The organism is Leuconostoc aquikimchii, assembly GCF_040838325.1.
Classification (GTDB): Bacteria; Bacillota; Bacilli; order Lactobacillales; family Lactobacillaceae; genus Leuconostoc; species Leuconostoc aquikimchii.
On sequence record NZ_JBFPER010000001.1, the window covers coordinates 1,499,457 to 1,557,127 of the forward strand.

Genomic DNA, 57,671 nt, shown 5'->3' on the forward strand with positions numbered 1-57,671 from the left:
ACTCACACTTGTACTTGTTGAAGCACTGCCTGAATCACTCGCACTCGTTGATGTGCTATATGATCCTGAACCACTGGTACTATCTGAGTTACTTGTGCTTGTTGAGGCACTTGCACTATCACTTACACTTGTACTTGTTGAAATACTTGTACTATCACTAGCACTTGTTGAAGCACTAGCTGAATCGCTGGCACTCGTTGATGTACTATATGATCCTGAACCACTGGTACTATCTGAGTTACTTGTGCTTGTCGAGATACTTGCACTATCACTTACACTTGTACTTGTTGAAGCACTGTCTGAATCGCTGGCACTCGTTGATGTGCTATATGATCCTGAACCACTGGTACTATCTGAGTTACTTATGCTTGTTGAGACACTTGCACTATCACTTACACTTGTACTTGTTGAAGCACTGCCTGAATCACTCGCACTCGTTGATGTGCTATATGATCCTGAACCACTGGTACTATCTGAGTTACTTGTGCTTGTCGAGATACTTGTACTATCACTCACACTTGTGCTTGTCGAGATACTTGTTGAATCACTGACACTTGTACTTGTCGATGAACTGCCTGAATCATCATTCGCACTTGTTGATGTGCTAGAGCTGTCACTTGCACTGGTTGAAGCACTGCTTGAATCACTGACACTTGTTGATGTGCTATATGATCCTGAACCACTGGTACTATCTGAGTTACTTGTGCTTGTTGAAATACTTGCACTATCACTCACACTTGTACTTGTTGAAGCACTAGCTGAATCGCTGGCACTCGTTGATGTGCTGTATGATCCTGAACCACTGGTACTATCTGAGTTACTTGTGCTTGTTGATGTACTTGCACTATCACTCACACTTGTACTTGTTGAAATACTTGCACTGCCACTTGTTGACGCACTACCTGAATTACTTGTACTTGTGCTTGTTGATGTACTTGCACTGTCACTCACACTGGTGCTTGTCGAAATGCTTGCACTTGTGCTTGTTGATGTACTTGCACTGTCACTCACACTGGTACTTGTCGAAATGCTTGCACTTGTACTTGCCGAAGCGCTAGCACTGCCACTCGTTGAGGCACTACCTGAATTACTTGTGCTTGTTGATGTACTTGCACTATCACTTACACTGGTGCTTGTCGACTGTGAAGCAGGGTCTGGTGCATAATTAACTGTATAAAGTTGTGGTGTACTGTCTATTGACGCAGTCCCATTACTTGTTGTATCAAACTTTTTAAAGGCATTTAAAGCAAGTGCCAATGTACCATAAACGGTACCATTAGGGCCATTAACTGTGTAAACAAAACCATTACGCATAAGGTTAGCATCTGTCGCACCAAACGTAATTGTGCCATTTGATACACCCTCATCATTGTAATCTGTTCCAGATGCACCAGCTGCTGTTGTTGGTAATTGCGTATACGCTACGCCTGTTGCTGGATCAACCGTTGGTTGGTTTTGTGCAATAATAGCTGCTTGTTGATAGTCCGGTGTCAAACTAATGGTCCATGACTGTTTTGCGCTATCTGTTGTACTAGTACCATTAGCAGTTGTATCATACTGTTGTGTCATTGCTGCAGAAGATGGATCCAAATGGTATCCGGCCTCAGTAACACCAGTTGCTGTTAGCAGGTCAGCATTTGTCTTGATATCACCTGATGTGCCATTAATAGTGACAGTAATTGACGTAGAACCATTAATCGTCGTGCCATCTGTATTAGTAATTGTCACATCTGCTTGTTGAACGGAAGCTGTCACATAGATTGTAACTAGATCGTTACTTGTGCCAACTAGACTAGTGGTTGGTTGCGTTTTAGAAGTATCATATCGGTAACCGGCTGGTACATTGGTTTGCTTATAATAATTATTCGTCCAGTCGATTGTGTTGCCATAGTTAGCGGTTGGTAAGCCATTACTATATTCCTTTGTAGCAGTTGCTACATCAGCAACATTCAAAACGTTACCGTGTTGATCCACATATTGGTAACTTACTGGTTCAGTGTTACCATAAACATAGATCTTATAAGTATACGTGTTGCCTTGCATGGGTACAATAGCATAGGTTGCTTGACCGTAGCTATCACCATTATCATTGACACTGGTCGTATCACCACCAGATTGTGCATCAGCAGCAGCACCAGTATAGACTTGATCAGCTAACGCCCATTTGTAGTTAGCTGGCATGTTAGTGGTTGCCCAGTCAGTTGTTGCCAAACTAATGGTTTGACCAATATTATACTTTGACTTATCTGATACATCAAATGGTACAGTTTTAACGACATTTCCTGCTGCATCAACATATTGAATATTAATGACACCATTCGCAATCGCCGCAGTGGTTAATTCACGCGTCGTAGTACCAATAATAGTCGATGGGGCTGAATTGCCTGATACATCAGTTAATGTTGTGACACCATTTTTATAATTTAAGTTAACAAACATGGCATTATTATCACCAGCTGGCTTCGTAATACTTGTATTAGGATTATTCCAAGTTCTAATACTTGAATTATTCATTGTAATCGTACCGGCGCCTGTAAAGATACCAGCAGTATTATTAATAGAAGCACCAGTTGCATTTTCTGTGTTCAAATATAATTGCTTTGGTGAAATGAACTTAATAGAAGAACTATTTATAACTTGAAAAATTCCACCACTTGTTTGTTGATGGACATTAAATACCGTACCAGCATTGAAAATCGCTTGTTGCGTACCCTGAAGCCTGATCACACCTGGTTGCGTAGTTGCAGGTGCATTTAATGTGAAGTTCTGGCCAAATGTAAATGTAGCGTCATTTGTCGAGGATTGTTGTCCGTTAATGAAATATTGGAAGCCAGTTTGTGTCCAAGTAACATTGTCTCCAGCAGAAATTTTATCAATATTCAAATAAACCGCTGGATAGTTTGCAGATATACCATTATAAGTCTTGGCTGTATTTGAAGAACCATCACCCATTGTCAATGCGTTACCAAAACCGACACTACCAGTAGGCGCCTGTGTTTCAAAATAGAACTCAGAGAAGTTTATATCGTTAGATGTACGGTTCAACGTGACACTTGCATTGTTAGCAAAATTAACGCTACCGACACTTCGAGTAACTTCATTAGATAGATTGAATACGTTTGTACCAGAGAAAATAATTTTTGATCCAACACCATACATCACGTGAATTGGATTGTTTCCCGTAGCCGCACTTGCAGTTAAAGTCACATTGTTAACATTAGCTGTCAATTGAACTGCAGACCCACCACCATCAATCAACGTATTACCGTTACCATCATTACCTGTAAATCCTTGTTGGAAAGTTGCATTGGTAATCGTAATATTAGTTGGATTAGTTGTTGTTGCATACTCAAAAGTATTATTTCTTAAATCAATTGTATGGTTGTTACCATTGATAATGACACTGGCACCATTTGCTCGGTTACCTAATGAACCAGTTGTTGGTGCAGTAAAGTTAGCTGTAATGTCAATATAGGTTGCACTGCTGTCTACCCAAGCCGTTTGAAGTTGTGCAAAGTTCGTTACAGTTCTCAAAGTGCCATTGTTGACAGCTGTCTGACGATAAGTTGCATCATTAACAATTTGATCCGGTGTCAAAACTGTTACTGAGGTTGGTGATGTACTAGTGGTATCATTTGTTGATACAGAATTACTAAAACCTGTACGATTACTATCAGGATTAGCTTGTACATCTAAGGATGTCTTTTCGAGAGCATCTCTAGTTTGAATTTTACTTAACGTTGTAATATTAGCAACCAAACCATTATTATCAGCAAACGACTTAATTGCTGTTGACGCCTTTGGTGTCAACAAGGCTGTATCTGAAAGGGCAATCTTTAATTCATTAGACGCCTTGTCAATCGTTGCCTGACTAGCTGCTGGTAATTGTGCTTTAAGATCATCTAATTGTGAACTTGCTTCAGAAGTTGTTACTTGCTCACTATCAGCTGAGGTTAATGATGCTGCCAGAGTTGCGTTGGTTGCCACTGCACTACCAGTTTGATTAAGGGCTGGTGTTGCACGAGCTGTACTGTTCATTGCACGAGTTGCCGTTGAACCATCAGTACTTTTTGCTGTGTTTGTTACTGTACTACCAGCTACTGCTTTAGCTACAGTGCTACCAGCTACTGCTGTACTCGTATTATCCGCTTTAGTGGCATTTGATGTACGCGTTGACGTTGAGTCTGCTAATGACGAAGAATCACTTTCAGACATTGAAGTTGAAGTACTCTTGCTTGTAGACTCGGATGTGCTAAGTGATTCTGAGTGACTTGTTGACAACGACTGACTGTTGCTTTCTGTCGTTGCTACTTTCTCACTACTTGCTGTGACGGTGCTAGCAGCACTTTCTGACACAGCAGTTGTTGTACTATCTGCTGGAATAGTTGCCGTTGCCTTTGTTACCAGCGTATCGGCTGTATTCTCTTTTGTCGTTCCAGCGGTATCTGCCGTTGTATCCGCAGATGCTGAAGCATCACCGATAAGTTGTGAGCCTAATAGCCCACCAACTAAGGTTAACCCAGATACCAACCATTGCTTACCTGACTTATACATTTTAAAACGTGTTGTTGTTTCTGGACGATGTAATAACTTAAATAATTTCATAAATATTCCTCTCAATTATTATTTAACGATATAGCTCTATTAACTATATATGTATAACTATACCTGCCATTATTGATTAAAAAAAAACTGTCCCGCAATTGGGACAATAATTAATTTAACAAAGTACCATAACTGCCAACCAAATCAACTATTTTTTGTTCATAATTGACGTTGTCAAACGTTCTCACTTGTATTAAAACACACTCAAGCTCACTAACAGGCACCTTCTTATCTTGCCAATGATTTAACAACGTGTCATTTAATTGGCAAAGCATTTTCATTTTCCAATCATTAACCATTGGTTTAAAAGAGTTTATTTTTTTTAAAATTTCAAACGTCAATTGGTTGTTTTCAGCCATAGTAACGATACATAGTAAATCAAATAAAAAGCCAACTTTTTGATTACACGTTAAAGCTGTTGCCTTGTCACAAATCGTCGTATATAATTCTGATAAAAATGGCATCATTTTTGGTGGGTTCATATAAACCATAGACACCAACATAATAATATCAAGCGTTGTCCACATATCTCGCAAAAATAAACTATCCATTACTTTCACAAAAGACCCTTCACACGATTGGAAATCGTCGTTGTCCGCATAACTGACGCAAAGATCTGCATAATCAACCAGTAATAAATACGGATCATTTTTTAAAGTTGTCATTTTATGTTTCAATAAAGAATGACTTAATACGTGACAGTTATCATAGGACACCAGTAATGAATAGTAGGCTAACATGGCTGTTTTTTGAATTAACTCGTCATTAGACTGGTTGAAAATCTTTTGCATCTCCGCATTCGTTAATCCTAATAACTTTTGAATGCCGATTAACAAATCCATTGGTAAATCGATCTCATAATTCAACCAACGATAATAACGCGATCGACTGAGACCAATTTTATTAGCAATCCCATTAGCAGAAATGCCACGAGATTGTCTAATTTTTTCAAGCTTGTCACGATCCATTGTCACACTAACCAAACTAGTATTCACATTTAAATCTAACAACGCAATATCTGGATAAATACCCATTATTCCCATATACAATTGTTGCTTTTTCAAAATGATTCCCCCTACTTTCTTCAATGTAATTGTGATATTAAAGAATAAATAATACCAAACAAAACAACGGCGCCCATGAGTAAGGTAAAGGCCATTTGCATTTTTCCAAAATTTTTCTTGGTATTGGGTCGAATAATGTGTTCTTTTTCAGAATTAATTCTCGACGCAATGTCATCATTCAATATACTCACATGCTTTTTCTTGTTCACATCATCATGCTCAATTGTCATAGTGCTTCCTCATCTGAATATCCCATTACGAGTTGAAATTCAGCATTTATAATTGCACGCTTAGTAAAATAACCTGTAGTTAATAATTGTCTAAAGTGATCAACTCGCACGATCATTTCTGTCAACTCACTAGGTTGCAACTTATCTATCATATCTGCTACCTCATGCAATGACGCAACAACTAATCCTAATTTATATTTACTAATCACCGAAGCGATTGCCGTCCCTTTTTTAACAATAACTGGCAATCCACTAGCGATATAGAGACTCACTTTGTGCGGGTTATTGTACTTTGCATATGCTTCACTGTTTTCATAACTATCACTGTTTGTGTCCCAAGCTAAACCAAACCCACTAGGTAAATGCGTCACTATTTCGTCGGGTGACAATGCACCTTGATAAGATACCTGATCGCTAACTAAAAATTCTGGTTTTAACCCATACGCTAAAATTTTAATACTATCTTGCCAATCTTTTAAATACACTGATTTATTGAGCGATCCCGCCACGACAATTTGTTTCTTTATCGTCTCTCGAGAAATTATTTTCCCGTTAACATGATAATCAAATATGCTTAAATTAACTGTTGCAACATGCAAACCATTCGCCTTTAGAATATCCGCCATGTGTTGATTATGTACAATCACCACATTAAAATCATTTAAATATTTTATCTCATCAAATGTTGTGACTGAAGGAAAACGCAAAAACTCAATGTCATGTACTACAGCAATTATATGGGTTCCCCTAGCCCGCATATGTTCGACAAAAAACTTTTCAAATCGTATACCATTATAGGTTGGAAATTGGTAATAAACAGTGTCTCCAGGTTGCACACCAGCTGTAATACCATCAATCCGTGCATGAATTGCCTCCGAGCTTTCATAAGCTGAATCATATCTGTAAATAGATAATCTTCTTAAACCAATCGCCTCAGCAAACAAGGAAACATCTTTTCTAGCTTTAAATGTGGCATCGGGATCGATGCGTTGCATAATATCTGTCATCCATCTTGTCATGAATCATCCTCTTTTAGTGACACTCAGTATTCTTATCAGCTCTTAAATGCCTTTGCATAATATGATTTACTACCCTCCGGACCATAAATGTTTTCTTGTAAGGTTAATGCTTTCCCATACTTAAGCATATTATGACGCGTTATATTAATTTTTTCGATCATCAAGTCAGACGCTTCATTAGTAAAAATATGTTCTGATGCAATATATTTTGCATGATGCGTTCTATTTTCAACTGACAGAATTAATGTGTGTGATAAAAATGTTTGCTTCACAACATCAAGTACTTCTGGACCATTATTAATATCTAGTAAATAGTCTGCTTGCTTTACTGCATCTAAAATATGTTGTGGTTCCGCTATAGGAAATAGTTCGACATTTTCATACTTTGAACTGGCTGTTAATTTATCTGACATTTCTGTTAAAGCCATAATTTTAAAATTCATCTGAGGCAGTGACTCGACTAGCTTTCCTAACTGCCAAATATCATCTGAACTTGTAACGATTAGGATGTTTTTCTTATTTTCTCGAGATTTTATCTTTGTGGTGAAATCATACGTTTTACCTAAATATGAGATAATTGCATCTCTTGAAAAATGATATTCATTGTGTATTTTCCGCATATCAGCCTGCCGTTGGAAGAAGATATGCGTCGTGTTTGATTCATGGTTACTTAGTATCTCAGCCATATTTCCAGGGACACCTTGTGTTAATGGCTCATCCCAAACTAATATCCCTTTTGTCTCTTTTTTTAATTCTTCAACTATAAATAAGGGCGTCGACAATGAATTATAGATTATTTGGTTATAATCTTGAACAGCAAAATTTTGTTTGATAAAAAAGACAACGAATTCTGTCAAACTGGTAAAAAAATAATTTTTACCTTCAAAAGACAACATAATTTGATTGGTGACTAAATTATGATTAATTATTTCATGATTATCTGACGAAAAGTATGACTTTTGCGCAGGCACATCATGATGGTAATAAGTTTTGGCATACAACCTACCATAACAATTATAATGATCGACAAACACAATTTTATTTAGTGTATTCCACCACTCAACACGCTCGACTTCTCGATTTTCATGGTAAAAAATTTTAGACCGAATCGTATCATTATCATAAACTTCAGCCAATTCATTGTTGCCACGGATACCCCAAAATGGTTGAACAGGTACTTCATTGAAGAATAAAGCGCGACCACTCTTATCGTCATAAGCTGACGAATAAAAACTAAATGGTGATACCATATTATCTGCTAACCACCCATTATCAAAAATGATAATAGAGCGATATTTAATACCGGCATTAGAAAGGGACCAGACTAAATCGATAGTATTTTCATCCATATGTTCAGATAAATTAATCATGCGTAACCTCTTTCACTAACTTTTCCCATAAATATTGATTATTCTTTTCTAAAAAGAATTCAGCTTTTTGATAAGAAGTATTTTTAAAACTATCCTGACGGCTATTATCTACGAGTTGCTCAATGCCATCAGCTAAGTAGGCAATGCTTTCTTCGGAATTTGTGCTAAATGGTAGCAAAAATCCGTTTGCTGCATCATCAATAAAAGTTTGATTGCCATAAGGTACATCAAAACCAACAATTGGTAATCCTGACCCAACAGCCTCCATGAGTGTCAAACCAAAGCCTTCACTTTGAGATGCTGAGACATAGCCATAATACGCCTTATAAATTTCTTGCAAATCCTTATGCCCCATCAATTTAATGTAATCGTCAGCATTATTATCTGAAATCATTTTTTGCAATTTTGGCATTGAAGCACCAGTACCAAAAATATCAAGTTGAATTGATGATGTTTTTTGGTGAACTTTGATGACAGCTTCTATAATCCAATCAACATGCTTCTCCTCAGCTAACCTAGACGCTGTCATTAAATGTTTGGTGTCACGCTTATGTCGTTTACCACGTAATTTATCTAAGCTCCCCACTGGAATAGCATAAATTTTAGGATTAATGCCCTTATATAATTTAAACTGCTTAGCTAATACCTCTTTTTGCTTCTGGGTCGCAGTCACAAAAAAATCTATCACATTAGCATTAGTAAATTGATATTCATAAAAATTATTCCATACGATGTGGCGCTTATCAGTTTGATTACTGCTAAAATGCTCTGCGTGTATCACAACACCAACCTTAGCCTGTCCTTTATTGTTTAAGACAGCCGTTGCAATATACTTTTCCCGATCTATGATTAAAATATCTTTACTAGTCAAGCTCAGTTGTGTCATAAAATAATCAACAAATTCAAATTCCGAATATAAAATTAACGCACCTAGACGGTAAATTACCTGCTCATTTTCAATAAATTGCTCATAAGCAATCTGCCCATTTTTATTATAAAATGCCCGTCGATAAACTTCTGCTTGATTATTTACCGGTACATAATATTCTGAGAAGGTTTTGATGTTTGTGTAATGATCTTTCCGAACCAAATACCCATTAATGACATAGTCAACAAAATCAACATTGCCATGAATACGGTCAAAATTGGCACGAATCAGCGTGTCGCCATCTTTATATGTCACGCGATCAGGCATCAATTTTTTTGTAGTGACATCCAAGTTAGTTTCTTCTTCAAGTTGTTTAATTGTATAAGCCGATTTAGCAGGCATAATGTCTGTGAAGAAAAAATGTATTGGTAGTACATTATCAATTGACATCCCCATTTGAGCAGCCATATCAAAAATATTACCGTTTAAAATTAATTCAGTAAAAACAAACTTATTATCAATCGCCATTTTCTTAAAAACATTTTCTCGATATGCTTGTGCGTACTCCACACCACTACTGGCCCAACCCATAGCCAAATTAAAGTTATAAATTGTCATTATTTTTCCTCCTCGAACATTTAATGTTTAGGCAAATTCAACTTCAAGACTACCATCTTTTTGTTTTACTAATTCACTCAACACAACTCCTGATACAGATTGTTGATACATCTTTTCAATCATTAAATTAAAAGATTTTTTTGCCTCAATTTGATATTCATATACTGGATTATGCTGTGCTAAATTACGATTAGTCACAACTGTTTTGAGTTGCTGTAAATTATCAACTTCTTCAACCCACTGTGTATCAATAGCTTTTAATAATATTAATCTCTGAAAATATCCAAATTGAAATTCACTCCCAATTTTTCTCCCTTTTTCCAACATGCTTTGTTCAAAAAAATCTAATAAAAAAGCTTTAATACTATCTCGATCACTAAAATCAACTTGCGTAAAAGAAACCATGTGTTGATCAAATTCGTAATCTAAGTTATTTAAAATAAAATCATTTAGTTCATGACGTTTCGGATTTTTATTTTCTAAAAAAATGTCAAACCAAGAGGACGCCATCTTCAAAAAAATGTCATTATAGGTGCTATCTTTAGCCATTAAATAATTTCGTACCGCATAAACTTTTTCACGTTGGACACGAGAAATTTCATCAAATTCAAGTGTCTGCATTCTGGATGATCGGTTATGACTTTCGGCACTTTTTTGCGCATTATCAATTAATTTTTTGAATTTCATTTGGTGAAGTTTTGATAAATTACGCCCTTGATTGCGACTTATAAATTTTTTTAACCATTGTGGCCCATATTCTAACAAAATACTATCGTCTAAAGATACAAAAAATTCACTACGCCCTTGATTCCCTTGACGGCCAGCACGACCACGTAATTGATTATCAATACGCTTACTCTCCATACGCTCGGTACCAATAATTACTAGCCCGCCCAACGCATCAACCTCTTTACTGATTTTAATATCTGTTCCACGTCCCGCCATTGCAGTAGCAACCGTAACCGCCCCCCTACTACCAGCTTCTTTAATAATCTGAGCTTCCAATGCCGCATTACGGGCATTCAACACATTGTGTGCAATGCCTTCACGTAATAAGATTCGTGAATATAGTTCCGACATAGTTACTGACCCACTGCTAAGTAACACAGGTCTTCCCTTACTATGATAAAACTTAAGTTTTGCAACAGAATCAGATACTTTACTTTCCAAATTGAAATAAATCTGATCCTTTGTATCTACACGTTTAATTTCCCGATGGGTTGGTACCACAATGACATCTAGATTATATGTTTCACGTAGTTCTTCATCATCCGTCTTTCCTGTGCCAGTCATACCAGATAATTTATGAAACATACGGAAAAGATTTTGATATGTTATGGAAGCCATTGCGCGACTTTCAAGTGTTATTTCAACATCTTCCTTAGCTTCAATAGATTGATGAATACCCGCCTGTAGTTTAGTTCCTACTAATTTACGACCATTTATTGCATCTAGCAAAACAATTTCACCATTTTCAACAACATAATCTCGATCTTTAAAATATAAAAAGTGCGACTTTAAAGCTAACATCACATATCTATATATTTCAGCGTGTTCTGTTGACATCAAGTTATCAATACCAAAAAATTTTTCACCGCGTATAATGCCTTCTCTAGTTAACCAAACATTTTTTTGATCCTCATCTAGCTCATAATCCGCCTTTACTTTAAGAATTTTTATAAAATAATTGGCAACTTGATATAAATTAGACTGAACACGTGGCGCACCCGAAATAATTAGCGGTGTTTGTGCCATATCTAGCAAAACAGCGTCAATTTCATCAATTACTGCATAATTAAATTCGCGGATATTTTTATCGTTTTTATCATCAACTAAATTTTCAAATAAATAATCGAAACCCAAGGCCGAATTAGTCGTATAAATAATATCTGATTCATATATTTTCTTTTTATCTAAATCATCATCTGTTTCTCCTTCATCCGGCACACCAGTTGCCACTGTCAAACCGAGCCACTGAAATACTGGTCCAATTTCTTTCGCATCTCGCGTTGCTAAATACTCATTAACAGTTATTAACATAACCCCCTTACCAGATAATGCGTTTAAATAAAGTGGCATAGTCGCAGTTAATGTTTTACCTTCCCCTGTCTTCATTTCAGCAACGTTACCATAGTGTAATATAATCCCACCTATAACCTGTTCTGGAAAAGGATATAAACCAAAAACACGTTTATCAGCCTCACGAATTGTTGCATAAGCATCTGGTAATATATCATTTAAGTTTTCACCATTTGCTAGACGCCTTTTTAATTTTAGCGTTTGATCTTTCAATTGATTATCACTCATTGTGGCATAAGCTTTCGCTCGGCTTTCCACTTTTTTTAAAATTTTATAATATTTCTTTAGTGCTGTCTTTTGTACTATTTTTGATAACACTTTAAGCCCTCCAAATTATTTAATTTTTAACGCCAGTTTCTAAAATAAAAGCTATCACTTGCTAATGTCAATGGTCGTTTTTGCTTTTAAGGCAAAAATTTTTGCCACTGCCTCGCTGCTTAACCTTTTCTCATTTTCAACGAGCTCATTAAAGCCTTGACATACTTTAACTTTAGACGGTATATATAACTGCGCCATTAGGAGTGCCACTATACTATCAAATAAATGATACCCAACAAAAGTCACCTCGAAACCATTCCCTTTTATTTGTGATAATAACTTTGAAAACAATACCTTGCTGTCATCATTTATTAATACGGCGTTAAGTTGATTGAAATTTAAAGTTGGATCACCAATCACCTTCACTTTATCATCACTAATGTTTGGCAATGAGAGGCGCTGATTTTGGTAATTTTGAAATGCAATGATGCTTTTTTCATGATTGTTTATTGATAAAAACAATTTTTCATTTAAATCAAAATAATACGTTGTCAAATCCGGCGTTGTCTCAAAAATAAGTAATTGATTAAAATGAAGCCATTCATTTGACGCATTTATTAAACTCACTTGATAGCTTGATGCATCTTTTGGAAACTCAAAAACAATTTCACCAGCAACATCAATAACACTATCGATCAATTGCCCATAAGGATCAAAAATATCAATTTGTATAAAAATAGATTTTTCTGGCTTTGCTTTATAATATGCAATCAAAGCATAACTATGATTAGCTTTTAAGAGTGGCAAAGTTGGTGAAAATCTATCATTGGGATAAGTTGTTTCTGAATACCAAGTGTGTATTTTAACAGCTTGTGCCATCATCGGATTGCTATACACTGTGCTCTCAACACTAGAACTAATCTTTGCCCCATATTTATATGTCCTACCATTACTGAAATCCCAAGGTATTTGTAAAACAAAATCAGTTTTAAGATTAAGATGATGAGTCATAAATTCTTACCAGTTCTTCCAAAATCATACGTTAAGGTGTTTTGATACTGTCTCAAAAACCATCTGTTAATGCCGTAACTATTATCATTATGTCGACCAACAAATCCCTTTGATAAAATAGTGACATCTGTATCTTCAAACAGTGCTCTAATGTCATAAAAAGCTGTTGGATCATAGTCATCGTTCTTCATAAAAGCAATATTGAACTTAGTACGCGTAAAGTCACCATTGGTAAATTTATCCCAAAATCGCTTATTAAGTTGTTCTTTAACGGCTTCAGTATTACCACCAGTCAAATTGTATAAAACATCTAATGACGTTGGAAATCCATTTGGTCGAATGCCATGCTCGTTGGAAGCAACATTGCCAATGTTAACCAAAGGTTTACCTACAATAACTGCATGCGGATTTAAATCTGCAGCATAATAAAATGCACCAAATGTGCCCATTGACAGGCCAGACAATATTAATTCATTATTTGTAAAGTGAAGCTGATCAAGTGCATTTTTTATAGTTTGAACAATTTGATCTTCAAGATCTGGCTCCCCCATATAAAATCCGCCCCCTTCGATACGTGGATCTGTAATAAGCAAATATGGCGTTCCCATGCTTTTCATCATGAAATTCCCTTCAAAGCCTTCAGCTGATCTATATCCTGAAAAATAAACACTCAATGGTGGTTTACGATCACCTGGATGAAAATACGTCATCACCTCTTGTTTGTTTTTGCTAACAATGCGTTTGCCCCCAATAAAGAATGTGCCAAATTGCCGTCTAGAACGTCTAATATGTAATTGTCCAACTTTAATTTGGCCTTTTCCTTTTACAAATAACGAACAAAACAAAAATTCTCCTGGCATAAAATCTTCTATCATGTAGGGGTGTTTTAATTCTGCACCAGTAATTTGAACATTGTTTATAACATTTTGACCATCTTTACTCACCCTAGTCAGTGACAACATAGCATCCACCATACTGTCAGTTTCATATTCTAGCCAAACTTCAATCACCTTGTTTTCTTGAAATACATAATTATATCGCCAAGAGTAAATTTGCGTAAATTTCTCACCGAAATCGCCTCTGAATTCTGTATTTGCATTTCCTGTTATACTCATTGTCGTAGATTCAGGCAATAGACTAACTGTATTACCAACTGATAATTTTGCGCCTTCTTGTCCACTGAAAAAAAATTTCAACAAAAAACCAACAAATTCATCTGTACTACCCAACTTGATCCCAATAGCACCCAATTTTTTTAACTGTTGTACAATAAACTCATCTTTGACTGATTCTGTATCATATATCATGTCACAATCAATCGTATGATTATTCAGCAATTGTTCTAACATTTTTTTACTTTGAACAATATCAAACTCTAAATGGTTCAGCAGTACATAATCGGGTAAAATATTCGACTTACCTACCCTCTTTTCAAAAACTAGTACGCCATCATCGTTAGTTATCACTTCTTTAACGTGATTTAACGACAGAAAATGAAATGAAATGTCTTCACGATTGTTATTCAAAAACAAATCAACAGCGCCTATGTTTATAATTTTAATTTTTTTCATACTCACCTTTTACTAATTCAATCCATCTTTGCACAGTTTTTTCACCAGAATACTTTTCTATTTGTGACACGTTATAAACTAAAGATTCATTCCAGTGCAGTAACACATCTAGATAGTAATGTAATGCCTCTTTCAAATGACCAATATTGCCAATAACCAATCCATTCTTTTTATCAACTACATACGCAGACTGTTTTAAATTTATTTGTGGTACACCTGCACTTAGGGCAGAAATTTGTAAAAACATATTAGGTTTTTGATTCAAATCCAAAACTAACCGTGTATTTTTTAAATCTAAAGCAATATTATGTTCAGAATAAATTATTTTTGTCTCTACACGTTGCATTGCTAAAATTGCATCTGTTGCATTTTCCCATTCAGAAGTATCTTCTAGATCTCCCATCTCAGAATTTGCCAATCGATTCTCACTTTCATCAGTTATTTTTTTCAGAGCTGCTTGATAAATAAACGAATTTTCATCAACTTGATAAAACGAACGAATGATATCAAACATTTGATTAATCACCGGATGAACTTTATTAGGGTTTGTAGCAGTGATTAACAACGAACGCCTTTTATTGTCTAAAAGTTCGGCAGTCAGAATTTCAGCTACCTCAGAAGTTTGTCCTGCTAACATTGAATCAACATACCAATAAATTTTTTGTAGTTTAAAGGATGCGCTATCTCCTAATTTTAATTTAGCATCAAACGGTGGTAAAACTCTTATATAACGCGCTAGTTGTTTTATGTCTTTTACTTGACAAAACTGTTCTATTTGTTTTTTTAATATTGGCGTATCAACCACAACAGCATTTGCATTATCTAACCACACTTTTAGTTCCGCTTTATTTTGTAAATCAAAACGATTATCAAAGAAAGAAACAATCATGCGATTAGCTAAATCAGACAACTGCGTTAAATAACTATTCCCTAGACTAGCAGATATAATTAATGTGTAAGGCCCATCATTTTGTACAAAATGATTTTTCAAATTTTTGATAATTAAATCAGACATGCTTTTATAAGTTTCTATATGCCCCTCATGATGCCAGCTCACACGATTATTTATCATATATTGCTGCACAGTAAGTTTGTGGTTATCATCAAAATAATCAATACGTACTTGCACACCATTTTGATCGAATATAACACGACTCGAAATAAAACCACGATCATCAAAAATTTCTTTCTTGGTCAAAATATTATTTGTAAAATATAACACAGCATTTACAAACCCAAACTCTGAAAAAAAAACTTTGGCAAACAAAGATTGATTCAGCATAACAACAACACACATCGGTGTGTAAATAAATTCTACGTCTTTAGGAAAGTTCAGATCTTCCAGCTTTATTGGTAACCCATTTATAGACTTAATTGCCTGTAATTGATCAAAAACTGACCAATATTTAATATTTGTTAGACCTTGCTTATTCAATTGATATCTAATATTTGGTAAATAAACCGGCAAAATGAGTTCAATTTCAACCCCATTTTCTTGAAACATGCGCAACTGATGAACAATGTCATCAAAATCAGTAGGACCATTGGACAGTGATTGCCAACTTGGTATAAAATAAATCACCTAAATTCTCCTTCTTTATTCATAATGTCTTTAATTTGGTAATATATTGGGGTAGCGTTCCTTTTCTAATAACGCCTTTGCCTGATCTGTTATCGTAACGATAGTCGAATTTAAAATTAAAATACTCCCAAAAACATAAGAAAAAGAATTTAATTGTGGCCATTGTAGGCTCAATATTAAGGGTAATCCTAGCAGAAGTATCATTATAACGTTGCCAACTGTTGCCATATCCATTAATTTATGTGTAACGTATTCTCGCGTTTTATCACCAGGAAAAACACCCACGACATAATCACCACTTTTTTGTAAATCCTCACTAATTTCACTTGGATTGACGTTAACAAAAGCAAAGCCATACCCTAGTATGATGAGAATCAGTAAATACGTAAAAATACTGCTAAAAGTATTCAGACTTGTTAAATTACTGATATCTAAATTATTAAAAATTGTTGTTACTTTTTGAAGTACAGGTAATAACAGTTGTGGCACCATCAAAAATGTTAATCCAAACATATAGGGCATTGCGTTAGATGGTAATACCTTAATAGGAATATAAGTTGGTACAGCAAGTTCATTCCTAATCATAATTCGTTGCACTGGTATACGATACTCTGACCCTAGTAAAAACGACATAATTCTAATCAATAAAATAATTCCTATAATTGCCACTACGAATGTTACAACAGAATCAACTGTTGGATACTTAATCAAACTTTCTTGGGCAAATGACCAAGCGAGTTCGGGCAGTTTTGCTAATATACCGATTAAAATTAGTAGTCCTGGTCCACCAATACCTTTACGCATATTGAAATCAACTAACCACATAGAAAACATTGACCCAGTTGTAAACACCATGGTGGCTATCAGAATATTAACAACTTCATTAGTGGAAAACGAAATATTATTTTTCATACTAGTTGCTAATCCTAATGATTGAACAATAGAAATAAATAGTATCAGAATAGATCGCAAATAATAGATTGTGTTTTCAGAACTTTTGCTGAATCTATCCTTATTCAAAGATTGGATTACCCGCCAAAAAATCATTCCTGACATATATGAACCAACCCCCAAAGAAAAGAAAGATAATCTAGACAAATCACCACCTATTAATAAACTAATTGAATTCATTAAATCTGGCGATTTATAAGATTTAACTAGATTACCTGGTAATATAATATGTTTCCCGAGTTCGTATACTATTACGATTAATGTTGAATAATAAATTCGTTTGATCAGTTCTTTCATCACTACTAAACCTTTTTATCTTATTTAATTTCATATTTAAAACGAGCTGGTCAATTCAATAATATACGTCACAAAAAACTTGATTTTAAATATTTCAAGCAGTTTACTCATTGATGATGAGCATGAGATATTTACTGTATAATTTTAACCTAATTGATTCTTCATGTACTCACATATGACAGCTACATACAGTGTTTCACTATAATTTTTTTATTACTGTTATTTTCATTTTTTTCTACTTAAAAATAAAGAATGTAACCGCCCTTTTATGATTATGGCCCAAAAACTATATGTTTTCATGATAAAAAAAGAGCGTTTATATCAAATAAAGGGACTTGATCAGAAATGATATATTTATTGTCAAGTTTTTTTTATATAATTAAGAAAATATGCTTTTTATACCATTAATTTATATATAAACTAATAGTATAAAATTTGCTGGGGAGATTCATGAACGATATTAAAAAATTAGCAGATATTTTAAATGCGACTGTTATTTTGTTAAATATTACGACTAAAGAGGTTAGCTATTTAAAAAAAAATACTACTAATGCAAATGAACCCATCACAAAGTTTTTGCTTGCAAATATTAACTTATTATCAAATCATCGTTATCAGTCACTAAATTACCACTTAGGCCACATTTTAACCTGCCAAGTTACGAACGAATTGATAATATGTTTTTCATTTGATTACAGCAGCCTTACATCGAACAGTAATGAATTAATGATGCTGCATTCTCTTACCAATTTACGATCGATTTCTCAAATTATTTATACTTTATATCATGTAAGCCAAGCCCCAGATGAAGACGTTATCATTACACAATTTTCTGACCAGCAAATTATTAAAACTGAAACAACTCAACCATTTGATGCTACTACCTTCTTTAACACAGAAACTGATATTATTAAAGCAATTATATATTCACACAACGATCAACTAATTTCTGCTTTAGAACGCTTATCTTGTTTAAAAATTATTGGCGAACGTTTCGCCTCTAATAACCTTATTAGAGGCGAAAAAGATACCCTCATTTCTTATATAGCTGTATTAAATCGTGCCATCATTCAATGGGGATATCCTACTGAATCGGCATTTCAATTGCATAACGAACTTGTGCAAGAAATCGAATTGACCCCACGATTTCTAGATTTTTTCCAAATAATAAGAGAAATGACTTGGTATTATTTTAAAGTAGTTCAAAATTATCGCATAAGCAACTTTTTGCCACTTCACCAGAGAATTGTAAAGTATGTAAAAGAACATATTACTGAAAATATGACGTTAGATGACATTGCTAAAGACCTCAATGCATCCAAAAAGACTTTGAATCCTGCTTTTAAAAAAGAGTACAATGTAACAATTACGCAATTCATAAGACAAACTAAAATAGATACTGCTAAAGAACTACTAATTGCCTCAGATCTGACATTACTTGAAATTTCTACGCTATTATCCTTTTCAACTACGACATACTTTGTCAAAACATTTAAAGAAATTACTGGTTTGACACCAAATTATTTTCGTAACCATTTTTTTGATCATCACCTTCATTTATAGTTATTCATCCAAATGAAGGTGATGATTGAATAAAAATCGCACAAAAAAAGATTGATCCTTTTTAAATTAAAGAATCAATCTTTTTAATAATTTACTTTTCTAATCTAACAAGTCCATTTCTGCATCACAAAGACTTCTAGACTTTGCCTGACGCAAGCCATTTGCATATTCCACAGATGGATTGAAAAATAATCCACGCCATAAGCCACGTACAATAACGCCAAGTTTTTTTGCACGGAAGGCCACACCTTTTTTGAGTAACGTTTTGCGCAAATCACGCGTGATTGCGACGGTCAGTGTTTTGACCATTTCTTTTTTAGAAATACGACGCGCGGTTAACACACGATTACGATACTCATAATTATAACGCCATAATCTACTATCATCTTTTTCAGCGACAATGTCACCAGGTTTAGTATTTTCTTTAGATTTGTGCACAGCAATAGAGTTAATTACCATATAACCACGATTAATATCAGCAATACGGTTCGTATACTCCATGTCGTCACCCCAGATAAAGTATTCTTTCTGTGGCAAACCAACCATTGCAACCATCTCTCGTGAAAACATTACAGATACGAATGTTGCATTAACAACCTCAACAGCTGGTTCCTGGGTATTTGTTAGATAGCGCTGCCATGTGAATGCTCTCGGTGCTGTAACGTTCATCCATGATGGGTTGCCTGTGACATCACCCCAGCGTACTTGCGAATTCACAAACCCTGCTTGTGGGTGGGCAACTACAAATTCAACCAAATGAGATAATGCATCCGGTTCTGGCATGGTGTCATCATCCATTAACCAGACAAAGTCATCTTGTAATTGCTCACCAAACAAACGGACTGCTTGATTGAAACCACCAGCACCCCCTAAATTTTCAGTCGCGTGATAAACAACGATACGATCATCATTTAGACTATCCAAATATTCTTTTGTGCCATCAGTCGACAAGTTATTGACAACAATCACATGTGACAGATAGTTCGTTTGTGCTAATATGGCCGCCAATGATTCTTTTAACAGTGCCAATCGGTTGTATGTCACAATTGCAGCTGCTACAGTTTTTTCAGTCATTTCAATATTCCCTTAATAAAATTTGGTTGCTTTATTATACGTAAAAAATAAGACATAATTTCCAGATAAAAACTAAAAAGTGATTATAAATCAATTTTTTAGTTTTTCTAAAATATTCTTAACGTCTGATAGAACTTGGTCTGTACCCTTCTGCCATACTTGATATCCCAACTCCTCATAAGATTTGGTAAATCCTAGTTTAATCGACCACAATTCACGCTTAGCATTTTTTTTCATAATTAACGTTTTAGCAGTAGTTATAATAATTTGTTGATGCTTAGTAAATTCTGGTTGCGTAATGACTAAAATATTAAATATTTTGTTGCCAGTTACTCTTCTACCCATTATTTGTGCTAAATTCATCTCTAATTTTTTAGGGTACTTTATATATTTATTAATAAACACACGACTCACCGGCATTATTTGATCAACATGCTTAAAAAATAATTGACCATACCAATTATCTAACAAATGTGATTCAAAAACTGCCATACTAACATCGAATTCTTTATATAATCTATCCACTAAGTCAGTACTCGTAAAATTTGTATCAGAAAAATCCTCTCCATTAACAATAACAGTGGTTTTGGATATTATTTTAGGAATAGGCTGATTAATTATTTCATCGGCTACTCTTTGAGTAGCTGATCCATCATCTCGCGATACATATTCCGTCTTAAATTGTTTATATACTTGATGATATTCGTTAAACCATACTGATGTATTTGTTAGTAATGCTATTAGCTTATTAACGTCTTGTGTATAGGGCCCTGGTAGTGAAGAAACCGCAATATATTCACCACGTTCTTGTTTATAATTTTCTTTAATATCAAAGAAAACTATAGGTTTACCTGACACTAGAAAATCAAAAAAAAGTGAAGAATAATCAGTAATTAATACATCTATCTCACTCAATAAGTCATTGGTTCCAATGGCATCGTTTAAGCGATATGCATCAAATCTCATATCTGCATCAATATCTGCCTTAAAATAAGGATGCGGTTTAAACTTAATTTCAGTGTGATTTAATTTAGCTACTTTTCCCAACACACTAAGATAACCTTCTAATTCTTTTCTATTACTTGTAATTTTAGTTGTATCACCAGACCACGTTGGAGCATAGAGAATTATACGATTTCTTTTATGCCCTATCATCGTAGTATTATTCAAAATATCTAGTTGATGTTGTGGTAAACGATTTATGAATACATCATTTCTAGGATACCCTGTTTCAATAATTTTTCCTGTGTACAAACCATTCAATCGATAATCTCTTTTAAAAATTTCAGACGTATAGTTATTCGGCATTATCAGATAATCAGCCATCATCAATGTTCTAATAACATTCCATGATCCCATCACCCCTCCTGGCATTGCATAGCCCATCTTTTTTAATGGTGTACCATGCCATGTATTAATAAATATTTGTCCTGATCTTTTTACAAAAATATCTGAAAATATCATGGCATTGGTGATAACATATTTTGAAGTTAGAAGTGCCTTCAAATGTTTTTCAGATTGATATTCTACAACCGATATTTTTTGATTATCATCAAGTTGCCATACTTTTAAAATGCGTACTATTTTATCTTTAGTCTCATTTCTAGTTACTATAACATGACGCATTTTCGAATGATTTGATAACCAATACTTTAATATTTCAAATGGAGAGTCATCTAAATCATGTCCATCCTGAATATCATATAAGACACTATTATTTTCTACTGCCCAAGACTCATAGTGATTATCATAAAACAATTTAGCACTAGTTTCAATTTCATTAATGCGACTTTTGTGCCATAATAAATTTCGATATTCATATTTCAATTGGTTAAAAAAATTTCTTATCATCACAGGATTCCTTTTCTTCAACTATACATAATACAATTAGATTCCTTATTATATACAATTTTTTTCTGATAACTGTCTTATTATTCAAATAATTATTGAATGAAATAAAGTATAGGATTTGCAAAGTGATTGAGTATATTTAATTAATAGATTTCAGTGTAGTATGTTTAAATTAAAAAAGCCGCTTCAATTAAAACGGCATATATCTTCACATTTTAGTTTGAAAAAATTTTTTTCATTACATAAAGATCACACTAAATCTGCAAAATATGCACGAAATTTAAGATGCAAGTGCGAGCCAATAATTAAAACCCCTAACGTGAACAACCAAAAAATAAGCATTGGATAGGTATTCTCCCAAAACCAAGTATGTCCGAAAAACGAATCACGCACACCACTCACCAAATAATAAAATGGATTAGTTTCTAACGCGCGAACAATGCGCTCATGACCTGAGCCAAATTTATCCGATACTGAAAAAAGTGCACCGGAAATCCAAAAAACAAATCTCATTATTGTTTGCATTACTTGTTGGTAGTCCTGTAACAATACTGTAACCGTCGCATTTAAAATACCAAATGCATACAAGAAAACAAAAGCAGCAAATATATAATAAAATACTTGTAACCAGTACCAAGTAACCGGCAGTCCATAAAAAAGAGACATCACAATGCCAATAATAAGCATATAAGCAAATGCATTAAAGTTCATTAACGTTCTCATCATAGGCATAATGCTCATTGGAAATCTCATTCGAGCTATTTCCCATATCTTAGATGAAATGCTCCAAGTTGCATCCATAAATGATGTATTAATAAATAACCAAGTTGCTAAACCAACAATCAACCATGGCATATATGGTACACCTTCAACTGGACTTTTTGTATTAAACCCAAATCCGAAAACCATCCAATACGTTGCCACTTGCATAAATGGATTCAAAAATAACCAAAAATTTCCTAACGCATGATTTTGATATCGTGCTTTTTTTTCATAACTAGCTAATCGCCACATAACTGGAAAATATTTAAATTGCTCTTGTAAAACTAACCAAATTTCTTTCATTGTAAGTCATCCCCACATTGCATATTGATAAATAAAGAACACAGTACCTAACAAACTGATAGCAAACAATGCCCACATAGATAATGCCATCGTATCACCAACGGCAATATGCTTGCTCAAGTGCTGTTTTTCACTGTCATCTAAATTCTCATCACTCTTTACTTCTTTTATCAACTGTTCTTCAGAGAATAAAATTTGTTTTTGCTTTTGTTGCTCTTGATACATTGTTTTTTCAGATTTATTCAAACTATTAAACCATTTATTCCAATTCTGATATTCCTCAGCAATTTCTGAAGTTGATCCAAAAGCTTTTAATTCGCCATACTGTATCCACATCGCTTTATCGGTAAAATCACGAACTTGTGATAAAGAATGTGATACGAAAAAGATTGTCTTGCCTTTATTTTTAAATTCATTCATTTTACCCAAGGCTTTCTGGGCAAATGTTTGATCCCCCACAGACAAAGCTTCATCAATGATCAAAATATCGGGATCTTGATGGACAGCAATTGAAAATCCAAGTTTCGACTTCATTCCCGATGAATAATCTTTTACTGGTTGGTCAATAAACTCCCCTAAATCAGAAAATTCAATTACCTCATCCATTTGATCATCAATTTCTTTGTTCGTTTTCCCCATCATAAGTGACTTTAATCGAATATTTTCGCGTCCTGTTAATTGAGCACGCAATCCAGCACCAACAGTTAACATTGTGGCTTCACCATTAATAGTTAGTTCACCAGAAGCTGGTAACAATAGGCCACTTAGAATATTTAAAAGTGTCGATTTTCCTGATCCGTTAACTCCAACTATCCCTACGACATCTCCTTCATATACCTTAAAATTTATTCCCTTAAGGGCCCAAAATTTTTTCGGTCCTTTACTCATAGGATTTAATATCGCACGAATTTTTTCCGACTTACTTTTACCTAGGTCAAAAGTTTTAGTAATATACTTTGCTGAAACTTTTATTTTTTTTTCTTTGCTCATATCCGCTAATAAACTCCTTTCAAATTAAATATTGTATTTTTTTATTAAAAGCAATAAACTACTGTTCCTAATATTCAAAAATTCAGTCTGGGCAACTTCACTAATAATCGACAGTTTCTACAATAACTTGACGTAGTACAATTCTGACTAAACCAAACTGTTAACAAAACTGTATCAAACCAAATTTCTGAACCAAGTGATCTTACGTTTTAAAACAAACTATTGTCAATACGATTGTTCTATATATATTCCTCTCAAAATCATACAAAGAAACACGCTGTTTTAATATTAAATTTCACAAAAGACATAACAATATATTCTATTATACTTGATTTTAAGTTAGATAACGATAAATATTAAAAAATGGCAAAGTCAAGTCGACTAGCCATCAGTTATTTTTTATTAGATCAAAAACAAATTCAAGAACTAATTGATTCGAAATCTATTTTTGAAAATATACATTGTTACTACCACTATTATTAATCCAAGCCAAGAAATCCAATTTACAATCATTAAAATATTGAATAAATGACTAGGTACATACCTGAAAACATTCTGTCCAATTTTAGGGCTACTACATAATTATAGGAATTACTATTATTTTTTAAGATTTAACATCATGAACTCTTTCTTTGAAAAGACTGTCAAATTGACGTAATACTAAGATATTATGTTCCCTTGCATCAAAATCTTTCAGACGTTTATAGCGACCTTCAGCTGCAATACTCAAAGATTCATACAACGAATCTACGTCATTCCCTAGAGTTAATAATCCATATTCACCTTTATCAAGCAGCTCAATGTTAGCTAAAACATTAGACGCCACAATGTCTTTCTTTAATACCATTGCCTCCATTAATGCAATAGATTGTCCCTCAGTGTGGCTAGGTAATAAAAATACATCCGCATTTAGCAAGGCTGGAAAAGTATTGTCAGAATAACCATAAAACTTTATATATTCTTCAGCGTGATTTTGAATAACCAATTCGTACAAAACTGGTGCATAATTTCCGACATCTTTCCCAAATATCTGTAATTGTACATCATCAAATTGATCATGTAGTTTTATAAAAGCTAAAATTAAGTTATCAATATTTTTTTCAGGTGATAGTCTAGAATTCGTAATAAAAATTTTTGCCTCTCTACTAATATTTGGTTCAACAATACTTTTATTACGCTTACTACTATCGACATCGCCAAATGTTGCCTCTGTTATTTTCGAGCTATTTGTCATATCAACTGCTTTTCTAAGTTTTAAAATATTAAGACTTTTATAAATCATCGGTTGCTCAGCTAAGTTAATAATTTTCTCAGCGTCGATAATGTTAGTCAACACACCACTATCATTGACATATTTAATTAACTTACGTTCGTTAATTCCTTTGGTAGCCTCTGATACCGAAAGACTAGTGTTAAATAACCCCCAGAAAGGTAAATAACTTTTTGTTTTTGGGTTCTTTAATTCGCCACCAATTGTCTTATGTGCTTCAAGCCACATATCGTTATGCAATACATTATAAGTATGGATTGCTTCGCTAGCAGCAATCCACTGACCATTATCCATAACGTAACTATCGAAATCTATTGCAACATCAAATTTTTGATTGCCAAGCAACCGACGTGCATTTAACTTTGCCTGCTTTCGTGAGTACAAAAAGTGTAATATCTGTATATTACTATATTTTTCAGCTAAAAATTTACCAACAAGTTTAATCCATCCATAAGAGCTCTCACCACGAATAATAAAAATACGAATTTTATTATTTATTTTTTTAAAATTATTATAAAAAGCATCATTGTTTCGATTGTCAGCAGTTAATAGGCTAATATCGTATTTATTATAATCTATATAATTAACAAGGTTAATTAACGCTACCGAAATGCCATTATTTTGCAATCCACCTGTATATATAAGAACCTTCTTTTTATTAGTGTCTGCTTTTATAATATTTTCATCTTTCATCTCTTGATGGTCAATTAAATTAAGTAATTTTTGAGTGACATTGCCATCATCTAAACTTACAAATCGATTTTTAAAATCATTATAAATTTCTCTATATTCGGTAAAGTTTCCTTTTCGTGTATAATCGATCACTTGATTAATATTAGAAAAAAATGGTCCTGGTAATGATTTCAATGGAAAGTAGTAACCTCTTTCTTCCTGATATATATCCGAATCAGTATTAAAAAATATTATTGGCTTACCTGTAATTAAATAATCAAAAAAAATCGACGAAAAATCTGTTATTAATAAGTCCGTCATTGCTAATAATTCATTAGCGTCAATACCATCATTAACAATAAAATTAGCTACTGATTCAATGTTCTTTAAACGATTATATATAAATGGATGCACTTTCATTAAAATATTATATTTGTCACCTAATTGTGAGTTAAGGATTCCATATATGTTAGCATATTCCGCAGATAGCTTGCTTGGTTTACTAGTTAATTCATCTGATTTCCACGTAGGTGCATAAACTAATGTCAATTTATTTTCATCTAGGTTGTAGTTTTCTATCAAATATTGATGCAATAAACTCTGATTATTTTGATTAAAAAATACATCGTTACGTGGATAGCCAATTTCTAGTATTTCTCCCGTATAAGCACCATTAAGATGGTAGTCATTTAGAAAAATTTCTGTAGTATGCTTATTGGGAGACACTAAATAGTCACTCATCATAAAGTTTCTCATAACATTCCACGATTGAAACTCACCATCTGGCATAGCATATCCCATTAATTTTAATGGTGTGCCATGCCATGTATTGATGTAGATTTGTTCTGGCTTTTTTACAAAAAAACTTTGAAATGTTGAATCAGTGATCAAATATTTAGAAAATAATTGTGCTTCAACATACTTTGGCGTGTTTCTCTCAACTAAATGAACATTAGGCATTTTTTCAACATCTATTTTCTGAATATTAAGACCTAAGATAACTTCGTCAAAATACCTATTTTGATATACAATAAAATGTTCAGCATTTTTATCACTTTGTAAAACAGCCATTAAAATTTGTAGTGGTGAGTCAGAAAAATTTTGACCATCTCTCGTTTCATAAAAATACGTGTGCTCACGAACTTTAATTTTATTATACTTTGTTGCGTAAAGTCGTGAAATCATTTTATAATTTGTTGTTTCGCGAACAATACTACGTAATATTTTGTTCCCCTTTTTGATTAAACTAAACCCTAATGTATTCATACATTTCTTTCCCATTTCGTATTTATTATTTTAAAGCTAATTACTATTAAAGGCAACATCAAAAAAATTGGTATATAGTAACGATTAAGGCCATTAACAGGAGACAAGAATAGTGTGCCTAATGTCAACAATGCAGGTAAAACTAGTAACATTTTGCGCTTGTATAACTTAAAATGAAGTAAACCAGTTACAAATACATAGACTACGAACCAAGACCAAAGTCCGATGTTTTGGTATATATTAAAAATAGGTGCATTCAATATTTTAATAAATTGATGGGCCATATTATTTTTGATATTAACTTGTTCTGGCGATGTATAGTCACTTTTTAAGCTAAATGATTTTGTAACTTGTGAAGCAACATCATAATGTGTGAAAAGCACTTGTCCTTGACCACTATCCCTATGAATAACATTAATATATCCAAAAATGTTAGCATATGTTGCCTCCAAATAAGTTTTGGGATATTTGAGTCCCAATTTCAACCAAACTGGTAAAAATGCTTTAAATTTTTTATTAAAATCTGAATTTTTTCCATTCCAATTATAAGATCCTTTGATTGGATCAGATACTTGCGGATTATAATTTTTTATACTATTTGGTGCGATAATGTCATCAATGATTCTTTGCTCTTTTTTATTCAAGATAACCTTATGATATCTCATAACCCTGGCAGTTTGCTGAAGTGGCACACTCATCATTTCCACATTTTTTGCTGGTATAACTTCTGTCCTAGAAAGTACCTTATTATATCCTGAAACTGTTAACATCGTTAATAACGATATTATTACAATTTTAAAACGGAAAAATTTATCTCTATCCAATAAGAGCAAAGACACTAACGAAACGATTACTACATAGAATGTATTTGGTCTCATTAATGAGATGATAATGGATAATAAGAAAAACACAATCAATGATAAGTTTGCTACTTTTTTTCTATCAATAACTAATTGTGAAAATATATAAAACCAGAAAATCAATGGCGATACTAATAAATTATCTTTTACAATCGTTGCATTTAAGTTTAGCCACATCGGAGAAATAAGCATCATAGTAGAAAAAAACCATTTCAATAATCTACTGACATCACTTTTAAACAATTTATAGGTAACGAAAGCAAAACTTGCAGCATTAATTACTGTTTGTGCCATTGCAATAAATAAGATACCAAAAGTAAAACTATTATGAATAGATTTTCCAACTTTGAAAAGGAAACCCATGATCATAGTATCAAAAACTGGATGATGATTATTTAAAGGAACTTGTAATTTAATTAATTGATTATAACTAGCAAATTGTTGTAGTTCATTTTTAGCATCATTACTTATGTTAATGGGCAATTGAATATACAAAAATATAATCCAAATAAATAAAAATAACAAAAGCACTTGCCAGTAGCGAGTATTTCGCGACATATTATTAGGTACTGTTGTAATAGAGCCATGTGGCAGTTTTTGCATTATACACAATTTACTGAGATAAAATATTGGGTAACTGAATAAAATGCCTATCATAATTTGTACAATAAATTCACTAAAATTATTATGATATGCACTCAAAGAGTAATCTATAGCAAACGACTTATTAAGTATCTGAAAAAAACTGAACATCACTGACCATATAAGTGATCCTATATCAAACTTAAATTTAATTTTATATTGATATGTCAAAGTTACTACTATCATAAAGAAAATAATAGACATAGAGAGCTGTCCAATACTAACAGCATTGTTTAATGGTACAAACATATATATTGACACCACTAGATAAATTAATCCTATTAAAGATCGATATAATTTTGAAGTTACATTCATTGCTTTAATCCTTATTAATGTTTTTACCTGGTGCACCAACGATTACTGAATAATTTGGAAAATCCTTGGTAACAACTGAATTAGCCCCGACCTTGGAATGGTGCCCAATATGAATTGGACCTATTAAAGCCGATCCTGCACCAAAGCTAGCACCATACTCAATATGAGGGCTATCTTGGTTACCATTCCCAACATTGCCAATGGTAACATTATGTCTAAAAACACTATTTCCACCAATATAAGAATGTGAGTTTATAATAACATTGTAAGGGTGAAAAAATTTGCTTCCCTGCCCAATATAAGCACTAGCAGGAATATGTGAGTTCAATTTACCTTCAGTAATCTTCAAATTCAAGTGTAGATAGATTTTTCGCCATAGTTTTTTTCTTAATGAATTTTTCTTTGAGTAGTATAGATTTATTCGTCCCAATCTATATATGAGCACTAGTCTCTTTGACCAATATTCAGGCTGTATTTTGACATCATGCCAAACATATTCCGAAAACAAAACTCTACCGTCTAAGCCCAAAATGATTTTTATAACTTGATTTTTAAAATCATTTTTTTTCATTCTCTTTCTCCTGTACTTTTCTTAATTCAAATTCGAAACTGCGCTGCTCTTGAGATTGAATAGCATCAAGTATCAAACCACTGAATAATGCAATAACGCCTGCCATCATAATAAATACAGAAACTATTAGTGTTGGAAAATTATCTACACGTCCAGTATGCCAGAAAGGAATAAAAACACGAAACCAAAAACTTATTGCACTGACTATAAATAATATACCAGCTGATCCACCAAAGAAGGTTAGGGGGTGATATATTCTAAATAATCGCCCCAATGTTTTTAAAACTCTAAAACCATCAGAATACGTATTTAGCTTGGACTCGCTGCCTTCTGGTCGGTCTCGATATTCGATAACCTGATTTTCCACTGCCATATTTTTCTCCGTAGCATGTATCGACATTTCTGTTTCAATTTCGAATCCACGAGATAATACTGGAAAAGTTTTGACAAATCGATAACTAAAGGCTCGGTATCCTGTTAAAATATCATTAATTTGCGTATGAAACAGCAAGTTAATAGTTGAGCGCACTATGGTATTCCCTATGTTATGAAATGGTCGTGTATTTTCTTCAAAATAAGTCGACGACAAACGATCTCCCACAACCATATCTGCATTATGTGATAATACGCGTTTATACATTTCTGGAATAGCCTCAACTGGATATGTATCATCAGCATCAATCATGATATATACATGCGCGTCTATTTCGCGAAACATTCTGCGGATAACAGCGCCCTTACCTTGAACATACTCATGACGAACAATAGCACCCGCATTCTCAGCAAGTGTTACTGTATTATCAGTGGAATTATTGTCATAGACATATATTTTTGTTCCCAAAATATCAGCTGATGCAGTTTTAACATTTTCAATTACTTTTGTGATTGTTTGACTCTCATTATATGCTGGTATTAATATTGCTAATTGTTCCATTAATTCTATCCCTTTGCTTCTTAAAAATTAGACTGTTACACTTATTTAAATTCAAATTAAAAAGCACCCACTGGGTAAGCCTTTCTTAATTATATCATATAGTTCTATACACTTTGTATTACTATAAGTCTTTGAACGCATTTTAAACTATTTCATTGGTTTTATCTGCTAATTACTTCTTTAATACAAACTATTTCAATGTTAACATAGTTTTCAAGGACCATAATTTATTTTCAGATACCTTAAATTTCCATATATTGTTAGTGCACTTACTGCCAATAAGCAACAACATCAAACAACTCAACTGATTAGTTAGTGTATTTTATTTGATATGACTTCTTCAGTAAATCTTAACAGTAATTATTTCAACTGCTGGCACATATTTCTTCATAAATAAAAGAATTCAAAAAAACTAGACAAAATCTAATTTTTTTGAATCCTTTCAAAATAAAAACATTTTTAACAATAGCATGCTAAATCAATTTTCATACTCATCCGTCCACAAGACAACATCCCTTTTTGCTAGTGATGCAGGTACATCAATGATTCGCTGATTGGACGACCCTTTAAATCGCAACTTTAAATTCATTAGTGCTTGAACAAAACGGCCATCCACTAAGACATCGATCTCTTGCAATAATGCTTTTTTGTCAGCCGTTTCGGCCATTAATTCGTCCCACGTATAACCCGTCCAAGACCAAATATCTTTCGTATGGCCAAACTCAGCACGTATGCGTCGCGTTAATTTCAGTGCAACTGCGGTGTTCAAGAACGGTTCACCACCTAATAGTGTTAACCCTTGAACGTACGATTTGCTTAAATCTACAATGATTTGATCCTCAAGTTCTTGTGTGTATTCAGTGCCGTAATGAAAGTTTTGAGCAACAACATTATAACAACCTGGGCATAAAAATTTACAACCCGATAAATATATTGAGCACCGTACGCCAGGGCCATCAACCATAATAAAGGGTTTATAATCAGCAACATAGTTAAGTGACAAATCATCTGACTGCCACTCTTGACTCTCTGGTACTGTGATGCCATTAGCTAATTTACTTGACATGTGTTTGATCAACCTCCGATTGTGACATATTTTTCACACGCGACGCAATTTCAACATGACGGCCGTGGATCATGGGACGTGCCTGTGGATTGCCTAAATAACCACACGTTCTTTTAACCACATCACATGTTTTGGGATCATGATTGCCACACTCAGGACAACAAAATCCCCGTGCCGTAGGTTTGAAATCACCTTCGAACCCACATTTAAAACATTTATCAATTGGTGTATTAGTTCCTAAATACCCCACATGATCATAGGCAAAATCCCAAACTGCTTCAAGGGCTGCTGGATTTTGACGTAAATTAGGGTATTCACAATAATGAATAAAACCACCACTAGCATATTTTGGGTAGGCTTCCTCAAATAAGAGTTTCTCAAAAGGATTAGGGTGTTTGCGAACATCATAATGAAACGAATTCGTATAATAATCTTTATCTGTGATATCAGCAATCGCGCCAAAACGTGCTTTATCTAGTTCACAAAAGCGATCAGTTAATGATTCAGCAGGTGTTGAATAGACAGAGTAGTGATAACCATCTTCTGCCTCCCACGCCTGGCAAGCAGTATGCAATCGTCGTACAATTTCAACCGTGAAATCATGTGCTTCTTCATTACTTTCCCAATTTGGACCAAAAAAGTAAGTCCCTACTTCATATAAACCGATATAGCCCAAAGAAAGTGTCGCACGACCGTTTCTAAATAGCGTATCAACATCTTCATCATCCTGTAACATTTTGCCAAACGCGCCATTTTTATACAGAATTGGGGCGTTTTCAGGAATTGCTTCCTTGGTTCTAGCAAGTTTGAATTTTAATGCCTGCTTCGCTAAGGCTAGTCGCTCATCTAATATTTCCCAAAATCGTGCCTTATTGCCCTGTGATTGCAAGGCAATACGCGGCACATTGAGTGTCACAACGCCCAAATTCATGCGTCCCTCATTGACTTCAACGCCTTGCTCATTTTGCCAACCCTGTAGAAATGAGCGACATCCCATAGGCGCTTTGAATGAGCCAGTTAATGCAACAATTTTTTCGTAATTTAATACATCAGGATACATCCGTTTTGAAGCACATTCAATAGCTAACTTTTTAATGTCATAATTGGCATCGTCGGCAGTCATATTCACACCGCGTTTCAATGAAAAGACTAATTTTGGGAAAATAGCCGTTCTATGATTAGGTCCGATACCTTTAATACGTATCTTAAAAATTGCTTTTTGAATTTCTCGTTCAAGCCAATTAGTCCCTAAACCAAAACCAAGCGTCGTAAACGGTGTTTGACCTTGAGCTGAAGCTAATGTATTAATTTCGTATTCTAACGCCTGCATCGCATCATAGATGTCTTTTTTAGTGGCATTTTCTGCGTAAACCTGACGCTTATCTGCTTGCACATAAATTTTGGCATCATTCACATGTTTTTGGTAATTCATTTCAGCGTATGGCGCTAGCAATTCATCTGCGCGATTAATGGATGTCCCACCATATTGTGACGACGCCACATTGGCAATGATTTGAGCCATTTGTGCCGTTGCCGTACCAATTGACTTTGGTGTTTCAACTTGCGCATTACCCATGGTATAACCGGATTTAAACATATAGTCAAAATCGACCAAACAGCAGTTCGTCATTGGCCCAAGCGGCGTGTAATCTAAATCATGCCAATGAATGTCACCGCGCAAATGTGCTTTTGCTACGCTTTCAGGCATCATCGTCAAACCTTTAGATTTACCAATCATACCAGCAGTTAAATCACGAAATGTATTAAACACATGTGAATCTTTGTTAGCATTTTCATGCATTGTTTTGTCATCTTGATTGATTAATGATTTAAGTTTATTTTCTGGATCAATTGCTTGCAACCAAGCTTGTTCATCCGACATATGCTTTGTTTGAAAAGCCTCAGCAGCCTGTGGTGATAATGTTTCTAATTGCGTTAAAATAGTTTGATAAATTATTTGTGTGGTCACATTAGGTTGTGCCGCTTTTGACATCACAAGGGCCATAATCGTTTCACAAACATCTCCCTCAAGATCAAGTGACTCAAGAACAAGTGCAATTTTATATGGTCGAAATTTCACGGCCTCTCCGGATTTTTTTGTGATGGCAGTGACTAAATTAATTGTACTCATGTATGACGATTCCCCTTATTCTATACAAAATAATATGCGTATTATGATAATTAATTCACATCAGTTGTATGGCTGTATTTAGAATTATGCGCGTTCTAAGTAGCTGGTGTCAAACACTTGTTCTATGTATATATATACATTATTATTAGCATATTTACTTAAACATATTACCAGTACCAACACGTTATTCAACGTTATTTTCCTTTATGGATCATCAAGTATTTATTCATTATTTTTTGTAAGTATTGTCGCAAACGTTATCTTAACAACAGTTACCCTCTGATTAACATGCTCAATACTGCATAAGCATTAATATAACAGTTTCTTTACAATTTTGCTTTTGTCACCCTAACACAATACAACAGTTTAAAATTATTCTAATTTTAAATAGCACAAAAAAAGGTCCCAACAAGAATTTCTCCAAATTAGTACCGTTTAATTATTCTACAGCTTTATCATAGCTTCAAAATATGCTTTTTCAATCATAGGGTAACCTATAATCATTTTATAGTATTCTTTATTCGGAGAATTCTCTTCAAAATCATTTAAATACACAAAGTGTTGTTTTTCATACCAATCAGCCGCATGAGGTAGTGCATCAACTGATATTCCTGCAATAGCAACATTATATTTTGTTCTCATCTTGACAACGATTTCATAAATCACACGTAATAAAGATTTACCAACGTTAAATTGTTCATCTTTTCTTTTTGAGCCATCATATTGCAAATTTTTGGATACAGAAAAGTGGTCAATACTAATTAATGGTATACTATCGTACTGCTTGTTTACATCACCAAAAGTGTGATTAGCTTGCTCACTGGACTTATTCGATATCGTTTGTGCTGTTGATAACGCAAACATACCAACAACGGTATCACCAACATATGCCACGCTTAACGCAGTTTTATTATGTGTCTCCATGACATCTAATTCTTCAAAAAGAAAAGCATCCAAAGTATGGATACCTGTCGTATAATTATTAAAATCCGAAATATTTATTAAACCATTGTGGGGATATACATCAAAATCAAATATTTTCATTGTAAAAAACGCTTTAAACGTGCCATCCCTTTTTGAGACGCAATAAATCCATCAGCTATTTCAGAAACTTTTTGATTAAATTCAGGGCTTTCAATATCACTTTTAGATGGTCTCAATGTTTTTCTAAGACGTTCTTCTTGTGATTTTGATTGTATGTTGATAATAACGTTTGAATTAATTGCTACCATTTTTATACCTCTTTTCTACAATCATAAAAAATATGCTTATCCATTATAGCTACATTTACACACGAACGTCAATAGATTAATACCATATTGGAAGTTTATACGCGCATTTGTTGAAAGAAAAAGAGCAGTCTCAACGAGAGCTTGCTCTTAATTTTTTAAACGTCAAGTCCCCAAATGTCCCCAAGTGAGAAAATAGACGATTTTTAATATATAAACAAAACGCTTATAAACGTTGTTGTATCAATGTTTAACCTTCGCCGGCGATCAATTGTGATCCCAATTCATAGTTATGAGAATAATCAACCGGAATATCAACCACAACTGGCCCTTGTGTTGCAAAAGCTTCGTCTAACACAGCATCCAAATCGGCTGGTGTATTCACTCTTAGACCCTTGGCGCCAAAAGCCTCTGCGTATTTAACTAAGTCGATATTACCAAAGTTAACCCCAGCAGATTCACCATTATACTTCATTTCTTCTTGGAACTTCACCATATCATAATGTGCATTATCATTCCAAACAATGTGAACGGTGTTTAAATTCAAACGTACAGCCGTTTCTAATTCCATTGCTGAGAAGAAGAAACCACCATCACCTGATACTGAAACTGACTTGGCATTTGGACGAACCATTGCCGCAGCCATTGCCCATGGCAAACCAACACCCAATGTTTGCATGCCGTTTGAAATCAAGAAGTGACGCGCAACATATGATTTGAAATGACGTGCCATCCATATATAATGTGATCCAATGTCTGTTGACACTGTCATATCGTCTGTCACATGTGCTTGAATTGACTTGATAACAGTCAGCGGGTGGTTTAAGTTACCCTCAGCAGGCGTATAAGTTGGTTCATTGGACAAACGGAGGTCTGCTTTCAAATCATGCAACGTTTGTTGGCTTTCATCTGGTAATTGATAACCCGCAATACGTTCTGTCAATAAGTCAATACTTTGTGACAAATCACCAATAAGTTGACGTTGTGGCACAAAGTGATTATCAATTTGTACAGGTGTTGTATCCAATGCCACAATATTTAAGTTGTTTTCTTTATTCCAGTTACGTGGCTCATATTCAATGGCATCATAACCTAAAGTAATCACCAAATCAGACTGTTGCAGTAACTTATCACCAGTTTGATTACGGAACAAACCAATTCTACCGAAGTATGATGCTTCTTCCAAATCACGTGAGATAACACCAGCACCTTGGAAAGTCTCTACGACTGGCAAAGCCACCTGATTAAGTAACTTGTGTAAAGCCGCAACAGATTGGTCATTTGATGCACGCGCACCGACCAACAAAACTGGCAACTTAGCTTGTTTAATTTCTCCTGCTAACCAATCTAAATCTGCCAATGAAGCGGCACCTTGTTGCGCCATTGGCACTTGTGCTAACGCATCAATATTAACAGGCGCATCATCAATATCTTGAGGTAATGACACGAATGCGGCACCTTTTTTAGCCCCATTAGCTGCCGCAAAAGCATTGGCCAAAATTTCTGAAATATTATTAGGATCTTGTACTTCTGAACTAAAGTTAGTAATTGGTGTAAACAAAGCAATTGAATTCGTTGATTGGTGTGTCAAACGGTAAAGATCTTTACGTTGCACTTGCCCACCAATAGCTACGACTGGATCGCTTTCAGCACTTGCTGTCATTAATCCGGTCACCAAATTACCAACACCAGGACCAGAAGTTGCAATCACAACCCCTGTTTTACCTGTAATACGGGCAAAAGCTTGCGCCATAAAAGCAGCATTTTGTTCATGACGTGCCACGATTAATTTGGGTACTTTTTGACCCGATTTAGGATGTTCTAACGTTTCAAACAAACGATCTATTTTTGCGCCGGGAATACCAAAAACCAAATCAACACCATGATTGATTAAACTATCAGCGACAATATCTGCACCATATTTTTGTTCTGACATAATATATTAGAGCGTACGTTGCGTGCCTTGATTATAACAAAATAGTCACTTTATAAAACCAGATCACCTGCCTACGCTCATTTCCTCCATACTTTTTTCGATAACCATATCATAGCACTTTTTACTAGCTTATTGCCAATTGAACATTGTGAAGTATATCTCTATGTCAACGTTTATCGTTTCACAATGTGATTTTTATAACTTTATGAAGCACAAAAAAACGAGCAACCGTTTCTGGTCACTCGTTTATAAACCATATTAATCACTAAATTCAAATACAAAGTCTGAGTCACCAATACGGACATCATCCCCATCTTTAGCGCCTGCTTTACGCAACGCATCATCAACACCCATGTGTCGCAATTGCCGACCAAAACGCATAATCGTCGCATCACGTTGGATATTCGTCATTAAGAATAGTTTCTCAACTTCTGAACCACCAATAATCCATTGCTCATTCTCTTCAGACCACACAACAGTAAAGTCATGATTTTCTGGCTTAAAGTCATATGTCTTTTCGTTAGCAACAGCGTCATCAACAGTACGATAACTCTCAGGTGCCGGTGCTGTCGCCAGCATATCTGCCGTTAAACGCATCAACTCTTGTGTGCCATCACGCGTCAAAGCTGAAATAGGCACAATACTAGGTTGTACAGGTAACCCAGATTCTACAGCAATTTCTTTGCGGAACTGCGCTAGATTTTCATCAGAATCTGGCATATCCATTTTTGTCGGTACCACAATTTGAGGACGATCCAAAATTGTGGCATCATATTGTTGTAATTCGTCTAATATCTTACGATATTGTGTGTAAGGGTCTGTGCCTTCAACACCCGACATATCAACTAAATGTAAAACAACTTTTGTGCGTTCAACGTGTCGTAAGAATTGAAACCCAAGACCAATACCCTGTGAAGCGCCTTCGATTAATCCTGGCAAATCCGCCATGACAAAATCACGTTCATCATCTAAACGTACCATGCCAATATTTGGTGAGAGGGTTGTAAAGTGATAAGCCGCTACTTTAGGTTTTGCATTTGAAACAACAGATAACAAGGTTGATTTACCAGCTGATGGGAATCCCACCAAACCAACATCAGCCAAGACCTTTAATTCTAATTTCAAATTCCGAATAATTCCTGGTTCGCCATTTTCTGATAGTTCCGGCGCTGGATTGGCAGATGTGGCAAAATGAATATTACCACGACCACCACGACCACCTTTAGCAACCAAAAGTTCCTGCCCATTTTCAAGTAAATCACCTAAAAGCTCACCAGTATCAGCATCTTTAACTGTTGTACCCTGTGGTACTTTGATATAGCGATCTTCTGAAGAAGCACCTGTCATACCTTTTGTGCCACCATTACCACCTGGATGTGCTTTAAAGTGACGGTTATAACGGAAATCCATCAATGTGCGCAATCCTTCATCTACTTTGAAAATAATTGAACCGCCACGACCACCATCACCACCAAAAGGTCCCCCCATTGCAACGAACTTTTCATGACGAAATGAGACAATCCCGTCTCCACCTTTTCCGGCTTTTACTTCAATTTCTGCTTGATCTACGAATGCCATAGTAGTTAGCGCGCAACGTATTAAAGCGTTGTGCCAATTAAAGCGTGAAGATTATGGTTTTGTAACCAAAATATTCACGCTTTTTGACACAAGGCTTTAAGCAACACCGCGCGCGTTTTCTCCTTGTCTGCTCACACACGTGAGCTTGCGATTAATTAATACTCTAGTTTAACACAAAATGCAATATTGTGCGAATGTGTCATGCTTTTGTGCTGGGTTATTCCCCTATTTTCAAACTCATATGAATGACCCGAGCCAACTTTTCATTAATGCCCATGGCCTGTAATTTTGAAATCGGTGCAGCAGCAATTTTTGGTAAGGAACCAAATTCACGTAATAGTTTTTGTCTTGTCTTTGGCCCAACACCATTAATCGTATCTAAGCGTGATGCTAACGAATTCTTACTGCGTAATTGTCTATGAAAATTAATAGCAAATCGATGAACTTCTTCTTGAACACGTTGAATTAAAAAAAATCCTTCCGATTGTTTACCTAGCACAACGATTTCTTCGGTTTTACCATCAATTAAATCAGCTGTTTTATGTTTATCATTTTTAACCATAGCAGCAAGTGGTACATGTGTTAAGCCTAATTCATCTACCAAAACTTCTTTAGCCGCATGCAGTTGAATTTCACCACCATCCATAAGAATCAAATCTGGCATTGTCCCACCCTCTTTTAAGAGGCGTGAATAACGACGCCGAATCACTTCTTGTGTTTCTGTCCACTCATCCGCATGGTCAACTGATTTAATTTTATATTTACGATATAAATTTTTATTTGGCACCCCATCATCAAAAACAACCATTGCACTGACAATTTCAGTGCCTTGTGTATGCGAGTGGTCAAACGATTCAATACGATGTCCCATTGGAACATGCAATGCTTCTGTGATTTCTCGCATAGCGCCAGTTGTTTTTTTCTCATTCATTTGCATTAAACGAAATTTTTCTTCTAATGCAATACGCGCATTTTTTTTAGCTAAATCCATTAAATCGCGTTTTTCCCCACGAATTGGCGTACGAACTGGCACTGCTAACATTTCAGTCAACGCATCAATATCAACGCCATGTGGCACAAGAATTTCATGTGGCTTTTGAATATTACGCTGTGCATAAAACTGTTGAATGAAGTTCATCATTTCTTCATCTTCAGCACCAACCACTGAAAATGTGCGTTTGAATTGCCTAATTAAACGCGCTTGTCGTAAGAAAAACACTTCAACTGTCATCCACCCTTTATCCAAATAATAATTGAATAAATCTCTAGGCGTTGTATCTTTAGACAACACACGTTGACTTTCAACTGTTTCATCAATGTATTTTAATTGATCTCTTAAATCTGCAGCCCGTTCAAATTCTAACGTGTCAGCAGCAGTCTTCATTTTTTCAGCAATGATTTTTTTAACGTTGGCTGTGTCGCCATCCAAAAAATGTTTAATACGATCTATTTGTTCATCATAGGCCTGCTTTGATACCTCATGCCAACAAGGTCCTAAACACTGTCCCATATTATAATACAGGCACGGGCGCCCCTGATAGCCATTGCAACGCCGTAGCGGATAATTTTTTTCTAAAAAGCGCAATGTCTCTTGTGCCGCATAAACGTTAGGATATGGCCCAAAATAAAAACCACCATCCTTTTTAACTTCATTGACCAATAGCATTTTTGGATTACGTTCTTTAGTAATTTTGATATAAGGATAACCTGTCCCATATTTTAAACGAATATTATAATAAGGTTTATATTTTTTGATTAATTCATTTTCTAACAAAAAAGCTTCTTTGTCAGAATTTGTGACAATGAACTCAAAATCAACAATGTTTTGAACAAGTTCAGCCGTTTTACCATTATGATCTTGTTTAAAATATGAACGGACACGATTCTTCAGGTTTTTTGCCTTACCAACATAAATAATTTTGCCGTTTTGATCTTTCATTTGATATGACCCGGGTTCTGCTGGGAGTAACGCGAGTTTTTGTTCAATGTGTTTTGATGGATTTGCTAACATGTTTCTATTATACCAAGCTATTCAAGTATTTTGTTCTAAAATAAAAACACGCGTTCGCGTGTTTCAACTATAATCATTATTTTGCTTTGTGTTGCAACGCTGCACCAATAAAATCACGATACAGACCTTCTGGACGTTCAGGACGAGATAAGAATTCTGGATGATACTGTGCTGCCACGAAAAAGTCATTTTTTGGATACTCGATGACTTCCATTAAACGATCATCTGGCGACGTTGCTGAAAATATCATGCCCGCTGCCTCAAACGCTTGACGATAAGTTGTGTTGAATTCATAGCGGTGGCGATGACGTTGCTGGATTTCTGCCACATTGTCATAGGCCTTTGCTGTCAATGTGTTTGGTACCAACATTGCTGGATAAAGACCTAATCTTAATGTGCCACCCAAATTTTCAACATTTTCTTGATCTTTCATCAAATCAATAATTGGTGTCGTGGTGTCAGGATTTAATTCAGTCGAGTTGGCGTCTGAATAACCCAAAACATGGCGTGCAAATTCAACTGAAGCTAGTTGCATACCTAAGCATACACCCAAAAATGGCACATTAGACTCACGAGCATAACGAATCGCTTCAATTTTACCTTCTGTACCACGTTCACCAAATCCACCTGGTACCATAATACCATCTGCATCAGCAAGCAACGCCTTCACATTTTCAGCTGTCACGGTTTCAGATTTAATGTGTGTGAGAGTCACGTCTGCCGCTTGTGCATACCCTGCATGTTTAAGCGCTTCATTAACTGAAATATAAGCATCTGGCAAATCTGTATACTTCCCAACTACAGTAATATTAACGGCCTTTTTTGGATGCTTGATACCAGCAATCATCTTTGCCCAGTCAGTCATATCTGCCTTGGGCGCATCAATTTGCAACTTATTTAAAACAACATCATCCATGCCTTGCGCTTGCAAGTTCAATGGAATTTCGTACAATGTTTCAACATCACGAGATTCAACCACTGCTTCTGGACTCACATCCGTAAAGGTCGAAATCTTCTTTATTAAGCTCTCTTCTAGCGGTGCTGATGTCCGTAGAACGATCATATCAGGTTGAATACCTAATGATCTTAGTTGCGCAACAGAATGCTGTGTTGGCTTTGTTTTAGCTTCTCCAGCCGCTGTTAAGTAGACAATTAAGCTTGTATGAATATAAAAGACATTTTCACTACCAAGATCTGACTTCATTTGACGTAATGCTTCAATAAATGGTAAGCTTTCAATATCTCCAACTGTACCACCGACTTCAACAATGACCACATCAGCATCAGTTGATTGAGCCGCTTTTTTCATTTTGTCTTTAATTGCATCTGTGATGTGTGGAATAACTTGAACGGTCCCACCATTATAGTCTCCACGGCGTTCTTTTGCTAACACTTCAGAATAAATACGCCCTGTTGTGACATTAGAATACATGTTAGTATTAATGTCCATAAACCGTTCATAATGGCCCATATCCAAATCTGTTTCTAGGCCATCACCAGTTACGAATGTTTCCCCGTGTTGATAAGGTGACATGGTACCCGGATCAATATTGATATATGGATCTAACTTTTGAATAGCAAGCTTTAACCCACGATTTTTTAGCAAACGACCAAGTGATGCCGCCACAATGCCTTTACCTAATGATGACACAACGCCACCGGTAACAAAAATATACTTAACTTGCTTATCTGCCATGATGCCTCCTCATGATTCAGCGCAGCCGCGCTCGCAACGTCTCAGGGGTAAAAATAAATTAGAAAAGCTCCCAAGCTGAACTTGGGAGCTTTTAACGTCTGTCCCATTAAATGGGAGCCCTAATATATACTACAGATTTAACCTGTTTTTGTCAAACTTTTTAAACTGTTAATTATTTTGTCACACGTTTAAATACTGTAATACTTTCAACGTGAGTTGTTTGTGGGAACTGATCAATTGGTTGCACTGCCCCATCAATTTTAAATCCTTCTGCTAAAATTTGGACGGCATCGCGTGCTAATGTTGCTGGATTGCAACTAATATAAACGAATGTTTCCGGTTTCATAACGCTAACCGCAGAAATCAATTCAGCTGTCAATCCTTTACGTGGTGGATCAACGAAAACAACATTGGGTTTCAACCCCTCTTCGGCCCACTTAACCATCTGCTCAGGTGCGTCAGCTGTCACAAATTCAACGTTGTCGATGTGATTGTTTTTAGCATTTTTCTCTGCATCTTCAACAGCACCTTCAACGACTTCAACACCATAAATTTTCTCAACCTTATCCGCAATCGACAAAGTAATCGTCCCAATACCAGAGTATGCATCCACAACTGTATCAGTCTTTTTTAGCCCTGCCTTTTCAGCAGCAAGTGCATACAAAGTCGCTGTTGTCTGTGGATTCACTTGATAAAACGAATTGGGACCAATAACAAAATCTTTGCCCATTAGTTGATCATGAATTTCATTAGCACCCCAAACTGTTTCATTCCACTGTCCCATGATGACATTCGTATCATGGTTATTGATATTGTGGATAAAACTCTTTAATTCGGGTAGTTTTGCCTGCAAACGTGTTGCAATTTCTTCTGCATCAGGTAATTTCTTGGTATTTGTCACAATCGCAACCATTAATTCGTGTGAATAATACCCACGACGCGCCATAATATGACGCACAACACCTTTGTTTGTTTCTTCATCATATGCAGAAAGTCCTAAGTCGCGTAAAATATCACGTGTGACGATAATTGCTTCATCAACTTTTGGATCTTGGATATAAAAATCTTCGGTTGGCACAAGTTTGTGCGACCCACGACGATAAAAGCCTGTCTCCAACCGACCATTAATCAATTGTACCGGCACTTGTGCCTTGTTACGATATTTTGTTGGATTTTCCATACCAAGCGTTGGTTTAACATCAACGTCAACTTTGACCTTTTTGAACATTTGCTCAATTTGGTGTTGTTTAAATGATAATTGTGCGTCATACTTTAAGTTCGCCAATGGCGCAATTCCCGTGGTAATAGCCGCTTTATCGACATTTTCAGCACGGTTAGGTGATTCTTGCACACGTGTCACCACACGTCCAAATGCATAGTTTTTTAGGACTTTAGTAATACTGAGATTCACAATCTCGCCAGGAATGGCATCAACTACGAAAATAGGAAAATTATCAATTTTGACAACCCCCATACCTTGATAAGTGATATCAATCACTTCACCTTGAATTTCTTGATTCTTTGTAACTGGTACCGCTGTCTTGTAAACACGATTAGCTTTTGCCATATATTTTAACGGGATACAATAATTAATCACCATTGATTGGTTATTGTATCCCATTTCTCCTTTTCTTGGGTTTTTAGACACCCACTGTCAACCTTATTTAACGTCGAGTTTTTCGACGCCTGCCACAAATTTTTTCTTCGTTTGATCTGAAATAGTCGCTGCTTCTTGCATTCCTGAACGATTGGCAACAAACTCGATATGTTGCTGTAGATCCGTAAACACCATCGGTGCATCGCCACCATACTCACCATCTAAATTGACTTTCAACTGATCCTGATCTAACGGTACAATTTCTACCTTATTCGTTTTCTTATAAATCATTTGTGGATTATCGACATGCTTGCCACCATTTAACATTTGTGCAACTATTTGTAAGATTTGGGCTAAATTAGATTCTTTGATAATTAATAATGTAAACTTACCGTCATCTAATTTGGCATCAGGAACAATGGTCTCAAAGCCACCAACAGAATTTGTTAAAGCTAAAAAAATCATCGATATTTTACCAGAATATTCACCAGTATCATAAGTCACTTTAGCATTAACTGGCTTTATTCGCGTGATAAGCTCTGTTCCTTTAACGAGATAGGCCAAATAACCATATAATGACTTCATCAAAGATGGTACAGCATATGTCACTTCACTAATTGTTCCCAGTGCTGCAATATTCATAAAATACTTTGACGTGCCTGTTTGATCAATTTTTCCAATGTCCATTTTAATGGTTTCACGCTGAAAAATAATTTTAGCTGCTTCTAACGGTTCATCACGTGGTAGCTTTAAAGCACGTGCATAATCATTCGTTGTCCCAGCTGGAATAACAGCCATCATCGGCCGCTTTGATAATGGCGCTAAGCCATTGACAACTTCGTTTATTGTCCCATCACCACCAGCCGCGACAATCAAGTCAAAACCTGCTGCTGCTGCACGTGTAGCCTCTTTAGCTGCTGACATTGGTTCTGGTGTCGTAGCAAATGCTGAAGTTTCATAACCAGCAAGTTCGTAAGTATGTAAAATATCCAGCATTTCCCGTTTAATTACTTCGCGACCAGATGTTGGATTATAAATAATTCGTGCTCTCATTTTAAAGTGTGACGTAGCCATTATAACGGCTACCAACCACGTTACCGTGTCACACTGTCCTTTCATAAAACTATGTACACAGGTATTACCCTGTATAAAACGTATAACATACATTAACTAAAAATACACTAACTCTGACCCTTAACGCTTGGCTAATTCTTCTAACAATAGCTTGTTCATCACACCAGGGTTTGCTTGCCCTTTTGACATTTTCATTAATTGGCCAATAAGGTACCCAGTTGCACGATCTTTACCACCCTTAAAATCTTCAATTGATTGTGGATTATTGTCCAAAACTTCAGTAATCCAGCCCAACAAAACGACTGGGTCACTAATTTGTACCAAACCATTCTTTTTAGCAAATGCTTCCGGTTCTTCACCCGACATGATCGCCTCAAAAACCTGCTTGGCTTGTTTTGTTGAAATAGTACCAGCTTCAATCAATTTAATCATACCAGCTAAATGCGCTGGTGTTAATTGGGTGTCTTGCAATTCAATTTGATGCTTATTCATAAATGCATTCACATCGCCAATCAAGTAATTGGCCGCACGCTTTGCGTCAGCACCTGCTGCCACAGTTGCATCATAGAAATTTGACATTGCAAGCGTTTGTGTTAATACTTCCGCATCATATGGTTCAATACCTAAGCTTGATACATACTCACGCTGACGATCCCCAGCTGATTTTGGTAATTCATCAGCCACTTTTTGAATCCATGCTTGATCAATTGTAATTGGCGACAAATCTGGTTCTGGAAAATAACGATAATCATCCGCCCCTTCTTTAACACGCATCAAAATGGTTGACTTAGTTGGTTCATTGTATCGACGAGTTTCTTGTTGAATAACACCACCAGCTCGTAAAACCTCTGCTTGGCGCTTTTCTTCAAAAATTAATGCGTTGCGCACGTAGTTAAATGAATTAATGTTCTTCATTTCAACCTTTGTGCCATACTCAGATGAGCCAAATGGTCGAATCGAGATATTGACATCGGCACGCATTTGACCTTCTTGCATTTTAGCTTCTGAAATACCAGTAAACAAAATAGCTTGCCGTAATTGTTCCAAGTAAGCATAGGCTTCTTCAGGTGAAGCAATGTCTGGTTCAGAAACAATTTCAATTAAAGGTGTGCCTTGACGGTTCAAGTCAACATAAGAATAGCCATCTGATCCGTGTGTATTTTTACCGGCATCTTCTTCGACGTGCATTTCTTTAATACGGACACGCTTAACTGTGCCATCAGGCATTGTCACGTCTAAATAACCATTTGTTCCTAATGGTGTTTGTGATTGCGTTGTTTGATAAGCTTTTGGATTATCAGGGTAAAAATAGTTTTTACGATCCCATCGAATGAAGGGTGACACAGTCGCATGTAAAGCAAGTGCTGCACGCATACCATATTCTATTGCACCTTTGTTAGCGACAGGTAAAACACCTGGATAACCAAAATCAATCACATTTGTATTTTCATTAGGCTTATCACCATAATGCACTGGTGAAGGTGACATGAGCTTTGAGTTCGTTTGCATTTCAACGTGGACTTCAAGTCCTATAGTCGTTTCAAAATTTCCTGTTGCCATAATTTTAGAACGTTTTCTAACCATATAGATAGTTAAAAAACGCGTTTCCTCCCTCTTAGCTTAATATTTTTTAGCGATATTTGGTAATTGTTCAAACAAACGACTAGCCTGTTCAAAAGCATAACCCGTTTGATAGACAGTTGCTTCATCAAATGGCTTCCCAATAATTTGCAAACCAACTGGTAACCCATCCACAAATCCGGCATTAACTGATAGACCGGGCAAGCCAGCTAAGTTAACTGGAATTGTTAGGACGTCAGCCAAATACATCGCAGTTGGATCATCAATTTCTTCGCCCAAACCATAAGCAACGGTTGGTGCGGTTGGCCCAACAATCACATCATAATCAGCAAAAACCTTGTTAAAATCTTCTATTAATAACGTTCTAATTTTTGCTGCTTTTTTAAAGAACGCGTCATAGGCACCTGCAGAAAGTGAAAATGTGCCAAGCATGATACGTCGCTTAACTTCATCCCCAAATCCTTCAGATCGTGTTTTAATATACAAATCTTCTAGGTTCTTAACATCATCTGATCGGAAACCATAACGGACACCGTCATAACGTTGCAAGTTTGATGAGGCTTCTGAAGACATAATGATGTAATACGCAGCCACACCGTACTTCGTGTGTGGCAAACTTACTTCGTCAACTGTTGCGCCCATTGCTTCAAGTTGAGCAATGGCTGCTTTGACTGTTGTCGCAACTTTAGGATCAATTCCTTCACCAAAATATTCTTTTGGTACAGCAATTTTTAAACCTTTAACATCCCCAGTTAACTTTGAAGTGAAATCAGGCACATCACGTTCTGATGACGTTGAATCCTTTGCATCAAAACCAGCAATTGTATTCAAAACCAGCGCATTATCTTTCACAGTTCGTGTGAAAGGGCCAATTTGATCAAGCGATGAAGCCATGGCAAACAGACCCCAACGAGACACACGACCATAGGTTGGCTTTAAACCGACAATACCATTAAACGCTGCTGGTTGGCGAATTGAACCACCTGTATCAGATCCCAATGCAAAGGGCACCTGCCCACCTGCCACAGCTGCTGCGGAACCACCAGATGAGCCACCAGGAACTTTGGTATGATCCCATGCATTCGCTGTTTTTTTATAGTAAGATGTCTCTGTCGAACCACCCATAGCAAATTCATCCATGTTAGTTTTACCAACAGAAATTGCACCTACCGTACTTAATTTGTCAACAACAGTTGCGTCATAAACTGGTTTAAAACCTTCTAAAATGTGTGAGGCCCCAGTTGTTTGAATACCATCTGTAGCTAAATTATCTTTTAATGCCAATGGCAAGCCAGATAAGACACTAGAAAAATCCTGTTTCTCATCAACTTTTTTTGCCTGTCGTAAGGCTTCATCTGTATTTGTTCTAATGAAAGCGTTCAACTCGTTGTCTGTATTTTCAATGTTGTCTAATGCAGCTTGTGTCAAATCAACAGCCGTGATGTCCTTGTTAACTAATTTTTCATGCAAGGAGGTTAAGTCATTATCAAAAAAATTAATTGTCATGCTTATTCTCCTTCGCCATCTAAGATTGCTGGCACTTTAATCAAATCCGCCGCCTCTAGTGGGGCATTTTTTAATAACGCTTGTTTTTGGTGCCAATTATTGGCGACATCATCACGCAAATGATTCACATTTTCAGTGACCGAATAGGTTGGTTCAACAGCATCCGTGTTAACTTCCCCCAACGTATCAAAAATATTTAAAATGCTATCTAATTGGGTTGTGAATTGTTCTAATTCAGCATCATCAAACGCTAGTTTGGCTAAATTAGCAACGTGTGCAACTTCTGCTTTTGAAATTGTTATCTCAGACATTTACTTACTCCTTTAAACGTGTTTGTTGTTTAACCGCATGTACAACACACATGACAATATATACTTATTCATTTTACCATAACTCTGACGCAGTCTACGCTTGCATTTTAATAATATTCGCGTATAATTAAATTTGTTGTAAAAACAACATGACCAAGTACTTTGTTTAGCGTCTCACCGTCGCTTCACGCAGTCTTTGGCGTCATTTTAGAAAGGTGGATACGAATTATGGCACTTACACAAGAACGTAAGAACGAAATCATCAATGAATATGCTCGTCACGAAGGCGATACAGGTTCAGCTGAAGTACAAATCGCAGTTTTAACTGCTGATATTAACGAGTTGAACACACACATGGCAATTCACAAGCATGATTTCCACTCACAACGTGGTTTAATGAAGAAGATTGGTAGCCGTCGTAACTTATTACGTTACCTCCGCAATACTGACATTCAACGTTACCGTGAATTAATCCAACGCTTAGGTTTGCGTCGTTAATCTTAGGATTGCATGAAAACCTCGTATCAAATTTAAGGAGAAAAGACATATGCCTGTTATTGAATCAGCAATTCAACGTGTTCGTCTCACGAAAAAGCAACATGATCGTAACGAACCACAACTTAGTGCTTACCGCACAGCTGTTAAGCGTTTTGAAAGAGCTTCAGCTGCTGGTGAAGACAATTTAGCAGAATTATACAAGACTGCTTCTTCTGCTGTTGACCACGCCTATTCAAAAGGTTTGATCAAGAAGAACAAAGCTTCACGTGAAAAGTCACGTTTGGCTAAGTATGTTAAGTAAAATCAACTAGAAAAAACGACTTGGAAATCCAAGTCGTTTTTTTTTGATCTCTTATGCCGTATTTTTTAATATGAACCTTTCAAACAATAACGCCGGATCTTGATTTGTTGATTTTAATTTCACTTCGATACCTATCATACCTAAATAACTATCTCTAAGTGATGTCAATGAATATTGTTTTAGCATTTGACGTGCCAATTTAACACGATACGGATGGCTACTTAATTGTTTCCCCATATCTTGTTCAGTACCCTTTAAACCAGCAATTTGTAACAATAACCGAAATTGTCCAGTCAACACTGCATTAACCCGTAGTGCAGGTTCCCCATTTTGTAATAAATCCCGATAAATCATCAACGCTTTTTTAGGTTGGTGTGTCATCACAGCATCAACGAGATCAAAAACATTTGCCGTTAAGGTCTTTGGCACTAAAGCCGCCACGGCTTCAGATGTAATATTTTTACTATGTGTCGCATACGCAATCAATTTAGGTAATTCATTTTTCATTGCAGTATAGTGGGCATTCGTTCGTAATGTCAAGTCCTGCAAAGCATCTTGATCAATTTTGTAGGCACGTTGTTGTAGTTCTTGCATAATCATTTGTTTCGCCTGCGTTTCACTTAATGCCGGTAATTCAATATTTTCTGCTCGTTTTAACAGTGCCTTAGTTATTTTTTTACGTTTATCAATCTTTAAATCATTAATGAAAATAACAACGATATTTTCAGCAACTGATTTTTCTAATAATTTTACGAATTGGTCCTGATCTTGCGGTGAAATTTTACCCTTAGCTGTCAGAAAATCAGGGTTTTGAACAACCACAACACGTCGATCACCAAAAAAAGGCATCGACATGGCTTCATTAATAACATCATCTAAAGCTTCCACAGTAAGATCAAACTGCGCATAATTCATATCACGATTTTCAGGTTGAATAAGTTGCTTAAATTCATGTTGTGCACGTTGAATGAGACTCTCTTCATCCCCGGTCACAACATAAAAGTTAGCTAAAGCATTATTCTTGATTTGTTGTTGTAGCTGTTGCAAGTTCATGATTTAATTTTACCTCAAAGTGGCCTTTTTGACCTGTATAATTATATCTAATCATACCATGGGTTTGTGTATTAAACAGTGTCATTTGTTGGTCTTGAACTGTTTTTAATGTTTCAATGTGGGGATGGTGATAACGATTATTACGGCCAGCTGAAACAATGCCCACTTTAGGCTGCCATTGTTTGATAACGGCCGGATTAGAAGACGTTTTAGAACCATGGTGTCCTAATTTTAAAATATCAACACGCATATTAGGATATTTAGCAGCAATTGCCGACTCACCTGTTTGACCCAAATCACCTGCTGTAAATATATTTTGACCGCCAATTTTACCATACAACGCGATAGAGTCTTCATTTTCTGCCTGACCTGCTTGAAATGGGTGAACAATATGCAATGGCATTTTAGGCACCAACATCCCTTGAGTAACCTCTGTCACTTGCGTATCTTTGAGATATGGCTTAATTTCTTTTGCAAATGCCTGCTGCGCGGCCATACCTGTTGGCATAATGATATGGTTAACCTTGATTTTTTGTAGAATTATTTTCGCATCACCAATATGATCATAATCTTGGTGCGTTAACACAAGATTATCTATATGATTGATACCTTGACTATGCAAGTAATTAATAATAATCGTTTCACCTTTGGTTCGCTGAAAAGACTGTTCTTGCCACTGTTGTTTCGATTCAAACAGCACTTTGCCACCCGTGTCAATCAAAGTCACTGAACGATTAAATGGCTCGCGAATCAATATAGCATCCCCTTGACCAATATCAAAAATTGAAAATTCACCAGTCAGCGGAAACCGCGCCCAAAGCATCACAAGACTTAATAATAGAATCCATGTCACTCTGGCTAGTTTGGCAACACGCTTCTCCTTCACAAATAACAAAAGCGACATGATAAAAAGTATCATCACTAGTAACCAAGATATTTTGCCAATAATTAAATGACCAGGTAATGTCGCGATATAATCGACACCAGAGGCAAACAATTGGATCACAGTGTTCATAACATGCGTCACAATCGGTAATGATTGACCAATAAAACCAATCATGACAGCGGGTACAATAATAGCACTAAATACTGGTATGGCTGCAAAATTAACAAAGGTTTGCAACACATGCCATGTGTATTGTTGAGAAACAATGAGTGGTAAACTTACCGCACTTAGCAGTAAGTTTACCTGCCAGAAATTTAATTGTTTCGTAAATAATAAACAAAATGTCATAGCAAAAGATAACTGCCCACCTAATGTGAGTAAAATTCCTGGCTCATAAATTAGACTGCCTAATAAACTGATTGCCCAAACACTTTCAGCTGATATACGGCGCCAACCTGCCAAACGTGTCATCATAATTAACCCAGCAATTAAGGCACGGACAAGCACTGCTGGTTCACCAGCAAATATAAAATAACTTATCAAAAGAACTGCGCCCAACCAAGCAGACACTTCTTGTGGTATATAAAGCCGACGTAAAATCGCCATAAGCAGCATTAACAGATAAGACACATGAAACCCAGACACACTAAACAGATGAATCAGTCCTAACGTTTGCACACCTGGGTTATTGCCATAAAGTGACTGCGGTGTCGTACCTAAAATTAATGCTTGCGCATAATCACTTAATGGTTGTGGTAGTTTCGCTGAATTTTGAATGCCCTGTGCATGCCAAATATGTAGTTGATAGCGCCATTTTTGCCAATATTTTTGTGCATTCAGTGGTTTCACTTGCCATGACTTGATGTTAACTTGGTGAGTCATATGCTTTGTTTCATAATACCGCTGTGCATCAAACTGATTAAAATTTGTTGGTGCCTTAATACGTGAAAAGTCACCTATTGCTTCAAAATGAATGACATTTTTTTCAGATAACCACTCGTTTTTTTCAGCTTCAGAGGTTAACTTAGCATACAATCGAACGGTTTGCCCATTACCAGCTAAACGTGCATTGGTACGTAAATTATCGCCATCAATGGTGATATCGTCGGGTAAAATGATACCACTAATTTGAACAGCTTCTTGATCTTGTTGTAAAGACTGTAGTCGCAATTCACGTGCATCGTGCACAAAATATAACAAAAACGGTACACCTAAGAGAACAGCAATTATCATATGGCGCTTATTAAAATTAAAACAAAAAATAACAATAACTAATACCAACAAAACAATTGTTACAGCAGATAAATGGTAAACACAACCACTCATAGCAGCAATGAGCAAGCTCACGATCAACAAATAGCGATTAGCCATTATATCGTGACTTTATCTTGCAATGTTTCAAAACGTTTCGCCCCTATACCAGAGACTTCTTTGATATCATCTATTTTCTTAAAGCCGTCATGGGCTTCGCGATAAGCAATAATCTGCTCTGCCTTCTTCTCACCAACACCATCTAGCGTTTGCAATTCTTCAGCAGTCGCGGTGTTTAAATTAACTTTAGCCTTTTCTTGACTTGCTAACGTTGCTTGTTGATTCCCAGTAGATTTATCTGCTTTAACTTCCCCCACTACCGGGACATAAATCATTTGACCATCAGTTAATTTTTGCGCCAAATTAAATTGGACGGTATCAGCTTCACGTGTCAATCCACCAGCTTTTGCAATCGCTGTTTGTGCACGTGGTGAACTGACCACATCATAAACACCAGGATTTTTTACAGCACCTTTGACATCAATCATAATTGCCGAGTCAGTGGATGTTGCACTTATTGCGCTTGAACTTGAGTCAACTGGGTGACTTGTAGTGGCACTCAAAGCAGACGGTGTTTCTGACACACTAGGTTGCTTCATTAAAAACAACGCGATACACCCAATACAAATAATACTACCAAAAAGTATCCAAATTTTATGGCTTGCTAATTTATCTTTGATTAAATCAAACGTGTCTATCACATGACTTACCTCTGATGACATCATACGTTGAAACATATCACAGCACTAAAAAAACCTAACAAATTAATGTTAGGTTTTAGTTTGGCATGCAGGATTCGCTCCTGCGGGCGACTACTAGTTGTCACACCAGTAATAAAGTCGCGTCACTGCAGTGCAAGCACTGTTAGTCATAGTGAGAAAAGGGGGTTCCACAACCACCATTAACACCTGCATCTATACGAGACTTGTGATTTAACACAGCAGGCCACGTTCGGCGCTAATTTTTCAAGCGCTTCGACTCATCGCATGTATTTAGTATACCAAATTTCTAAGTAATAGTCAAAAACAAGTTGCTATTTTAAAATATCAGACAATCATTCATGCCTCATAACCTGTTATAATGGACATATGATAAAATTAACAAAATTAGAAAAACACGACATTATACGAATTGCTAATCCCAAATATATTGATTTGGCTGACATTTATGTACCAGATTCTCATGCTAATTCTAAACAACTGATGGCAGAGTACGTCATTGAAACCTATGACTTAGGTAAACTCTATGGTGTTAAATCAACCGTCTCCCCACACATATTGGACTTTAACTATTTGAGCGGTGAACAACAATCCCGTGTTACAGGTAAAATTGAATACGACGCATAAAACGAACGATAATTTTAATTATCGCTCGTTTTATTGTCTGATTCGTTAGTTTCTTCAATATCACTTTGCGCAGCTACAATATTAGCCAATTGCTCATCAAACCACTGCGAAATTTTTGTTTTAACACTAGCACTATCATCTAAATAAGCAGTCACTGAACTGACAAAAGTAATTTTTAAGTTTGACTGACTCACATCGACATTTTCAACAATCATGTACAGGTTGACATCATTATCGTCTTTCTCCGGCCAAATTAATTTTTTAAGTTGGTTTGTATACCGCAATGGCAGGTTGACAACATTTGTCTCTAAAGTTAATGTCGTCCCACCTTCATCTATCCCACCATTAATTTCGCCAGCAATATGTATAAAAGTGTCATCATTAATATGTTTGTCTAATGCCATAAAAAGATTATCCAATGCAATATGATCGCTATCTGAAATATTATCTTTATAGTAGTAAATAGTATCTTCTGCAATATTCTCTAGTGCTTTTTCGCCTGTAATTTGCATTGCTTCATCCTTTTAAATTATGCCAATATTATTTTACACAACAGTTGGCGATCATGCCACAATTGTTATTTAAAGTCACTATACGAAAAAAGCACAATCACATGTGCTTTTTATGTTGACTGTAAACCACATCTTATTATCACTTATGTGGCATATGATCCCAAAAATTTGCTTTATTAACTTGACGTGCTCGAGCAATTGCCATAGCATGCCCCGGTACGTCATTTGTAATGGTTGAACCTGCTGCCGTGATTGCTTCACTAGCAATAGTTACTGGCGCGACAATTTTTGTATTCGACCCAATAAAAGCACGATCGCCAACTATTGTACTAAATTTATTGGCGCCATCATAGTTAACAAAAATTGTACCCGCACCAATATTAACGTCTTCACCAATCGTTGCATTTCCTATATATGTCAAATGCCCCGCTTTCGTATTAGCGGCTAACGTGGCTTGTTTGACCTCAACAAAATTTCCAACATGCACATTGTCACCCAAGTTTGCTTGTGGCCGCAAGTGTGCATATGGACCAATAGTGATGCCATTGGCTAAAATAGCGCCTTCTAGGTGTGATGAAGTAATCACATTATCATCACCGATTAGGCTATCAGAAATACGCGACCCTTGGGTTATCACGTTATCTTTTCCAATAACTGTCTGTCCCAGAATGGTCACACCACCTTCAATCAAGGTGTCTTGACCAATAACCACTGTTGCATCAACAAATGTACTAGCTGGGTCTAATAACTCAACCCCAGCAACCATCAATTGGTGATTAATGCGTTCATGCATCACACGGTTTGCCACAGACAATGCCACACGATCATTGACACCCTGAGATTCTGTGAAGTTTTGTAACGTATATGCGCCAATTTGATGACCTGTTTGTCGTAAAATGTCTAACGTATCTGGCAAATAATATTCACCTTGCGCATTATTATTTTGCACCTGTGCTAATGACTCAAATAATAATTGATTGTCAAAAATATAGACACCCGTATTGATTTCTCGAATACGACGTTCGGTAACGCTGGCATCCTTTTGTTCCACTATCTTTATTACGGTGTCATCATCAGCTCGCACAATGCGACCATAACCAGTTGGATCGTCAGCAATAGCCGTCAAAACAGTTACGGTATTATTTGACCTATTATGCTCATCAATAAATTCAGATAGCGTTTCCGAACGAAACATCGGTGTATCACCTGACATGATAAGTGTCACGCCAGTACTTGCCCCAATTTTTGGCTGTGCCTGCTGAACAGCATGACCTGTCCCAAGCTGTTCAGCCTGCAAAACAAACTCACTACGTGTCCCAACATGTTCTTGAACACGCTCAGCGCCAACACCGATAACAGTAATAGGTTTATTTTTTGAAAGCGGTTCAACCGCATCAAGCACCCAATCAATCATCATTTGACCAGCAACATTATGCAACACTTTTGGTGCTTTTGACTTCATACGCGAACCATTACCAGCAGCCAATACTAGGACGTTTACTTCATCAATCATAAATACTTATGCCTCACGTTTATAAATTTCTTTTGCGTAATTACCAGCAGTTACTAGAATTGGATCCCCATTTTTAAGATTTGTATCGACATGTAAGAGCGATGTAAATCGGTCAAGAAGACGTGTTGCTGATCTGCCTTCAGCAAATACAGCGGTACCAACAACTGTCCCATCAAATTCACTGACCAATGTTTGCATGCCTTGAATTGTGCCACCGGCTTTCATAAAGTCATCGACTATTAATACACGTGAACCTGTACGCAATGAACGACGGGATAATTCCATTTTTTCAACACGTTTTGAAGAACCTGTCAAATAATTCACAGACACTGTTGGCCCTTCAGTTACTTTTGCATCGTCACGTACGATGACAAAAGGGACATTTAGTTGTTCAGCAACTGCTTGTGCTAATGGGACACCCTTTGTAGCTGCTGTCATGACAGCATCAATATTATCACGTAAATATTGTGTTGCAATCAAACGACCCGCTTGGCGTAAAATATCTGGCCGACCTAACAAATCAGACAAATAGACGTATCCGCCAGGTAACACACGTGTTTCATCATTGACATCTTGGCGTATTTCTTCAATGAAGTTTTTTGCTTCATCCTCAGCCATGAACGGCACGAATCGTGCACCACCAGCAGCGCCGGGAACAGTTTCTAATAACCCTGTGCCGCGCTCTTGAAATGTCCTTTTTAAAATAGATAAATCCTCGGAAATAGAAGATTTGGCAGAGTCATATCTTTTAGCAAAGTAAGACAAAGAAATAAGTTTGCGCGGGCGCTCAAGCATGTAGCGCGCCATATCAACAAGACGATCAGAACGACGTGTTTTCATGATGTGTAAACGTACTAGCAATAGATTAGCACGTATTCTCCTTTTTTAATATTAATATTTAACAATAATTATAACACTTTTAAATCATTAACGTTCGGAATTTAAGCGTTTTTTTGAAATTGCCAAACCGACAGTAAATAAATTAAAACTTCAATAATTGCAATAAAGAAACTAGCTGGTAAATTGGTAAGATAAGCCAGTGATAAGCCAGACCATGTACCAAATAAGGCAAATACAACTGCTAACCCCATTAATTTTGTAGTAGAGGTTAAATAATATTTAGCACTCGCCGCAGGCAATGTTACTAATACAAAGATTAACAACGACCCAACAAGTTGTGATGAGATACTTACTGATAAAGCAATCATGACCAAAAAGATATATCTCACTGATTTTTGACGCCGACTTTGTAGGAACATGCCCACTTCATCAAATGCTAACTGTCGTAATGAGCGATAGTTAATCAGTAAAGTCACAATAACAACGATTGCCAACACGATTAACAACCATAAATTTTGTCGGCTGATGCCTAATACCGATCCAAATAAAATGCCCGTGGCCGCTGTTGTGCTTGTGTGCCCCAGCGCTAAAAATAAAATACCCAGTCCAATAGCTAATGCCGAGATGGCGCTGGTCACATTATCACGTTTTGTGTTACCTGATTCTAATGCACCAATGGCTAATGATGCCCCACTTGTTGCAAACATCATGCCTAATAATGCAGGCCAACCAGCAAATAGGCCAAAAGCCGCACCAGCAAAGCCAATTTCACTTAAAGAATGGGTCAAAAATGCATAATTGCGTGCGACAACAAACGTGCCAACGATACCAGCAACAATACTAACAATCGTCCCTGCTATAAAAGCATTTTGCATAAAATCATAACTAAACATGACGAACCTCATCTAACGCATGTCTATGCGTCATTTTCATTGTTAACGATTGCAATTCATCAACTGTACCTTGGGTTACATGTCCTTTTTCAAAAAACAAATAGCCATCAGCAAACTGTGACACTAATTCTAATTCATGCGTAATAAACAACACGGTTAACTGCTGTTGTTTTTGTAATTGCTTGACAGCTTGCAACAGCTGCACT

General features: G+C 35.8%; 47 protein-coding genes and 1 pseudogene (2 of these 48 cut by a window edge). 8 read left to right on the forward strand and 40 right to left on the reverse strand.

The annotated features are described in order from the left end of the window. The 4 genes from AB3K24_RS07350 to AB3K24_RS07365 all read left to right on the forward strand — a co-directional run. On the forward strand, positions 1 to 1,165 hold the final stretch of the coding sequence (locus tag AB3K24_RS07350) for a hypothetical protein (RefSeq protein WP_367974753.1). It extends 3,806 nt beyond the left edge of the window; the window shows 1,165 of its 4,971 coding nt (coding positions 3,807-4,971); the start codon falls outside the window, past its left edge; its stop codon occupies positions 1,163 to 1,165. A 333-nt stretch (positions 1,166 to 1,498) separates the two neighbouring features. Next, positions 1,499 to 1,741: a hypothetical protein gene (locus AB3K24_RS07355; protein ID WP_367974755.1), complete on the forward strand. Its 243-nt coding sequence runs from the start codon at positions 1,499 to 1,501 to the stop codon at positions 1,739 to 1,741. Positions 1,742 to 3,307: 1,566 nt separating this feature from the next. After that, on the forward strand, positions 3,308 to 3,475 hold the full coding sequence (locus tag AB3K24_RS07360) for a hypothetical protein (protein ID WP_367974757.1): 168 nt from the start codon (positions 3,308 to 3,310) through the stop codon (positions 3,473 to 3,475). 600 nt (positions 3,476 to 4,075) lie between these two features. Continuing rightward, entirely contained in the window at positions 4,076 to 4,270 is a 195-nt protein-coding gene (locus AB3K24_RS07365) for a hypothetical protein (protein WP_367974759.1), read from the forward strand. A gap of 191 nt (positions 4,271 to 4,461) precedes the next feature. On the opposite strand, the pseudogene AB3K24_RS07370 reads toward AB3K24_RS07365, so the two are convergent. From AB3K24_RS07370 to secY2, 11 genes and pseudogenes are all read right to left on the reverse strand, one after another. After that, a pseudogene (locus tag AB3K24_RS07370) lies at positions 4,462 to 4,605 on the reverse strand (KxYKxGKxW signal peptide domain-containing protein); the annotation flags it as partial. Positions 4,606 to 4,715: 110 nt separating this feature from the next. Further along, a complete protein-coding gene (locus tag AB3K24_RS07375; protein WP_367974761.1) occupies positions 4,716 to 5,669 on the reverse strand; it encodes a helix-turn-helix domain-containing protein in 954 nt (317 codons plus the stop codon). Positions 5,670 to 5,689: 20 nt separating this feature from the next. Continuing rightward, positions 5,690 to 5,899 (reverse strand): hypothetical protein, encoded by a 210-nt coding sequence (locus AB3K24_RS07380; protein ID WP_367974763.1) that lies wholly within the window; start codon positions 5,897 to 5,899, stop codon positions 5,690 to 5,692. Next, positions 5,896 to 6,918, reverse strand: coding sequence for a hypothetical protein (locus AB3K24_RS07385; RefSeq protein ID WP_367974764.1), 1,023 nt, complete (start codon positions 6,916 to 6,918; stop codon positions 5,896 to 5,898). The genes AB3K24_RS07380 and AB3K24_RS07385 overlap by 4 nt, the downstream gene beginning before the upstream one ends. A 35-nt stretch (positions 6,919 to 6,953) precedes the next feature. Beyond that, entirely contained in the window at positions 6,954 to 8,288 is a 1,335-nt protein-coding gene (gene gtfB, locus AB3K24_RS07390) for an accessory Sec system glycosylation chaperone GtfB (protein ID WP_367974766.1), read from the reverse strand. Beyond that, positions 8,281 to 9,774, reverse strand: coding sequence for an accessory Sec system glycosyltransferase GtfA (gene gtfA / locus AB3K24_RS07395; protein ID WP_367974768.1), 1,494 nt, complete (start codon positions 9,772 to 9,774; stop codon positions 8,281 to 8,283). Before gtfA ends, gtfB begins: the two co-directional genes overlap by 8 nt. Positions 9,775 to 9,801: 27 nt before the next feature. Continuing rightward, positions 9,802 to 12,171, reverse strand: a complete 2,370-nt coding sequence (secA2, locus tag AB3K24_RS07400) for an accessory Sec system translocase SecA2 (RefSeq protein ID WP_367974770.1) — start codon at positions 12,169 to 12,171, stop codon at positions 9,802 to 9,804. 54 nt (positions 12,172 to 12,225) lie between these two features. Continuing rightward, complete coding sequence (gene asp3 / locus AB3K24_RS07405) at positions 12,226 to 13,122, reverse strand: accessory Sec system protein Asp3 (RefSeq protein WP_367974771.1); 897 nt, start codon at positions 13,120 to 13,122, stop codon at positions 12,226 to 12,228. Further along, complete coding sequence (gene asp2 / locus AB3K24_RS07410; RefSeq protein ID WP_367974772.1) at positions 13,119 to 14,693, reverse strand: accessory Sec system protein Asp2; 1,575 nt, start codon at positions 14,691 to 14,693, stop codon at positions 13,119 to 13,121. The genes asp3 and asp2 overlap by 4 nt, the downstream gene beginning before the upstream one ends. Then, positions 14,680 to 16,275, reverse strand: coding sequence for an accessory Sec system protein Asp1 (gene asp1 / locus AB3K24_RS07415; RefSeq protein WP_367974773.1), 1,596 nt, complete (start codon positions 16,273 to 16,275; stop codon positions 14,680 to 14,682). The genes asp2 and asp1 overlap by 14 nt, the downstream gene beginning before the upstream one ends. A 30-nt stretch (positions 16,276 to 16,305) precedes the next feature. Then, positions 16,306 to 17,523 carry an accessory Sec system protein translocase subunit SecY2 gene (gene secY2, locus AB3K24_RS07420; protein ID WP_367974774.1) on the reverse strand — a complete coding sequence of 406 codons (1,218 nt, stop codon included), beginning with the start codon at positions 17,521 to 17,523 and terminating at the stop codon, positions 16,306 to 16,308. Positions 17,524 to 17,973: 450 nt separating this feature from the next. Here secY2 and AB3K24_RS07425 point away from each other — a divergent pair, with 450 nt between their 5' ends. Further along, on the forward strand, positions 17,974 to 19,086 hold the full coding sequence (locus AB3K24_RS07425) for a helix-turn-helix transcriptional regulator (RefSeq protein ID WP_367974775.1): 1,113 nt from the start codon (positions 17,974 to 17,976) through the stop codon (positions 19,084 to 19,086). Positions 19,087 to 19,185: 99 nt separating this feature from the next. On the opposite strand, the gene AB3K24_RS07430 is transcribed toward AB3K24_RS07425, so the two are convergent. From AB3K24_RS07430 to gatC, 21 genes are all read right to left on the reverse strand, one after another. Continuing rightward, the gene (locus AB3K24_RS07430) at positions 19,186 to 20,160 is read right to left on the reverse strand and encodes a glycosyltransferase family 2 protein (protein ID WP_367974776.1); all 975 of its coding nucleotides are present in this window, start codon (positions 20,158 to 20,160) and stop codon (positions 19,186 to 19,188) included. A gap of 90 nt (positions 20,161 to 20,250) precedes the next feature. Beyond that, positions 20,251 to 22,011, reverse strand: a complete 1,761-nt coding sequence (locus tag AB3K24_RS07435) for a CDP-glycerol glycerophosphotransferase family protein (protein WP_367974777.1) — start codon at positions 22,009 to 22,011, stop codon at positions 20,251 to 20,253. A gap of 249 nt (positions 22,012 to 22,260) precedes the next feature. Beyond that, a complete protein-coding gene (locus AB3K24_RS07440) occupies positions 22,261 to 23,076 on the reverse strand; it encodes an ABC transporter permease (protein ID WP_367974778.1) in 816 nt (271 codons plus the stop codon). A gap of 6 nt (positions 23,077 to 23,082) precedes the next feature. Beyond that, positions 23,083 to 24,066: an ABC transporter ATP-binding protein gene (locus AB3K24_RS07445; protein WP_367974779.1), complete on the reverse strand. Its 984-nt coding sequence runs from the start codon at positions 24,064 to 24,066 to the stop codon at positions 23,083 to 23,085. 604 nt (positions 24,067 to 24,670) lie between these two features. Next, positions 24,671 to 27,274: a CDP-glycerol glycerophosphotransferase family protein gene (locus AB3K24_RS07450; RefSeq protein ID WP_367974780.1), complete on the reverse strand. Its 2,604-nt coding sequence runs from the start codon at positions 27,272 to 27,274 to the stop codon at positions 24,671 to 24,673. Further along, positions 27,271 to 29,091, reverse strand: coding sequence for a DUF6020 family protein (locus tag AB3K24_RS07455; protein ID WP_367974781.1), 1,821 nt, complete (start codon positions 29,089 to 29,091; stop codon positions 27,271 to 27,273). Before AB3K24_RS07455 ends, AB3K24_RS07450 begins: the two co-directional genes overlap by 4 nt. A 4-nt stretch (positions 29,092 to 29,095) precedes the next feature. Beyond that, the gene (locus AB3K24_RS07460; RefSeq protein WP_367974782.1) at positions 29,096 to 29,662 is read right to left on the reverse strand and encodes an LbetaH domain-containing protein; all 567 of its coding nucleotides are present in this window, start codon (positions 29,660 to 29,662) and stop codon (positions 29,096 to 29,098) included. After that, a complete protein-coding gene (locus tag AB3K24_RS07465; RefSeq protein ID WP_367974784.1) occupies positions 29,649 to 30,596 on the reverse strand; it encodes a glycosyltransferase family 2 protein in 948 nt (315 codons plus the stop codon). The genes AB3K24_RS07460 and AB3K24_RS07465 overlap by 14 nt, the downstream gene beginning before the upstream one ends. Before the next feature lie 478 nt (positions 30,597 to 31,074). Next, positions 31,075 to 31,662 carry an anaerobic ribonucleoside-triphosphate reductase activating protein gene (gene nrdG / locus AB3K24_RS07470; protein WP_367974785.1) on the reverse strand — a complete coding sequence of 196 codons (588 nt, stop codon included), beginning with the start codon at positions 31,660 to 31,662 and terminating at the stop codon, positions 31,075 to 31,077. Continuing rightward, entirely contained in the window at positions 31,652 to 33,793 is a 2,142-nt protein-coding gene (nrdD, locus tag AB3K24_RS07475; protein WP_367974786.1) for an anaerobic ribonucleoside-triphosphate reductase, read from the reverse strand. Before nrdD ends, nrdG begins: the two co-directional genes overlap by 11 nt. A gap of 444 nt (positions 33,794 to 34,237) precedes the next feature. Further along, positions 34,238 to 34,837: a hypothetical protein gene (locus AB3K24_RS07480; RefSeq protein WP_367974787.1), complete on the reverse strand. Its 600-nt coding sequence runs from the start codon at positions 34,835 to 34,837 to the stop codon at positions 34,238 to 34,240. Then, positions 34,834 to 35,025: a hypothetical protein gene (locus tag AB3K24_RS07485; protein WP_367974789.1), complete on the reverse strand. Its 192-nt coding sequence runs from the start codon at positions 35,023 to 35,025 to the stop codon at positions 34,834 to 34,836. Before AB3K24_RS07485 ends, AB3K24_RS07480 begins: the two co-directional genes overlap by 4 nt. A 247-nt stretch (positions 35,026 to 35,272) precedes the next feature. Then, positions 35,273 to 36,958, reverse strand: a complete 1,686-nt coding sequence (gene alsS / locus AB3K24_RS07490) for an acetolactate synthase AlsS (RefSeq protein ID WP_367974790.1) — start codon at positions 36,956 to 36,958, stop codon at positions 35,273 to 35,275. Between the two features lie 258 nt (positions 36,959 to 37,216). After that, complete coding sequence (obgE, locus tag AB3K24_RS07495) at positions 37,217 to 38,536, reverse strand: GTPase ObgE (RefSeq protein WP_367974792.1); 1,320 nt, start codon at positions 38,534 to 38,536, stop codon at positions 37,217 to 37,219. A gap of 217 nt (positions 38,537 to 38,753) precedes the next feature. Then, positions 38,754 to 40,547, reverse strand: a complete 1,794-nt coding sequence (uvrC, locus tag AB3K24_RS07500) for an excinuclease ABC subunit UvrC (protein WP_367974794.1) — start codon at positions 40,545 to 40,547, stop codon at positions 38,754 to 38,756. 76 nt (positions 40,548 to 40,623) lie between these two features. Next, positions 40,624 to 42,243, reverse strand: a complete 1,620-nt coding sequence (locus AB3K24_RS07505) for a CTP synthase (RefSeq protein WP_367974795.1) — start codon at positions 42,241 to 42,243, stop codon at positions 40,624 to 40,626. Between the two features lie 172 nt (positions 42,244 to 42,415). After that, a complete protein-coding gene (gene rlmD / locus AB3K24_RS07510; RefSeq protein WP_367975602.1) occupies positions 42,416 to 43,810 on the reverse strand; it encodes a 23S rRNA (uracil(1939)-C(5))-methyltransferase RlmD in 1,395 nt (464 codons plus the stop codon). A 93-nt stretch (positions 43,811 to 43,903) separates the two neighbouring features. Next, entirely contained in the window at positions 43,904 to 44,893 is a 990-nt protein-coding gene (locus AB3K24_RS07515; RefSeq protein WP_367975603.1) for a diacylglycerol kinase family lipid kinase, read from the reverse strand. A 141-nt stretch (positions 44,894 to 45,034) separates the two neighbouring features. After that, a complete protein-coding gene (gene gatB / locus AB3K24_RS07520) occupies positions 45,035 to 46,474 on the reverse strand; it encodes an Asp-tRNA(Asn)/Glu-tRNA(Gln) amidotransferase subunit GatB (protein WP_367974797.1) in 1,440 nt (479 codons plus the stop codon). 60 nt (positions 46,475 to 46,534) lie between these two features. After that, complete coding sequence (gene gatA, locus AB3K24_RS07525; protein ID WP_367974798.1) at positions 46,535 to 48,001, reverse strand: Asp-tRNA(Asn)/Glu-tRNA(Gln) amidotransferase subunit GatA; 1,467 nt, start codon at positions 47,999 to 48,001, stop codon at positions 46,535 to 46,537. Between the two features lie 2 nt (positions 48,002 to 48,003). Further along, positions 48,004 to 48,312: an Asp-tRNA(Asn)/Glu-tRNA(Gln) amidotransferase subunit GatC gene (gene gatC, locus AB3K24_RS07530; protein ID WP_367974800.1), complete on the reverse strand. Its 309-nt coding sequence runs from the start codon at positions 48,310 to 48,312 to the stop codon at positions 48,004 to 48,006. A gap of 228 nt (positions 48,313 to 48,540) precedes the next feature. On the opposite strand from gatC, the gene rpsO reads away from it, so the two are divergent. Further along, on the forward strand, positions 48,541 to 48,810 hold the full coding sequence (gene rpsO, locus AB3K24_RS07535) for a 30S ribosomal protein S15 (RefSeq protein ID WP_367974802.1): 270 nt from the start codon (positions 48,541 to 48,543) through the stop codon (positions 48,808 to 48,810). Between the two features lie 49 nt (positions 48,811 to 48,859). Then, entirely contained in the window at positions 48,860 to 49,111 is a 252-nt protein-coding gene (gene rpsT / locus AB3K24_RS07540; protein ID WP_367974804.1) for a 30S ribosomal protein S20, read from the forward strand. 51 nt (positions 49,112 to 49,162) lie between these two features. Here rpsT and holA read toward each other — a convergent pair whose 3' ends face one another. From holA to AB3K24_RS07555, 3 genes are read right to left on the reverse strand one after another with little or no spacing between them, the layout of a single operon-like run. Further along, complete coding sequence (gene holA, locus AB3K24_RS07545; RefSeq protein WP_367974806.1) at positions 49,163 to 50,164, reverse strand: DNA polymerase III subunit delta; 1,002 nt, start codon at positions 50,162 to 50,164, stop codon at positions 49,163 to 49,165. Next, positions 50,127 to 52,421 (reverse strand): DNA internalization-related competence protein ComEC/Rec2, encoded by a 2,295-nt coding sequence (locus tag AB3K24_RS07550; protein WP_367974808.1) that lies wholly within the window; start codon positions 52,419 to 52,421, stop codon positions 50,127 to 50,129. Before AB3K24_RS07550 ends, holA begins: the two co-directional genes overlap by 38 nt. Beyond that, positions 52,421 to 53,062: a helix-hairpin-helix domain-containing protein gene (locus AB3K24_RS07555; protein ID WP_409201754.1), complete on the reverse strand. Its 642-nt coding sequence runs from the start codon at positions 53,060 to 53,062 to the stop codon at positions 52,421 to 52,423. The genes AB3K24_RS07550 and AB3K24_RS07555 overlap by 1 nt, the downstream gene beginning before the upstream one ends. A gap of 387 nt (positions 53,063 to 53,449) precedes the next feature. Here AB3K24_RS07555 and AB3K24_RS07560 point away from each other — a divergent pair, with 387 nt between their 5' ends. Continuing rightward, on the forward strand, positions 53,450 to 53,707 hold the full coding sequence (locus tag AB3K24_RS07560; protein WP_367974811.1) for a hypothetical protein: 258 nt from the start codon (positions 53,450 to 53,452) through the stop codon (positions 53,705 to 53,707). 14 nt (positions 53,708 to 53,721) lie between these two features. Here AB3K24_RS07560 and AB3K24_RS07565 read toward each other — a convergent pair whose 3' ends face one another. The 5 genes from AB3K24_RS07565 to AB3K24_RS07585 all read right to left on the reverse strand — a co-directional run. Further along, the gene (locus AB3K24_RS07565) at positions 53,722 to 54,219 is read right to left on the reverse strand and encodes a hypothetical protein (RefSeq protein ID WP_367974812.1); all 498 of its coding nucleotides are present in this window, start codon (positions 54,217 to 54,219) and stop codon (positions 53,722 to 53,724) included. 139 nt (positions 54,220 to 54,358) lie between these two features. After that, positions 54,359 to 55,732 (reverse strand): bifunctional UDP-N-acetylglucosamine diphosphorylase/glucosamine-1-phosphate N-acetyltransferase GlmU, encoded by a 1,374-nt coding sequence (gene glmU / locus AB3K24_RS07570; RefSeq protein WP_367974814.1) that lies wholly within the window; start codon positions 55,730 to 55,732, stop codon positions 54,359 to 54,361. 6 nt (positions 55,733 to 55,738) lie between these two features. Beyond that, positions 55,739 to 56,572 carry a pur operon repressor gene (gene purR, locus AB3K24_RS07575; RefSeq protein ID WP_367974816.1) on the reverse strand — a complete coding sequence of 278 codons (834 nt, stop codon included), beginning with the start codon at positions 56,570 to 56,572 and terminating at the stop codon, positions 55,739 to 55,741. Positions 56,573 to 56,673: 101 nt separating this feature from the next. Continuing rightward, positions 56,674 to 57,465 carry a metal ABC transporter permease gene (locus AB3K24_RS07580; RefSeq protein ID WP_367974817.1) on the reverse strand — a complete coding sequence of 264 codons (792 nt, stop codon included), beginning with the start codon at positions 57,463 to 57,465 and terminating at the stop codon, positions 56,674 to 56,676. Next, positions 57,458 to 57,671, reverse strand: the 3' end of a protein-coding gene (locus AB3K24_RS07585) for a metal ABC transporter ATP-binding protein (RefSeq protein WP_367974818.1). It continues 491 nt past the right edge of the window; only the last 214 of its 705 coding nucleotides appear in the window; its start codon lies beyond the right edge, outside the window; the stop codon is at positions 57,458 to 57,460. The genes AB3K24_RS07580 and AB3K24_RS07585 overlap by 8 nt, the downstream gene beginning before the upstream one ends.

Coding starts and splice junctions, on each gene's coding strand:
- AB3K24_RS07355 (WP_367974755.1), top strand. CDS start 1,499: ATGGTCCATGACTGTTTTGCGCTATCTGTTGTACTAGTACCATTAGCA.
- AB3K24_RS07380 (WP_367974763.1), bottom strand. CDS start 5,899: ATGACAATTGAGCATGATGATGTGAACAAGAAAAAGCATGTGAGTATA.
- AB3K24_RS07385 (WP_367974764.1), bottom strand. CDS start 6,918: ATGACAAGATGGATGACAGATATTATGCAACGCATCGATCCCGATGCC.
- gtfB (WP_367974766.1), bottom strand. CDS start 8,288: ATGATTAATTTATCTGAACATATGGATGAAAATACTATCGATTTAGTC.
- gtfA (WP_367974768.1), bottom strand. CDS start 9,774: ATGACAATTTATAACTTTAATTTGGCTATGGGTTGGGCCAGTAGTGGT.
- asp3 (WP_367974771.1), bottom strand. CDS start 13,122: ATGACTCATCATCTTAATCTTAAAACTGATTTTGTTTTACAAATACCT.
- asp2 (WP_367974772.1), bottom strand. CDS start 14,693: ATGAAAAAAATTAAAATTATAAACATAGGCGCTGTTGATTTGTTTTTG.
- secY2 (WP_367974774.1), bottom strand. CDS start 17,523: ATGAAAGAACTGATCAAACGAATTTATTATTCAACATTAATCGTAATA.
- AB3K24_RS07425 (WP_367974775.1), top strand. CDS start 17,974: ATGAACGATATTAAAAAATTAGCAGATATTTTAAATGCGACTGTTATT.
- AB3K24_RS07430 (WP_367974776.1), bottom strand. CDS start 20,160: ATGACTGAAAAAACTGTAGCAGCTGCAATTGTGACATACAACCGATTG.
- AB3K24_RS07435 (WP_367974777.1), bottom strand. CDS start 22,011: ATGATAAGAAATTTTTTTAACCAATTGAAATATGAATATCGAAATTTA.
- AB3K24_RS07440 (WP_367974778.1), bottom strand. CDS start 23,076: ATGAAAGAAATTTGGTTAGTTTTACAAGAGCAATTTAAATATTTTCCA.
- AB3K24_RS07445 (WP_367974779.1), bottom strand. CDS start 24,066: ATGAGCAAAGAAAAAAAAATAAAAGTTTCAGCAAAGTATATTACTAAA.
- AB3K24_RS07450 (WP_367974780.1), bottom strand. CDS start 27,274: ATGAATACATTAGGGTTTAGTTTAATCAAAAAGGGGAACAAAATATTA.
- AB3K24_RS07455 (WP_367974781.1), bottom strand. CDS start 29,091: ATGAATGTAACTTCAAAATTATATCGATCTTTAATAGGATTAATTTAT.
- AB3K24_RS07460 (WP_367974782.1), bottom strand. CDS start 29,662: ATGAAAAAAAATGATTTTAAAAATCAAGTTATAAAAATCATTTTGGGC.
- AB3K24_RS07465 (WP_367974784.1), bottom strand. CDS start 30,596: ATGGAACAATTAGCAATATTAATACCAGCATATAATGAGAGTCAAACA.
- nrdG (WP_367974785.1), bottom strand. CDS start 31,662: ATGTCAAGTAAATTAGCTAATGGCATCACAGTACCAGAGAGTCAAGAG.
- nrdD (WP_367974786.1), bottom strand. CDS start 33,793: ATGAGTACAATTAATTTAGTCACTGCCATCACAAAAAAATCCGGAGAG.
- AB3K24_RS07480 (WP_367974787.1), bottom strand. CDS start 34,837: ATGAAAATATTTGATTTTGATGTATATCCCCACAATGGTTTAATAAAT.
- AB3K24_RS07485 (WP_367974789.1), bottom strand. CDS start 35,025: ATGGTAGCAATTAATTCAAACGTTATTATCAACATACAATCAAAATCA.
- alsS (WP_367974790.1), bottom strand. CDS start 36,958: ATGTCAGAACAAAAATATGGTGCAGATATTGTCGCTGATAGTTTAATC.
- obgE (WP_367974792.1), bottom strand. CDS start 38,536: ATGGCATTCGTAGATCAAGCAGAAATTGAAGTAAAAGCCGGAAAAGGT.
- uvrC (WP_367974794.1), bottom strand. CDS start 40,547: ATGTTAGCAAATCCATCAAAACACATTGAACAAAAACTCGCGTTACTC.
- AB3K24_RS07505 (WP_367974795.1), bottom strand. CDS start 42,243: ATGGCAGATAAGCAAGTTAAGTATATTTTTGTTACCGGTGGCGTTGTG.
- rlmD (WP_367975602.1), bottom strand. CDS start 43,810: ATGGCAAAAGCTAATCGTGTTTACAAGACAGCGGTACCAGTTACAAAG.
- AB3K24_RS07515 (WP_367975603.1), bottom strand. CDS start 44,893: ATGAGAGCACGAATTATTTATAATCCAACATCTGGTCGCGAAGTAATT.
- gatB (WP_367974797.1), bottom strand. CDS start 46,474: ATGGCAACAGGAAATTTTGAAACGACTATAGGACTTGAAGTCCACGTT.
- gatA (WP_367974798.1), bottom strand. CDS start 48,001: ATGACAATTAATTTTTTTGATAATGACTTAACCTCCTTGCATGAAAAA.
- gatC (WP_367974800.1), bottom strand. CDS start 48,312: ATGTCTGAGATAACAATTTCAAAAGCAGAAGTTGCACACGTTGCTAAT.
- rpsO (WP_367974802.1), top strand. CDS start 48,541: ATGGCACTTACACAAGAACGTAAGAACGAAATCATCAATGAATATGCT.
- rpsT (WP_367974804.1), top strand. CDS start 48,860: ATGCCTGTTATTGAATCAGCAATTCAACGTGTTCGTCTCACGAAAAAG.
- holA (WP_367974806.1), bottom strand. CDS start 50,164: ATGAACTTGCAACAGCTACAACAACAAATCAAGAATAATGCTTTAGCT.
- AB3K24_RS07550 (WP_367974808.1), bottom strand. CDS start 52,421: ATGGCTAATCGCTATTTGTTGATCGTGAGCTTGCTCATTGCTGCTATG.
- AB3K24_RS07560 (WP_367974811.1), top strand. CDS start 53,450: ATGATAAAATTAACAAAATTAGAAAAACACGACATTATACGAATTGCT.
- AB3K24_RS07565 (WP_367974812.1), bottom strand. CDS start 54,219: ATGCAAATTACAGGCGAAAAAGCACTAGAGAATATTGCAGAAGATACT.
- glmU (WP_367974814.1), bottom strand. CDS start 55,732: ATGATTGATGAAGTAAACGTCCTAGTATTGGCTGCTGGTAATGGTTCG.
- purR (WP_367974816.1), bottom strand. CDS start 56,572: ATGAAAACACGTCGTTCTGATCGTCTTGTTGATATGGCGCGCTACATG.
- AB3K24_RS07580 (WP_367974817.1), bottom strand. CDS start 57,465: ATGTTTAGTTATGATTTTATGCAAAATGCTTTTATAGCAGGGACGATT.